This is a genomic window from Telluria aromaticivorans (assembly GCF_013003915.1).
GTDB classification, from domain to species: domain Bacteria; phylum Pseudomonadota; class Gammaproteobacteria; order Burkholderiales; family Burkholderiaceae_D; genus Telluria; species Telluria aromaticivorans.
In genome coordinates, this window is sequence record NZ_JABAIV010000006.1 from 214,707 (window position 1) to 272,377 (window position 57,671).

The following is a 57,671-nucleotide window of genomic DNA, read 5'->3' on the forward strand; positions in this document are numbered from 1 at the left end:
TGCATCCTCCAGCATGGGAATAGACGTTCATCGCCTGAACTGATCGATGGTCATCGGTGCGTGGTTCATGGCGAAAAGTGACTCCGAATATTTTTCAACTGTCTGGAAGGAACCGCCATGTTTGACGACGTCATCACTACCCTGGAGCAGAGATTTGGACTGGGAACGCATGCCCGGTCGTTCGTACAAATGCTGCTTGCAAAAATAAGCGATCCCAAGCACGGCGGGTTGGCGGGTTTCATCCAGCGCCTGCGCGATGGCGGCCTGGGGTCAACGGTGGACGCATGGAGCACTTCGCCGGACGCCGTCGCGCCAGTCTCCGCTCCCGAACTCGAACGCGCAGTGGGCGACACCAACCTGGTGTCGGACATGGCAACGCGATTCGGCATCGACCGGACCAAGGTGAGTGCGGCGCTCGGCTACGCGGTCCCGGCCATCGTGTCGCGTGTGGACAGGGGCGGCGTGATGCCGGCCACCCTGCCGGCCGAGGCCGAGTCCTTCATCGGCAACCGTGGCGCATGGGCGGCAGCCGCTCCAGCCGCTCCGATGGCGGCTTCCCAGGCAGGGGCCGTGCAAGCGCCCGCAAAGAACTGGCTGCCCTGGGCTGCGGTGGCGCTGATTGCACTGCTCACGCTCGGCTACTGCAGCACGCAAAAACGCAGCGAACCGGTTGACACCACGGCGGCGCCGGCTGTCGTCGCACCTCCCGCGGCCACACCAGAAGCGCCGGCGCTGGTCCCGGATGTCGTGGTGGCCGAGCCGGAAGGCGCTGCCGTCATCGCCGCTGCGGCCGACGGCATGCCGGTACTTAAGGTGTATTTCGATACGGCCAAAGCGGAGGTGTCGAATGAGTTCCAGGACAAGTCTGCGGCGATTATCGAGTACATGAACGCCAACCCCGACAAGAAGGCAGTGATTTCGGGTTTCAACGATCCGACCGGCGACGTGGCAGCGAACGCCAAGCTCGCAAAATCCCGCGCCGAAGCCGTGCAGCAGAAACTGGTCGCCGCCGGCATCGCGAAGGAACGTACCCTGCTCGAAAAACCGGCTGAAACGACCGGCACCGCGCCGACCAATGCGGCATCGCGCCGGGTCGATGTCATGATGCGCTAGGGTTCATCCGGCCAAGTCAGGCCGCACTGCTGCATCAGGTAACACATGTAGGGTGGTCGGCTCCGCCGACCGCGCGTTCAAGCAGCTCGTGCGTCGCCACGATGCACGCCAGGCTTGAACGGCGGTCGGCGATCCCTGCCACCCTACGAACATTCACCCCGCCATACCCGGCATCAGTCAGTTAGACCTTCATCCACTAGCGCCATTCCCACATCGCGCGGCCACAGGCCCAGTAAATCGCATACGATTTAATCGAAAGCGCTTGACAGCGCGTTTTGCGTGGCTATACTACGTCCATCGATTGCGATTCAGTCGCATGCGATCAATCTCACCACACCAAGGAGCACTCCATGAGCAACATCCAGAAAGTCCTGTTGACCGGCAAATCCCGCACCACTTCCGCCGATGGCGGCGTCCTCGCCGGCAAGCACGATGGCAACCTGAACATCGACCTGTCCGCACCCCGTATTCCCGCTGCGCCCGCGTATGCATTCGAAGCCATCCAGCCGCACCCGACCGCCGAGCAGCTGTTTGCCGGCGCCTGGTCGGCCTGCTACATCGCCGCCCTGGGCGTCGTCGCCAAGGAAAAGAAGGTGACGCTGCCAGCAGATACTGCTGTGGACATCGAAGTGGACCTGGGCCTGGGCGGCAGCGCCTACTTCATCCAAGCCCGGCTCAGCCTGGTCGTGCCCGGCCTCGACCACGCACTGGCCACCGAGATCGCCCACGCGGCCGACGCCATCTGCCCGTACTCGAAAGCCACACGCGGCAACATCGATGTGGTGCTGACCGTCGTCACCGCATGATCAGGCATCGGCCCATATATATCGCATACGATCATATCGCTTACAATTCAATTTAATTCAAGGAATCCATCATGAACAAAATCCAAAAAGTCCTGCTGACCGGCAAAACCCACACCACGTCCCCTGATGCCCGCGTACTCGGCGGCAAACATGATGGCAATGTGACGATCCAGCTCAGCGCACCCGGCAACCCTGCCGCACGCACGCATGCGTTCGACGCTGTTGCGCCGCACCCGACCGCGGAACAACTGTTTGCGGGCGCCTGGTCGGCCTGCTACATCGCCGCCGTCGGCATCGTCGCCAAGGAAAAACAGGTCACCCTGCCTGCCGATACGGCAGTGGAAGTCGAGGTGGACCTGGGCCTGGGTGGAGCCGACTACTTCATCCAGGGCCGCATCAACCTGGTGGTGCCCGGCCTCGACCACGCCACGGCCACGGAAATCGCCCATGCGGCCGACGCCATCTGCCCGTACTCGAAAGCCACGCGCGGCAATATCGACGTGGTCGTGGGCGTCACGACCGCCTGATACCCGCGTCAGGGTGCGCGTTCGCGCGCACCTTCGCCGTCAGGCAGGCGCGCAATCCCACTGATCCGATTCAATCGGGTCCGCGTGGTAAAGTGGGCATCATTCTGAACCGGGCGAACCACCATGAGCAAAGCAAAGAAAAACTCCAAGGCCGACGACCTGAAGCTGATGGATTTCCTGTGCTTCGCCATCTATTCAGCCAACCTCAGCTTTGGCAAGGCCTATAAACCCATCCTCGATGTGCTGGGATTGACCTACACCCAGTACATCACCGTGATCGCACTCTATGAAGAAGGCAACCAGACGGTGGGCGGGCTGGGCGAGAAGCTGTTCCTGGAATCGAACACGCTCACGCCCATCCTGAAAAAACTGGAAGCCATGGGATATGTCACCCGCCAGCGTGACAGCGCCGACGAGCGCCAGGTGCTGGTCGGCCTGACCGCCGAGGGCCGGGCCCTGCGCGAAAAAGCCAATAGCGCCGCCTTGTCCGAGGCCTGCGGACTGAGCTCGGATGAGTTCGGGGGAACGCGCGATGCCGTGCTCAAGTTGCGCGACAACCTGGCCAGGTCACTCAAGAAATAGATCCCGGTCGGCGCCACGCCTGCCCCCAGGCATCGGCGCCCCTTGCGAACGACGACGCCCGCAAAAGCATGCCAAGCTAGCGCGGTATGCCCATCCACGCCTTCATCATCCACGCATAAGGAGCGCAACATGAATATCCTGATGGTCCTGACCTCGCACGGGCAGCTCGGCGACACCGGCAAGAAAACCGGCTTCTGGCTGGAAGAATTCGCTGCCCCCTACTACGCGCTGCAGGAAGCCGGCGCCACCCTCACGGTCGTGTCGCCATTGGGCGGCCAACCGCCCCTCGATCCGAAAAGCGACGAACCGGATGCGCAGACCGAGGCGACCAAACGCTTCAAGGCGGATAAGCAAGCCCAGGCCGTGCTGGCCAATACCGGCAAGCTGGCCGAGGTCTCGGCCAGCGATTTCGATGCCGTATTCTATCCAGGAGGCCATGGCCCGCTGTGGGACCTGGCGGAAGACCGTTCGTCGATTACGCTGATCGAACAGATGATCGCCGCGGGAAAACCGGTGGCGGCCGTATGCCACGCGCCAGGCGTGCTGCGTCACGCCAAGGGCCCCGATGCCAAGCCGCTGGTGGAGGGCAAGAAGGTCACCGGTTTCACCAATACCGAAGAAGAAGCGGTCGGCCTGACCCGCATCGTCCCCTTCCTGGTGGAAGACATGCTCAGGCAAAATGGCGGCATCTACAGCAAGCTGGGAGACTGGCAGGAGTATGCCGTTACCGACGGCTTGCTGGTGACCGGGCAGAACCCGGCCTCGTCGGAAGCCGCCGCCAAGGCACTGCTCAAGCTGCTGGGCTGAAGGAAGCCGCGCGGAATTTGTGCTGGCGCCCTGTTCAATTGTAGGGAGGGTTGGTAGTTCGCGCAGGAAAGACGCATCGTATCGGCGCTACTGCTGGCTGAACGCATGGGCGCAAGACAGTCCACTGGACTGTCTTGCCCTGCCCACGCTACGAGTAAGCGGCCGCACTAAGTGATCGGCATTAACCTGGGGATGGCGATGGCGTTTCACCCGCGCAGGCGCACTTCGATGCGCTCGATGACCTGCGGCACGTCGCCGGGTGGTACCGGCGGGCTGAAGAAATATCCCTGACCAATGTGGCAGCCGTGGGCGAGCAGCCAGTTCATCTGCTCCCGGGTTTCCACCCCTTCGGCCACGACGGTCATCTTCAGCGCAATGCCCATGGCAACGATGGCCAGGGTCAGCTTTTCCGCGTTCGGGTCCTGCAACATGGTTCGGGTAAACGACTGGTCGATCTTCAGGCACTGCAGCGGCAACTGGCGAAGGTAGCTCAAGGAGGAAAAGCCAGTTCCGAAGTCATCCAGTGCGGTGATCATGCCGTTCTCGTTCAGCGACCGCAAGACGTCCTGGGTCTCGCTGAGCTGGCGCATGAAGCATGACTCGGTCACCTCGATTTCCAGGGCCGAAGGCGGTACGTGGTATTCCTCGAGCAAGCCGGTCAAGTACCCTACCAGGTTCGGCGAGAGGATATCCGCGATCGACAGGTTGATCGAAATCGGCAACTTCATCAGGCCCTCGGTACGCCAGCGGGCCTGTTCCGCGATCGCGCTGCGCATGACCCAGCGATCGATCCGGATGATCTGGTCGCTGTTTTCGGCGATCGGGATGAATGCGGCAGGGCTGTTTTGCCCCCGGGTCGGGTGGTTCCACCGCACCAGCGCTTCGAGGCCGATTACCTTGCGGCTGATGAGTTCCACCTTGGGCTGGAACACCAGGGACAGCTGGTTGCGCTCCACCGCCTCGTCGAGGTCGCGTTCGAGCAGGTAGTGCTCGAGCTGGTCCGCCGCCATCGCCAGCTCGAACACCACGCTGCGGCTGCGGCCCTCGGATTTGGCCTGGTACAGCGCCAGGTCGGCGTGCCGCAGCAGTTCGCTGACGGTGCGGCCATGCGCGGGCGGGATCGCAATCCCGACTGAAATCCCCAGCCGGAATTGTTGTCCTTTGATGTCGAAGGGCGAGGCGATCGCCTGGTGCAGGCGCTCGGCAAAGGTCAGTGCAGTGGCGGCATTCGGGTGCGGGATCTGCAACAACAGCATGAATTCATCCCCGCCCAGGCGTGCCAGCAGGTCGAATTCGCGCATCACCGCCTTCAGCCTCAGGCTCAACTGCTGCAGCACCTGGTCCCCCGTTTCATGGCCGTAGGTGTCGTTGATCTTCTTGAAGTGGTCGAGGTCGAGCAGCATCAGGGCCGTGTTGTACTGGCCGTCCTCGAGTCGCCGCGATACCTCGTCTTCCATGGCCCGGCGGTTGTACAGGCCCGTGAGATGGTCGTGGTGGGCGCGCCAGTGCAGGGTTTCCTGCATTTTTCGGTTGATTTGCAGCTTGTTGACCTCGCTCAGGATGCGCAGCAGGTTCTGCAACGCATCCGCATCGACCTGCTGCCAGGGATCCGCATGGCCCCGTACGGATTGCTGCCACTCAGCAAAAGAGCGCCGCGGCTCCAGGCGAACCCGGCCATTGGGAAGCACCAGTACGTCCTTGACGGGCTCGCCGCCCCAGCGCACATCCCGCACGACTTCCCGGCGTGTCATGAAGCAGAAGATGGTGTCCTCGTCGTGCCGTTGCGCCAGCAACAGGCCAGCTGCTTCCGGCAGGAACATCAGGGCGTGGCGGCTGGACGTCAGCAGGTTGTCCCACATGCGGACCTCCGGGCTGCTGGTCCGGGCATCGAGCCGCGCCCCGACCTCGTCGAGAATCTGGTGTGTCGAACCCTGCCGCTTCCCTATTCCGCCGACGCAGGCGAGCGTCCCGATCTGCACACCGAAATTGCTCGCTTTAAATGCCGGCAGCAGCTTGGGCAGCCAGCGTTCCAGCACATTGGGAATGTCGCCTTCCTGGATCAGGGCCTGGTGAAACTGGTTCAGCAAACGGTCCAGCGTCAGGCGGTGGCGTACCGCTTCGAGGTGGGACAAGGCCTCGATCCGCATGTTGGCGATTTCCGCCAGCAGTTCGGCGATCTGGCGCATGCCTTCCCTGATCTGGTGCGGAGGCGTCCGCGGACTGTGGTGATGGCAGGCGATCAGTCCCCACAGCTTGCCGTCGCAGACGATGGACAAGGTCATGGTGGCACGCACGCCCATATTGCGAAGATAGGACAGGTGCACCGGGGACAGCCCGCGCAACATGCAGTGGCTTTGATCGAGCGATGCGCCATTGGGAAGCAGCGGGGGAACCAGCGCATCCATCGGCGCTTCGACATCCGCCAGCACGCGCAATTTGTTGCTCAGGTAGAGCGTGCGCGCCTGGCTGGGAATGTCCGAAGCGGGAAAGCGCAATCCCAGGTATTTTTGCTCGTAATCGCCGGACGTGTGCTCGGCCACGACTTCGCCGCAGCCATCGGCCATGAAACGGTAGATCATCACACGGTCGAAAGCGCTGACTTCCTGGATGACCTTCACGCACACCCGAAAAAATGCATCGAGCCCCTCCGCGCGGCGCAAACGGGCAATGATGTCCGCGAAATCGGCGAATATATGGTGTTGCCGCCGCAACTCATCCGGACAGGCGTGCACGGGCAGCCATTCGATCACCGCCACCGCTCCACACCGGTGGGCCAGGCATTCCCATTCCAGGCCGGCAGGCTGCGCCGGCGCCTGCGCCTGGGCCTGCGCCTGCGCCTGCGCCTGCAGGGCGGAAGTCTGCCCGAAGCGGGGACGCCAGGGCAAGGCCACCGGATGCGCTGTGGGGAGCGTGTCGATATCGAGCGGATCACTCCCGTCCACGGCAGCGACGACATCGGCAAGCGGCCTGGAGACCAGCGCGGCGGCATCCTGCAAGCCCGGCCAGTGATGAACGACCCCTGCGGATACCTGGACAATGCAGCGGCTGGAGATGTCCACGACCATGAGGAAACCGTAGGACTGGACGGTGCCCAGGAGGTGAATGGGCTCCTGGGCACAGGACTTCTCCAGTTCTACTGGAATGGTGTCGTCATGCACACCCGGGCTCATGCTCTCCAACCTCTTTCATGCACGCATTGGCCTGCCTGCAAGCCAGGTGTCGAAAATGAAGGTGTTCAGAATGCGAACAACGAAGAGTGAGACATGGCACAGGGCCGTTGGTTCCGGCCCTGTGCAAACGGCTGGCTACGCGAGATGCTGGAGCTTACTTGCGCTCGGCGGCCGACTTGTCGCGCGCTGCGCGGAACTCCGAGTCGCGCGACCAGTTCGGCCAGGTCGTCGCATTGGCCAGGTCATTGCCGACCGCATACAGCAGGCCGAGGTCGCGCGCCATGCCGGTGAAGGTCCAGGCCGGATCGAATTCATCGGCAGGCTGGTGGTAGGCCTTTTCGGTGTACGCTTCTTCCGACGCTTTGCCGGCCTTCACGCCGCCCTCGATCCAGTCATTGCCTGAGCCGAAGGAAATCGCCGGCACACCGCGTTTCGCGAATGGGAAGTGGTCGGAACGGAAGAAGTAACCGGCTTCGGGCTTCGGATCCGCCGAGTACACGATATTCGCCGCCTTGGCCTTGGCGACCAGCTGGTCGAGCAAGTCCAGCCTGGCGCTGCCCGAGATGGTGAAGTCGCGCGCCGGGCCGCGCGGGCTCAGGGCGTCCATGTTGATCAGGCCAACGGTCGACGCCAGCGGATAGAGCGGGTTCGAGGCATAGTATTCGGAACCGAGCAGGCCCTTTTCTTCGGCCGTCACGGCAAGGAACACGACACTGCGCTGCGGCGCCGGCTGCCTGGCGTAGACGCGCGCCATTTCCAGCAAGGCGGCGATGCCGGTCGCGTTGTCGACCGCGCCGTTATAGATCGTGTCGCCCTTCGCATCGGGCTGGCCGACGCCGAGGTGGTCCCAATGGCCGCTGTACATCACGACCTGCTTCGGATGCTTGCTGCCTTCGCGGATCGCCACCACGTTCTTCGACTTGATCACCTGCACGTCGACTGCGTAATTGGCCGACAGGGTGACGCCCTTGAGCAGCACCGGCTGGAAGCTGCGTGCCTGCGCCCCCTTCTTGGCGGCCTCGAAATCGAGGCCACCCGCCTTGAACATGCTGGCGGCCAGGTCGCGCTGGATCCAGGCTTCCATCGGGGCATGCGCCTTGCGCGGCTCCTTGCGCACGATGTCGTACATCACGTTGGTGTTCGAATTCTTCACCGTCGGCCAGCCATACGAGGCCGGCGCGGTTTCGTGCACGATGATCGTGCCCAGCGCGCCGCGGCGCGCCATTTCCTCGAACTTGTAGGTCCAGCGGCCGTAATAGGTCATGGCCTTGCCGCCGAACACGCCCTGGCCGGTCTCGAAGTCCGGGTCATTGATCAGGACGACGGCGAGCTTGCCCTTCAGGTCCATGTCCTTGAAGTCGTTCCATTTGCGCTCGGGCGCGGTGACGCCGTAGCCCACGAACACCAGGGGCGCATTCTTGAAGTCGACCTGCTTCGCGCCGCTCATCGATGCGCGCACCGCCATGTCCTCGCCCTGGACCAGCTGCCGGCTGCCCTTGGCGTCGGCGAGGGTCAGCTGGACCGGGCCCTTGATCTCGAAACGGCCGAGCGGCACATCCTGGGTCCAGCTGCGCTTGCCGCCGGAGAGGTCGCCGCCGGGTTTCAGGCCGGCCGCCTTGAATTGTTCGACCAGGTAATCGACGGTCTTGGTCTCGCCGGCGGTGTTCGGGCCGCGGCCTTCGAACTCATCCGAGGACAAGACCTTGACGTCCCGCGCCAGGCGTTGCGGGTCGAATACCGGGGTTTCAGCGGCCTGGGCGCAAGCGCCCGCCAGGCCCAACAGCACAAGCGTAAGGTTTTTCAATCCGGATCTCCATTGTGTGAACTTGGCAGGAATCCACATTAGCATAGGTCGCGATGCCCGGGCCACAGCTGGTGTGCCCTTCGGGCAGCCAGCTTGCGTGGGCGGCGCAGTTGCCGTCTTCGCAGCACCGTGCCGGCCATGCCGAAACCCGCCCTGTGGTCCTTGTTGTCGTCCAATCGAACGCGCCACGGTTCTGCTTGAAGATCCGGCATCCGGCGCATACTGAAAGGCCAACAGCGACGGAGGTCATCATGAACGAACAGCAGAATATCGAGCTGGTCCGGCAAGCCTATGCGGCCTACGGGCGTGGTGATGTCGAGTATGTGCTCGCATGCATGGCGCCCCAGGTCGACTGGGAAATACCGGCCGTGCCGGGCCTTGCCTTTACCGGCAAGCGGCAGGGGTGCGAGCAGGTCGCGGAGTATTTCAAGCTGGCGAACGAGAAGCAGGCGATGCGCGAATTCACGCCGAAGGAATTCATTGCCGAGGGCGACAAGGTGGTCGTGCTGGGCTATGGCGCCTGGACGGCGAAGGACACCGGCCTGGATTTCGAGAGCGACTGGGTGCATGTGTTCACGGTCAAGGATGGCCGGATCGCGGCCTTCCGTGAATTCATGGATGCCCATGTCGCCGTGGAGGCCTTCCAGTGTTATCCGCTCAAGGCCGGGACAGGGGCGGAAGCAGGAACGGCGCCGCACTGAGGCCGCAGGAGGGCATTGGCGCTGCGACAGGAAGGCCCGCGGCGCAGGAAGCACCGCCTTCTGGCGGCGTGCCCCAGCGCTGGCCCGTCTTCAGCCTTGCGCCTTCTTGAGCGCGTCCGGCTTGTGCGCCGCTTCGGCGCCGGTCTTGTCGCTGACGACCAGGTATTCCGGATTGTCCGGCGACGCCGCGACATGGTGGCCCTTGATGTCGGTGGGCGCGGTGAGCTTTTTCTTGATGGTGCCGTGCACGGTGCCTTGGGATGAATGCCACTGCACCTTGTCGCCGGCCTTGAATGCGTCGGTCATGATGGGGTCTCCGATGTCAGCAGCGCGCGCGAAGCATGCAGGCTACGGGCGCGCCGCCAGGGATGGGGCGTATCGGGGCCCTTCGCAGCAAGAGCCCGCAACGCCATGATTTGACCACACATCCCCATCGCGTCCGGCACGATACGAGACGCCTCCTCCGGCCATGGCAACGCCCCGGGCCGGCCCCTAGTCGAGGACGACGCTGCCAGTGCTCAGCCGGCTACCCCTTGCCGCGGCCGGCGCGCGGCCGTTATCGTAATCGACCACCTCCGCTTTGCTTGCCGGATCGGTATGCCAGATCTTGAGCCCGAACCGCCCCGCCCCACCCGCGGCGCCCGCGTCCGTTGCCAGCCTGAACCGGTAGCCGCCCCTGCCCTGGATCGTGCCGCTGCCTTCGAACACGTGCTGTGCCCCCTGCCGGCCCAGCAGCCGGATGCTGTCGCTGCGGAAGTTCCATCCCGGCAGGTCGAACTGCAGCCTGGCCGGCATGCCGGCCGCGCGCGCGCCCGCGGTGGATGGCGCGATCAGGATGAAACTCACTGGGCCCGCATGGGAGGGCGAGCGCTTGAGTGCGCCAGGCGGCGACATGATGGCGCCGGTGCCCGCCACCGTGCCGCTGGATGGCGCCGCCACCACCACGGTGCGGCTGACGCTCGTGCCGCGTCCGCTGCCATCCGTCACCGTGGCGGCCACCCGGTAGATGCCGGGCGCGGCGAAACTGTGGCTGGAGCTGGCGCTGCCGCCGCCATTGGCCCCGGCCACCCGGCCCGCCTGCGCGCCACTGCCATCGCCCCAGGACCAGCTGACGCTGCGCGTGCCGGCCCGGTCTTCGTCCACGAAAGCCACCGTGGCCTGCAGCGGCACACCGGCCCTGGCGACGCCAGGGACCACCAGGGGGCCGACCGCGGGACCGCCTGCAAGCTCGCTCTTGTTGCTGGTGCGCGGCTTGAGCAGCACCAGCCCGGCGTTGGAGGTCGCGACGATCGCGCCGTTGTCATTGATGGCAATGGCGTTGTCCAGCACCAGGCCGGGTGGCGCATTGCGCAGCAGCGTGTTCAGGTCGACCATGCCCCCCTGCGCGGTCCAGGCAAAGGCGCGCGCCTCGCCCGTCCGGTTCTCGGCCAGGCCGACGATCTGCCCCCTGCCGTTGATACCGAGTGCGAACGAGGTCGCCCCGCCCAGCGTGCCGAGGCTGCGCATCCCTTCGCTGCGGATCCAGGACATGGCGCGCTGGGTGCCATCGGCCAGGTTGATGATGCCGGCAATCTGCAGGCCCGGGCTCATCGCCGTGACGAAGGACTCGGTGCCCCCGGAAGTGCCCAGGTCTTTCATCCCGCCTCCCGGCGTCCACAGGAAGGCGTGATACAGGAAGCTGTCGTCGCGGATCACGTTGCCGGCAACATGCCCGCCAGCGCCGACGGCGACGCCGATGGAATCCAGGCCTGCCAGGGTATCGATATCGAGCAGCCCACCCGCACGCGTCCAGGCGAATGCATGCCCGTTCAGGTCCGCGGTGGTGGAGCTTCCGGTGATGAGGCCGGCATCATTGAGTGCTGTGCCGGAGGAAAAGCTCCCGGAACCGGGCGCGAGGGCCCCAAGGTTTTCCATGCCGCCGGCCGCGCTCCAGCGGAAGGCGCGCGGCGGGAAGTCCGGCACCGCCTCGGAGGTACCGGTCACCACGCCATGCCGGTTGATCGCCGCAGCCCGCGCATTGCTCGATTCCGGCAGCACGCCGATGTCGCGCATGCCGCCGCCCGCAGTCCAGACGAACGCGTGCTCGCTGCCGCGCGCCAGGATGGAACCGCCGGTGACCTGTCCCGCCTCGTTGAGGTCGACCGCCAGGGTTTCCGCGCCGCCCAGCGTGCCGATATCCTGCACCGCCTTGCCGTTATAGAAGAAGCCGCGCGATCCCGCGCCCGGGTTCAGCGAGAACGACACCTGCCCCCTGGCATTGATCTTTGGAAGTGCGCTGAGCGGATCGGCGCCCAGGTTGACGACACGGTAAGTCGTGGCCGCGGCGGTGATGTTGCCGGCTGCCGGCGCCCGTTGGGCCCTTGCCGCATCGGCTGTGGCGAGCATGAGCGCCAGGATCAGGCCCAGGATCGGCAGCCGCCACGCTGCACTGTTACACGATAGAGGAATTCGATGAACGCGTCGCATGATGTCTCTACAGGTAATTGAGGAAGCGGCCTCGGCAAGTCGCACGTGGGGGCAATGAGGGGCCGGTCAACGATCATGCGCCGCATTGGCGCCGCACGCGTGCACAAATGCGTGCTATCGCGTGCTGCCATGTCCTAGATCAATTGTGTTCTTGCGTCAGGACCAGGGAACTCCCCGGCATCCCATGTAACGCTTTGGTGGCGGAATTCTTGTTGCGATGAGTCCATTGCATACGCCCAAAGAAAAAGGCCTGGCATCAGCCAGGCCCTTCACCCCGGGTCTACCCTGCAGGCGTGCTTATGCAGCCTTGCCGGGCAGCGGCAGGCCTTCGGCCAATACCAGCCGTTCCATCGCTGCCTCCAGCACCATGCGCGCACGGCCGGCGGCCAGGCCCAGCTCGTGGTGCAGGCGTGCGTCTTCCTGGTTGCGCGATGCGCATTGCGCGCTGTAGCGCTCGAAGCTGCCGACCATCATTAGGATATCCGACAGGTGGCGCGGGCATTCGCAGGACAGGCGGTTGCCGGCGGCGGTAATGGTCGCCAGCATCTCGTCGTCGAAGCGGCGCGGCAAGATCTGGTCGCCGGCCTGTTCGGGTGCCGGCAAGCCCTGCCCCGCGAGCGCCGAGCGGCACAGCAGGACCAGCTCGCCGATTTCGGCCGGCACGCGCGCCACCAGGCAACCCAGTTCGCGCAGCGCGCGGATCGTGGCACTGCCGCAAAAGCGGTATAGCACCACCACTGCAGTGGCACGCGTGAGGTCGCGCGCCGCCGCGATCTGCGGCACCGAATCGTCATTCAGCTCGGAGGCTTCGATCAGCAGCATGTCGAGCGCCTGCCCGTCCGCGACCGCCGCCACCCCGTCGAGCCGGGCGCAATGGCGCTGCACCTGGACTGCCCGCCCGTCGCGCCCGCTTGCCGCGATGCGGCGCACCAGGCTGTCGCCGACCACCAGGGTCCGCATCGGCCCGCTGACGTCGGCCGCGCGCGAGGCGTCCGGCGCGATCATTTCCTCGAGCCGTTCCACCGGCAGGTCGGTCAGGACACCAATCGGATGGCCCAGGTCGACCAGCTGCTTCAGCAGGCTCAATCGGCGCACCTGCTCGGCCGTGTAGAGCCGTTGCCCATGTGGAGAACGCTGGGTATCCGACAGCGCGTAGCGTCGCTCCCAGACCCGCAGCGTTTCCACCGGCAGCCCGGCAAGCCTTGCCGCCACTCCGCTGCGGTAAGTCACTTGTCGCTGTCCCTCTTGCTTCCCATCCATTTTATCGATCATATGACCCGCCGTTGAACCTTTATTTTAGATATATGTCCCGCGACAAACCCGAGACAGTACGCAGTGTAGCGCAAAAATATGCCGAATATGAGTTCAATGACGCTTCGTGCGCCTGCGATTGAAACGACAACGCCACCCGAAGGTGGCGCGGTGGAAACGGCAAGTCGAGGCTGCTTACCAGGTGAAGTCGTCCGGGATCTGGTAATCGGCATACGGATCGTCCGCATCGACCTGGTTGGCGGCCTGTTTCACCTGGATCACGATGGCCGGGTCGCGCTCGGCGATCTTGGCAGCGATGACCTTCGGCACCAGTTCATAGTTTCCGTTCAGGAACACGATCGCCAGGCGGCCGGCGACCAGGTGTTTCTGCACGGTGGCCGAGACGTGGATGCGCTCGACCCTGGTGCCATGGGTGAAGTTGTAGGCGATGTCGCCGGCGCCGCGCGGCTGGCGGTTGGCCTGCACCAGCTGGGCGATCTGCGCCGCCACGGCCTTTTGCTGGGCAGCAGCATCGCGCTGCGCATTCAGTTCGCGCGCCCGCTCGGCATTCTTGCGCTGCAGCTCGAGCGCAGCCTCGCGCGACTCGTTCACCGATTCAGTGCCGGTACGGCGCTCGATCTTTTTCTGCTTGGTCTTGTCCTGAGTGACCTTCTGGACCTTCTTCTTGTCTACCAGACCTGCTTTCAGCAACTGCTCCGCCAGCGACACCATGGTTCTTGCTCCTTCGAATGCCGGCCCGCACCCTGCCGGCCGCCGTAAAGCCGCTAGCATAGCAAACCGCGGCGCACCCGCACCGGCAAAGGCACACGGCGAGCTGTTGCGCGTATCAACAGCCTTGCCGCAAAAGCAACGGGATTGCGCTAATTTACCGATTTCGATTGCACCTCGGCAGAGCCTGGCTCATGCTACTGAGACCTTGTGCAGGAGACAACGATGCTCGCGCTGCGGATACCGGTGGTCATGTGGCGGTGGCTGATCCTGCTGCTGGTGTGCGGGGTGGGTGGCCTGGTCGCCGCCGAGCTGCGGGTCGGCCTGGGTGAACGCTTTGCTGGCCAGGAGGGTACGCTGGGGGTAGAGCTGAACGACTGGATGGGTGTGAGCAAGGAAGGCCTCGGCACGCACTGGCTTGCCATCCAGGCGCTGGCACCGGATTCGCCGCTGGCCGCCGCCGGGGCCCGCACTGGCGACCGCGTGCGCTTCGACCGGCCACTCGACCGCTGGCGCCGTTTCGCCCCCGGGGAAAGCGCCGGCCTTACCCTCGGAGACGGGCGTGCAATGCGCGTCACCGCGCAGGCAGCGCCGGTCGGGACGGCCCAGCGCGTCGACTATATTGGCCGTGCCGTCATCGCCTTCCCGGCCCTGCTGTTCGCACTCGCCATCGGCTGGCACCAGCCGGCGCAACGGGCCTACCGCAGCCTGGCCATGATGTTCCTGGCGATGGGCTCGGCCTTCTTCTACAGTTTCATGTATGCGGCGCCCGATTCTCCGGCGGCGCTGGGCAAGCTGCTGCAACTGCCGCTGAATTACCTGGCCTGGTATTTCGCTGCCGATTTCGCCCTCCATTACGCGCCGCGCCATGCCGGCAACCTGCGCTACCGGCTGGTGCGCGCCATGCGCATCTACCGGCCGTTCGCATTCGCCACCGCCGCCTATACCGCCTGGTTCGCCCTCGGCCACGAAGCGCCCTGGTTGTGGCTACCCGGGCTGGCGACGATCGCCGCCGGCGCGGTCCTGCTGGCCCTCGGCCTGTTCGACGGCTGGCGCGCGGGCCAGGGCGACATGCGCCAGCGCTACCGCTGGCTGGTACTGGGTCTCCTGTGCGCAGGCCTGCCGCCGCTGCTGACGATGCTGCCATGGCTGGACTGGGATACCGGCGCCGGCCGCCTCACCGTCCTCGCATATTTCCTCGGCCAGCTGTTGACCTATTGCCTGCTCGCGTATGCGGTGCTGCGCTACCGCGTCTTCGATTTCTACCTGGCGGTCAGCCGCGTGGTGGTGTTCGGTATCATCAGCACCCTGCTGCTATGCCTGTTCGGCACCTTGCAGCACTGGGTGGCCCACCACCTCAGCGATGGCCACACCGGATTCGGCTGGCAGGTGCTGGCCGATGCCGCGCCCGCCGTGCTGGTCTTCCTGGTATTTAACCGGCTGCATGCCCGGGTCGAGCATGCCGTGCGCGCGCTGTTCTTCCGCCACTGGGCGGCCAAGGAACGAGGGCTGCGCGACTGGATGGCCGGCACGGTCCACCTGTGCTCGTCGACGGCCATGGTCACGGGCCTGGCCGCTGCGCTCGACCGCTACGGCGACGGCGCCGGCGCCGCCGTCTACACAGGATCTGTCCAGGACGGCTTCATGCTTGCCGCCGCATCGCAGGCGGGCTTCCCGGCGCTGCTCACTCCCAACGATCCGCTTGCCGTGGTGCTGTGCGCCGACCTGTCGCCGGCGCGCCATCGCATGTCCGACGCGTCCGGCGTGCTGGCGCTCCCGATGTGCCACCGCGGCCAGCTGCACGGGATCGTGCTGCTCGGCGAGAAGCGCAACGGCGAATCATGGCGCCCCGATGAGATGACGCTGGCCGGGCAGCTCACGGTGCAGGCGGGGCTGGCGCTGCGGGCTCTGCGCGTGGACGAGCTGCAGCAGGAAGTCGATGCACTGGGCAAGCGTGTCGCACATACCGCCGCGCGCTTGCGCGAGATGGCAGGACGGCGCAGCCTCGGCCCGGCCGGCGCGCCATGAAGCGCCTATCCATGCTTCGCGCCTGGCAGGCGGCAGTGAGCCTGGCCTGCCTGGTGGTGCTGTTCCTGTGGCAGGCCGAATTCCGGCACCGGATGGCTGCCACCGAGCGTGGCACCCAGGGCAGCCTGGGCCTGGCATTCGAACACAGTGCCGAGACCGCCGTCGGACGGGCCAGCCACCAGCTGCGGGTGCAGGCGGTCGATACCGGCTCGACCGCGGCCGGGGCGGTCGCCTCCGGGGCACTGCTGCGTTTCGACCGTCCCTTCGATCCGTGGCGCCGCTACGCTCCCGGGGAAGCAGTCGACGTCGCGCTCATGCGCGCGGGTGCCGCACCGGTGCCGCTCACGCTGCGGGCGGCCGCCGTTCCGGTGCCGCGCGCCGATGCGGCCGACAGCCTGGCGCGGCTGCTGCTGGCCCTGCCTGCGGTGGTATTCTGCCTCGTCCTTGCGTTCAAAGGCGGGCGGCAGGATGCGCACCGGTCGCTGTCGCTCTGCTTCCTGGCGATGAGCCTGAACGTGTTTGTCTCGTTTAACTACCTGCCTGCCGGCCTGCTGCTGAGCTTCGGCAAGCTGGCCAACCTGGCCACCTATCCCTTGACCTGGTATTTGTGCGTGCGCTTCACCCTGCGCTACCAGTGCTATCTCGCGACGCCCTCGCGCCTGTGGATAACGGGCGCATTTCCGGCCTACCGGGTACTCGCCTTCGCCTGCAGCGCCTATGCGCTGTGGTTCGGCTGCGGTTTCGAAGCGCCCGGACTCGGCCTGCTGACCCTCGCCGTGGCCGGCGGCGGCCTTGTGCTGTCCGCAGCCAGCCTGGCCGAAGGCGGCAGGCAGTCCAGCGGACAGCTGCGCCAGCGCCATCGCTGGCTGCTGCTGTCGATCATGGCGGGCGCCGTCCCCGGCATGGCAGCCACCCTCCCCGGGCTCGACGCAGCAGGTCCTTTCGGCCTGCGGCTGGCGGTCTTTTCCTGCTATGCGGGCCTGCTGCTGATGTATGCCGGACTTGCCTACGGCGTGCTGCGCCACCGCGTGTTCAACTTCCAGTTCGCGTTCGGCCGCGCGGTGGTCTATAGCATCGTCAGCACCCTGCTGGTGTGCTGCATCGGGCTGGCCGAATGGCTGGCGGCTCCCCTGCTCAACGATCCCCAAAGCATGGTGCGGCGCCTCGGCATCGCGAGCGCGGCCGTCGCGCTGCTGACTTACCTGGCCTTCCACCTGCTGCACCACAAGCTCGAACACGCCATCGAGAAGCTGCTGTTCCGCCAGTGGCACGAGAAGGAACAGGCGCTGCGCGAGTTCATCCGGCGCGCGGCCCACATCACTACCCCCGACAGGCTGCTGGCGGCCTTCGCCGCCGCCCTGGACGACTTCACGTCCTGCGCGGGCGCGGCGATCTACCTGCCGGCGCCGGATGGCAGTTTGCGGCAAAGCGCCTGCACCTTGCCGGGCGCCCCCGCCGGTTTCACTGCCGAACAAAGCCGGCACGGCGCCAACCGCGGCCAGGGCCTGCCCGGCATCCTGCCCGGGCAGCTGGTGATGCCGATGAGTCACCGGGGGCGCCTGGACGGCCTGGTGATCGTCGGCGCCCGCATCGACGCCGAATCGTACCGGCCGGACGAATGCGAGGCGATCGCCTTCGCCGCGCAGCAGGTCGGACTGGATCTGGACGCCCTGCGCCTCGACCAGCTCGAACGCGACCTGGCCGTGCTCGAACGCGAGGCCGCGCAGCACGAGGTGGCATGGCGCCTGCTGGCCGGACGCCGCGCCGGCGTGCGCAGCGTCGTCACGACCGCCGGGCACGGCTGACACAGGCCCTCCCGGCCGAGTGCACCTGTTGTTCAATCGCCTCAACTATTTCGCCGCGACATCGCATTTGCCGCATAATCGCTGTATTAACAGCAACCTCGTCACGCGATGCCCTGCCGTCCATTCGTGTTCCTGTCGACCGCCAGCCTGGCCCTGGCCTCATGACCGCCAAGCTGCCGTCGCAAGTGTCACGCACTTCGCGTCTGTACGAAGTGATGGACCTGATGCTCGACTCGGTTGGCGATCCGCTGGGGCTTAGCGGCCTGGCCGCATCGGCCAGTTATTCGAGCTTCCACTTCGACCGCATCTTCCGCGAGCTGACCGGCTTTTCCGCCGTCGAATACCAGCGCAAGCGGCGCCTGCGCCGCGCCGCGCACCAGCTGCGCCACGAACCGGACGTGCCGATCGTGCGCATCGCGCAGGATTGCGGCTTTCCCTCGAACGCGGCCTTCGCCAAGGCCTTCAAGCAGCAGTTCGCGATGTCCGCCAAGGCCTGGCGCGAAGGCGGCTGGCGCGCCTACATGGACCAGCAGGTCGGGCGCGAGAGCGACGTCAGTTTCTTCGTGGCGGAGCCGGGTAACCTGGACGTGATCCTGGCGCCCTATTGCGCACCCGAACCCGGCACGGTCGCCGCGCGCATCGAGGTGCGCATGCTGCCGGCGGTGGCGCTGCGCTACCAGCGTTTCTTCGGCCAGTCGGGGGCGGCGCTGTCGATTGCCTGCCACACGGTCATCTGCGAGGGCGAACGCCTGCATGGCATCGCGCCCGGCGCGCCCTGGTATGGCGTGTTCGACGAAGACCCGGGTTTTACCGGCGAAGACGAATACTGCTACGACTTCGGCCATGCCGGCGGCGCCGCCGATGCGAGCCTGGGCATGCGGGTGCTGCCGGCCGGCGCCTACGCCTGCCTCGACTTCCGCCACGAGTGGCCGCGCTTTCGCTCGATGTACGAGGACTGGCTCGACCGCCAGGCCACCTGGCGCCTGGACAGCACGCGCCCGCACATCCAGCAGGTGGAGCGCGACTGCGCGGGCCAATGGCGCGGCTGGCTGGCGCTGCCGGTCAAGAAGCGCTGACGCCTTCCTTCCCATTTGCTTCGAGCCGCATGAAGCGGCTCAGCACCAGCACCGGCAGCGCGCACACCAGCACCCACAGGAAGAAATCGCGGTAACCCAGCAGGCGCTGGATGTCGCCGCTGACCATCTTCGACAGCACGAAGCCGAGCTGCATGAAGCCGGTGCCGAGCGCATAGTGCGCGGTCTGGTAAGGGCCGCTGGCTACCACCTGCATGATGAACAGGATCACGCCGACGAAACCGAAGCCGTAGCCGAACATCTCCAGGCCAAGTGCGGCCGCGATGATACCGAGCGATTCGGGTTGCGCCGTGCCCAGGTACCAGAACACGGCATTCGGCAAATTCATTGCCACGATCAGGAAGGGCATCGCGCGCCGCAGTCCCAGCAGCGCCGTGAAATAGCCGCCCGCGATGCTGCCGGCCAGGAAAGCCACCGTGCCTGCGGTGCCATACACGGCGCCCACTTGCGCCGTGCTCAGGCCGAGGCCACCGAGTTCACGCGCATCGCGCAGGAACAGCGGGCCGATGGTCTGGATCTGCCCTTCCCCGGCGCGGAATAAAATGATGAACAGGATCGCCATCCAGATGCCGGGCTTGGCGAAGAAGGCGCGGATCACGTCGAGCAGCGTACCGGCCGCGCCGCGCGCCCCGCCTTGCGGCCGCACCGCCGGCGCAGCGGCCGGCAGCGCCCACAGGTGGTACAGGCCTAGCCCCGCCATCAACATGCCGAGCAGCGCGAACACCAAGGCCCACGCCGGGCCGGGGCCCATGCGCTGTTCCAGGTGCCCGGCCAGCATCACCAGCCCGCCCAGCGACAGGAATTTGGCGGCATTGAAGAAGGCGCCCTGCCAGCCTGCATACGCGGCCTGCTGGCGCTCCGACAGGCTGGCGATATAGATGCCGTCGGCGGCGATGTCGTGCGTGGCCGAGGCCACCGCCACCACCGCGAACAAGGCGATCGACACCCCGAACCAGCCCGGCAGCTGGAGCGCCAGCGCCACCGCGCCCAGGGCCAGGCCGCCGGCCAGCTGGAAAGTCACCACCACGCCGCGCTTGCTGCGCGCCAGCTCCAGGAAGGGGCTCCACAAGGCCTTGAAAACCCAGGCCAGCCCGAGCACGCCGGTCCAGCGCGCGATCTGGTCGTTGGGCACGCCCATCGACTTGAACATCAGGCCCGCCACCAGCGCGACCGCATAGAAAGGCAGGCCCTGGGCCAGGTACAGGGTCGGCACCCAGGCCAGGGGATGGCGCTTTCGCGCTGGCGAAAGCGAGGCAGCGAGGAGCTCGTTCATGGCGGTCATGGCGTATCCACGCTCGGGGTCAGGTTGAGGGTGACTGTCCTGCTGCCGCGGCCGCGGGTGTCGAAGCTGGCCAGCTTCACCTGCTCCGCGCCGTAGACCGGCGCCGGCGCGTCGTAGCGCGTACTAGCTACGCAAGGTTCGCTGCCGTCGACAGTGTAATGCAACGCAAGTCCCGGCAAGGCGACGTTCGCATGCAGCACGCCGCCGCGCACGACCGCGCCGGGCGGCGGCAGCCGGTACTCCCAGGGCTGGCGCGCGCGGTCCAGGCGCGGCAACTCGCGCTGGCCGAGGCGGTTGGCAAATTCGTTCCAGTGGCGCAGCGCCCATGCCGCACGCTGGTCCGGTTCAGGCATATCCTGCCAGCCCGGATCCCGGGCCCAGGCCCGCTCGGCGAGGCCGATCAGCCTTGGCAGCGCCATGTAGTCGAGGCGTGCGCGGGTGCGCGCATTCTCGCCCCAGAGCTGGCCCTGCAAGCCTTTGATGCGGCGCCGGCCTTCGGCGTCGAGCGGCTGCAACGTGGCCAGCACCTGCGGATCGAGCGCCCTGCCCATCGCATCCGGGCCCGCCATCGCGCCGGCATCCAGCGGGCAGAAGCCGAAGGCATTGCGGCTGTCGACGAAGCCGGCCCAGTAGTAGCCCGGCTCCTGCGGATGCTTGGCGTGGGCCAGGTCGAAATAGAGGTTGGCGGCATTGGCCAGCACTACCTCGTAGCCGGCATTGGCAAGCAGGTAGGCGCAGTCTTCCTGTCCCCTACCCCAGGCATTGTTCCAGACATAGACCTGCAGGCCGGCGCCGGCAAAGCGCAGGTTGGGCTGCATGCGGCCATCCTGGTGCACCAGCGCAGTCTCGTCCCAGCCTGCGAAGGCCACGCCGTGGCGCGCCAGGATCGTGCGGCAGCGTTCGGTGAAATCGTCGTGCAGCTGCTGCACATCGGTCCAGCCCCGTTCCTGCATCAGCGCGCGGCAGCGCGGGGAGCCGAGCCAGGCGCCGCCTGGTACTTCGTCGCCGCCGGTGTGGATGGTCCGCAGCGGCACGCCGGCCTCGCGGAACAGCATGCAGACCTCGCCCACCACCGTCTCGATGAAGCGGTCCACCGAAGGCAGCGCGATGCAGATCACGTTGTCGTGCCACAGCTGCACCGATTCGTAGATCGAGGCGTCATCCGGATCGCTCAGCAGGAAGCGTGCGGCGCCCTCGGGATCGCCGGTAGCCAGTAGCCGCTGGTAGCGTTCGCGCATCGCCACCACGGCAGCGCGCGCATGGCCCGGCATGTTGAATTCGGGGATGACCTCGATGTGGCGCGCATGCGCATGGCGCAGGATGGTGACGAAGTCGGATGCGGTGTAGAAGCCGCTGCCTCCCTGTGCGTCGATGTCGGCGCCGGATCCGAAGGACGGCGGCAGGCAGGGGTGGCCATCCCGCGTTACGCCGCGCAACGCGCCGATGGCGGTCAGTTCCGGCAGCGCACCGATCGCCAGCCGCCAGCCTTCGTCGTCGGTGAGGTGGAAGTGGAAGCGGTTCAGTTTATAGCTGGCCATGCAGTCGAGCAGGCGCAGCACCGTGGTCAGGTCGGCGAAATGGCGCGCGACGTCGAGCATGATGCCGCGGTAGCCGAACCGCGGGGCATCGCGCACGCGTCCGATCGGCAGTTCGCCGTTCGGGCCAAGCAACTGGGCCAGGCTCTGGATGGCATTGAACACGCCGTGCGGGCTGGCGCCGCGGATGCGCACCCGGCCCGGCTCGATGTCGAGCAGGTAGGCTTCGAGCGGCGCGCCACCCTCCACATTCTCGACGGCGCCGACTTCCAGGACGAGGTCGGCCGAGCCACCGGGCACCAGTCCGGACAGGCTGCCCAGCATCGATGCCAGCAGCGAGGCTTCGTTCCACAGCGCGCCGTCGTAGCTGAGCGGCGCGTGGCGCGACAGCAGGCAGCGGCGGCCGTCGAACTGCGCCGACTGCGGACGCGGCGTGATGCGGCCGACCAGTGTCTCGGGCAGCCGGTAGAGCGCAGCATCCTGCTCGAAACGCCAGGCCGCATCGGCCGTCGGCAGCAGGTCGCCGCGCATGCGATGCCGCTGTTCCGGCCGCACGAATGGTGAGATCTCCGGGTCGCCGAGGTCGACCGGCGCGCCGCCGTCACCCGGCAGCAGGTAGAAGCCCAGTGGCGCATCGGTGATGCTGATCGCCCAATGCAGCGCTTCGTACTCCACCGTGTGGGATGCACCCGGCAGCCAAGCGCCGCCACCTGGCATGCTCAATGCGAACAAGTCGCCGTTGACGTGGGCGACCGCGTAGCCGGCACTGACGCTGTCGGCCAGCACCTTGCGGCAGGTGTTGAAACAGATTGTCCAGCCGTGCGCGATCGCATCGTTTGAATCGTTGCGCAGCCGCAGGCGCGCCGTAAACGCGTCGTCGTGCGTGAAATTGCTCAGGCATTCCCAGGCGATAGCGATCGCCGGGCGGCCCGTTGGCAGGTCGGTAGTCGGGGTCATGAATGTCTTCCGCAGCCGGCGGGCAGCCTGATATCCGGGCCACCCGCCGTGGTGGGGCTTGCTTACAGCTTGCCGCGGATGCCGACGTAGAAGGTGCGGCCGTTCGAATAGAACGCGCGCGGGCGGTCTTCGTTCTCGGCATACATCTTGATCGTCTCGTTGGTGAGGTTCAACGCATCGAAGGTGAGGGTCAGGCGCTCGGTCAGCTTGACGTTGAGCGAGGCTGCCAGCGAAGGCATGCTGTCCACGTGCTGGCTGGCGCCGCGGTCCACGCCGGCCTTGTACTTCGAGCGGTAGTTGTAGGCCAGGCGCGCCGAGAAGCGCTCGTTCTCGAAATAGCCGGTGACGTTCCAGGTGTTCTTCGAGGAGTTCAGCAGCTCGCCGCCGTCATCGAGTTCGCCGTCGGCGTGGGTGTAGTTCACCAGCGTGCCGAAGTTGCCCCACAAGGGCTGCTGCCAGCTCAGTTCCACCCCTTTGTTGGTGCCGGTCGTATTGAAGGGCGAGGTGATCTGGTAGACCGCCTGCGCACTGCGCTTGTTGTTGTAATAGGTACCCAGCGAGGTGCCCTGGGCCACGATCGAACGCAGGTCCATGTAGAAGAAGCCGGCCGACAGCAATGCCTTCGGCGCGTAATACCACTCCATCCCGAGGTCGAAATTGGTCGAGCGCACCGGCTCCAGGTTGACGTTGCCGCCGCTGCCGCTCAGGGCGTCGTCGTTGAGCGAGACCGAGCCGCCCAGCGCGCTGTAGTCCGGACGCGCAATGGTCTTGGCCAGCGCGCTGCGCAGCACCAGTTGCGGCGACACCTCGTATTTGATGTTCACGCTCGGCAGATAGTCGCGGTAGCTGCGTTTGAAGGTGGTCGGGGTGTAGGGGCCGAAGGCCGAACCCGTGACTGGATTCGGGCCGCCGGGCAGGTTGACCACCGTGGTCTGGCGCGTCTCGACCGCGCGCAGGCCGACGTTGCCGCTCCATTTGTCGCCGCCGATATCCGCCATCGCATACAGGGCCGCTGTCTTCTCGCCGACCTGGAATTCGTCCATCCAGTTATGCCGCAGCACGTAGTCGAGCAGGCGGTTGCCTGGCGCCGCGCCCCAGGCGCCAAGGGCCGCGCCGTCGTACTTGAAATAGTTCGACGACAGGTTGCCGCCAAGGTCGTTGGCGAAGTCCGACGGGTACATCTGGCCGTTCCAGGCCGGGCCGGGGGCGCTGAAACCGTTCGGGCCCGGACGGGTCTCGAGCGGGTGTTCGGCGGTGCGGTGGTGGTCGGTCCAGCGCGCGCCGAAGCGGATCGCCTGCAGGCTGGAATCGCGCACCCGCCATTCGCCGTCAAACTGGGCGTATTTTTCCTGGTCGACCGATTGCGCTTCGCCGCCGCCGGCCCAGGCGGTAGAGCCCGGCGAGGTCGTATTCCCGCCCGGGTAGCTGACCGAGGCCGGGGACAGGCCGTTCAGCGCATACACCATGCCGCCATCGACGTTGTTCTGGTAGAAGACGTCATCGCGGTCCCAGCCCACGCCATGGGTTTTACCGAGCTTGCCGGAAAGGGTGAGCTGGTCGCTGACGCGCATCTTGCCGTTGAAGTCGAGGTACCAGGACTCGCCGCCCGCATCCGGACGGTAGATGTTGTCGACCTCGCCCGCATTGCGGGTAAAGCCCGCCGCCACCAGCGTGTTGTTGCGCACCACCGGATTCGCCGGGATCAGGTTCAGGCTGTTGATCGAATTGGCCGGCGCCGCCAGCCAATTGGTGTTCAGGTGCGGCGCTTCCAGTTTCGAATAGAAGCCGTTCAGGTCGAGCGAGAGGCCGCGCACCGGGCGCACCTCGATGTCGAAGGCGCCGCCCGTGCGCTTCTTGGTCTGCTCGAACAGGCTGGCGCCAATAAAAGTAGGGATGGCGACGCCGGCCAGCGCAGGATTGGCAATCGCCGCTGCGCTGGTCGCGCTGATCGGCGTGTAGCCGAGGATCTCCTGGCCGTCGCGGCGAACCGTGGCTTTTTCCGAGAAAGCCTGCACCAGCACGCCCGCGGTGCTGGCCTCATTCTTCCAGCTCACCAGGCCGGACAGGTGTGGCTGCGCTTTATCCGACAGGTCGTTGTAGTTGGCCTGGACCGAGCCTTCCACCGTCAGCTGCTGGCGAAAGTCGAGCGGGCGGCGGGTGATGACGTTGATGGCCCCGGAGACGCCGCCTTCGACCAGGTCGGCGGTCGGGCTTTTCTGCACAACGATCGAGCCCACCAGCTCGGAGGGCAGCAGCGAGAAGCTGCTGGAGCGGCCGACGTTGCCGCCGATCTGGTTCAGCAAAAACCAGTCGCCGGTGCTGATCGCATGGCCATTGAACAGGGTCTGCTGCAGGCTCGGGCTGGTGCCGCGCAGGCTGACCCGGTCGTTCTCGCCGAAGCCGCCTTCGCCGCCGGCCGACGACTGGGTATTCACGCCCGGCAGGCGCTGGATCGCGTCGGCCACGTTCTTGTCCGGCATCTTGCCGATGTCTTCGGCCGTCACCACTTCGACGAAGGCATCGGCATTGCGCTTCTGGCGCAGCGACTGTTCGAGCGCGGCACGCACGCCGGTCACCACCACGGTCTGGGGTTCCACCGGCTCCTGGGCCGACTGGGCAGATGCCTGCGCGGCCATCCCCATGATGAATACCGCTACCCCTGCCGCAATCGCGGTGCGCTTGTACTGCCGTGCCGTCATCTCATTCATCTTGTCTCCCAAAACAGGTTGGTGATTCCGCGACCGGCGGAACGCTTAGTTCACTTCAGCCTTCGGCCGCGAATGCGGTGGACGTTCGGGCGTCTCTGGTGTGAAGGCATTGTGTCGTGATGTTTCGGGCCATGTTTGTCAAATCTTGCTATGCGGGCAGGAATTCGTGCAGCAGGCAGGCATGCCCGCGGCATATCCCACAATGCGCGCGCATGTCGAGAAATTTTACATAATTACAAGTCTTTCTTATAGGCACATGGTTATTTATTAGCAAAATCAATGGTTTATGGGAGTGGCACGTTACGTGCTTCTCTATGTTCATTCCAGCGTGTAGGCACTGCCTGCCGGCCGACTTTTCGGGTGCAACTGCCCCTTAGCAACTAACAACATGGAGGCGCTACATGATCAAGAAATTGCTCGTTGCCCTGACATTGGTATCGACGATGGGCCTCGCACAGGCGGCCGTCCTGCTGCAAGAAGATTTCAACGACGTCAGTGCGCTGCCGGGCCAGGGATGGGTGCTGGACAACCAGAGCATGCCGCCAGGACTTGCACCTGGCTGGGTGCAGGGCAATCCGCAAGTGTTCACCGCGCAGTCGGGTCCGGACGATTCGTATATCACGTCGGACTTCAACGTGGCAGCCGAGGGTGGCCTGGTCGACAACCGCCTGTTTACGCCGGTGTTCTCGCTGGTCAACGGCGCCACCGCCACCTTCTACCTGCGCAGCGCGAACTCGGGAGCGACCTTCGCCGACATCGTCATCTATGGCTATACCGAGGGCAGCACCGATCCGCTCGAATTCATCGCCGAGATGGTCGCGACCCCGCCAAACGAATGGACCATGTACACCATCACGATCGGTGCGCAGGCCGGCAATGGCCGTCTTGGATTCGTCCACAGGCAGCCGCAGCTGACCGCGGACTACGTCGGCCTGGACACGCTGCTGATCGAATCGAACCCACCGTCGCAGGTGCCGGAGCCCGCCAGCCTGATGATCTTCGGGCTCGGCCTGGCCGGCCTGTCGCTGGCGCGCCGCCGCCGCTAACCCGGGCGATCCAGCCGGATCGCCCTTACGCTGCGGCCTGCAGGGGCACGCGCGCCACCGCCGTCTTCAGCGCCTCGAAGCAGTCCTTGTCGAGCGCGCTGCCGACGGTTTTTTCCATCATGGCCAGGGCCTGCGGCACGGGAATCGCGCCGCGGTAGGGGCGCTCGGCCGTGATGGCGTCGAAGATGTCGGCGGTGGTGATGATGCGGGTCTCGATGCCGATCTCGTCGCCGCTCAGGCCGTGCGGGTAGCCGGTGCCGTCGAGGCGCTCATGATGCGCGCCCGCGATCTTCGCCAGTCCCGCAAACGCCTGGATCCTGCCGAGGATCGTCTCGGTATAGGCGGCGTGCTGCCTGACCGCATCCCATTCGTCGCGGTCGAGCGAGCCCGCCTTGTCCAGCACACTGTTGCTGACACCGAGCTTGCCGACGTCGTGCAGCAGCGCGCCGCGCTTGAGCCAGCGGCGCTGCTGCGCACCGAGTCCCAGTTGTTCCGCAATCAGGTCGGTGTACAGCGCCACCCGCGCGCTATGGCCGCTGGTGTAGGGGCTCTTGGCGTCGACCACCTGGCCGAAGGCGGTGGCGATGTCGTCGAGGTAGTCGTCGTCGAGCTGCACTTCGCGGCCCGCCGGTTCCAGCGCGAACACCGCCTGGTCGATACCTGGTGAGGCCAGCATGTCCCAGAAGGCCGGTGCGGCCGCCACCTGCTCGAAGGCCGCCACCAGGCGTGGGTCGAACCAGCTGCCGGCGCGGCTGCGCACTTCCTTCATCGCGCTGTCGCGTCCCGAGGAGATATTAAACACGTCGATCACCTGGGCCAGCAGCGCGATGCGCGCGTACACCGGGATGGCTTCGCCGGCCAGTCCGGCCGGCTTGCCCTTGCCATTGAAATGCTCGTCGAGCGAATAGATGCCGGCGGCGACGCCTTCGGAAAAGCGCAGCAGGCGCGCGATCTCCGCGCCGCGCTGGCAGCGGGTGGCGATCAGATCCTGTGCAATCGCCGGACCGTCGCGCAGGATCGTCATCACGCTGCGGAAGCGCTCCGCCAGGCCGGCCTTCAGCCCGGTATGGGTGAGGACAAAAGAGAGCACCTGCGGCAGGCTGTCGCCCACAAGCTTGAAGTCGCGCTTGAAGCCCAGGTCGTCGGTCAGGTACAGCTCGCAGATGCGGGCCGCGTTGCTGCTGCAGCCGAGGTCCTTGAGCAGCAGCGTGTAATACAGTTCCCACAGTTCTTCATCCGGCAGGCCGATGGCCTGGCCGACGTGCATGCCGATCCAGCAGCAGCGCACGCAATGGCCGTCGGGCTGGCCTTCGGTGATGTCGAGGGCGTAGCTCAGCGCACCGATGAGTTCAGATAGCTTCATGGCGCTGGGCGGGAAGGCCTGTACCGGGCCGGTAGCGTTATCCATCGCGGTAGTTCCTGTGAGTAATATCAGTTAATTCTACGCCACAACTTCCTCGCTAAACCATCCCGTCATCAATTTCAACAATACTGGTGCAAGCCTGCCACAAACCGCCGGCCAGGCACGCGCTGCTGGCCCGCGCATCGTGCCACGCAGCCTGCCGGGATCGTGCTACGGGCTTTCTGGGCGCCCGGTAGACTGTGCCCAGGACTCATCGGCCGCCAGCGCGGCCTGTTATGCCTTCCCGCGCGCCGGCGCCCGGCGCCTGCACAGAAAGGATGACGATATGCCTGCTTCGACCAATGGCGCTTCGATCTCGGTATGGCTGGACACCGCCGACCTGCCCTCCTACCCTCCCTTGCCGGGTGAATTCGATACCGAGGTCTGCATCATCGGCGCCGGCATCGCCGGCTTGACCACCGCCTACCTGTTGGCGAGGGAAGGACGCAGCGTGGCAGTCATCGACGCGCTCGGCATCGGCGCCGGCGAGACCGGCCGCACCACGGCCCACCTGTTCCCGCCCGACGAGTGGTACGCCACCATCGAGGACAAGTTCGGCGCCGGCAATGCACGGCTGGTGGCCGACGGCCATGCCCGCGCGATCACCCTGGTGGAGTCCATTGCGGCCGAAGAAAACATCGACTGCGCATTCGAACGCGTCGATGGCTACCTGTACACCCTGCCAGGCGACGGCCTGCGCGACCTCGAGAAGGAATACAACTCCGCCAAGCGCGCCGGCGTGGCGGTCGAGCTGCTACCGGACGTGCCCGGCCTGCCCTTCGATTCCGGGCCCGCCGTGCGCTACATGCGCCAGGCCCAGTTCCATCCGCTGAAATACCTGGCCGGCCTGGCGCGCGCCATCGAGCGCCTTGGCGGCAGCATCTTCGGCGCCACCCACGCGCACCGGGTGCGCGGCGACCAGCAGCAGCAAACCGTGACCACCGACCGTGGCGACATCCGCGCCCGCGCCGTGGTGCTGGCCACGCACACGCCCTTCAACGACCGCGTGGTGATGCATACCAAGCAGGCCGGCTACCGCACCTATGTGGTGGGCCTGCAGGTGCCGCGCGGCGCGCTGCCGCGCATCCTGCTGTGGGACACGGGCGACCCTTACTATTACGTGCGCCTCGAATCGCCCGAGGGGGCGGACCACGACATCCTGGTGGTCGGGGGCGCCGACCACAAGACCGGGCAGGACGACCATCCCGAACACCGCTACGACGAGATCGAGCGCTGGGCACGTGCGCATTTTCCCCAGGCGCAGGCGGTGGCCTACCGCTGGTCGGGCGAGGTGATGGAACCGTCCGACGGCCTGCCCTACCTCGGCCGCAACCCGATGGACGACGACAACGTGTACCTGATTACCGGCGATTCGGGCAATGGCATGACCCATTGCACCATTGGCGCCATGCTCATTACCGACCTGATTGGCGGCCGCGAGAATCCATGGCAGGCGCTGTACGACCCGTCGCGCAAGCCGGTGCACGGGCTGGCCGATTTCGCTTCCGAGCAGGCCAATACCCTGGCGCGCTATGGCGAATGGCTGACCGGGGGCGATGTCGATTCGGTACAGGAGATCGCCGCCGGCGAAGGCGCGGTGGTGCGCGACGGCCTGCGCAAGATCGCGGTCTACCGCGACGCCCAGGGCGGCCTGCACGCGGTATCGGCCAAATGCAGCCATCTCGGCTGCGCCGTGCACTGGAATTCGGCCGAGCGCTCATGGGATTGCCCCTGCCACGCCTCGCGCTTCGACATCGAGGGCAAGGTGCTGCACGGGCCGGCGCCTGAACCGCTGGAAAAAATCGAACTGCAGGATGGCGACCCGCCCCCGCGCTCGCCGCGTGCAGGCATGCGCGGACGCAACGCGCGCTGACGACCCATCGCGACAGGTGTATACGACAACACCAGCCCGCAGGCTGGTGTTGAACGCGGCCACAGGCCGCGCTGGGGGAGACCAGGAAGGAACCCGGATCAGTAGCCGCGGCCGGTGCCGCCGGTGGTTGGTGGGGGCGTGCCGGTTGTGCCGGTTGTGCCGGTCGTGCCGGTCGTGCCGGTGGTGCCGCTGGTACCAGTTGTTCCAGTCGTACCAGTGGCGCCCGAGGTCCCGGTGGTGCCGGTCGTACCCGAGGTGCCGCTGGCGCCGGTGCCCGTGCCAGTCGTGCCCGTGGTACCACTACGTCCGGTGGCATCCATCGTGCCGGTGGCGCCGGTGGCGCCAGTGGTCCCGGTGGTGCCCATGGAGCCGCTGGTGCCAGTCGTACCACTCGCGCCGCTGGTACCCATCGAGCCCGACGAGCCACTGGTGCCCGACGAACCGCTGGTGCCTGAACGGCTTGGCGGCTCGCTCGATGCGCCGGTGCTGGTGCGGCCGGCCTCGCCACCCGAGCTGCCCGAGTCAAGCTGGCCGCTGGAACCGGTGGCGCCCATGGCGCCGGTGCTGCCGCTCGAAGTGGCCGAACCGCCGGTATCACCGGTTGCGGTGGCGCCGGTCATGCTCTCCGTACTGGTGGAACCGCTGGTACCGCTGGTGCCGCTCGCCGTGCTGTGATGCTTGCCCTTCTTGCTGTGTTTCTTGTCCTGTTTCTGCGAGCTGCCCGTGGCGCTGGCCGAGGAGCTGCCACTGCTTTGATCGTTCATGCTGCCGCTGTGGCTGGTACCTGTGGTAGCAGCGCTGCCGGACTGCCCGGCAGTACTGCCCGATTGCGCATGGACGGTCGTGGCGCCAAACATGGCAGCGGCAACGGACGCACCCAGCAGGCCTTTCAGTAGCTTGTTCATCTTCATGTCGATCTCCTAGAATTTGTCTTCGGGGCGAAATACTCAACAATATCAATGAGATATTGCATAGGGGTCGAAGTGTAGGGATGCCAGGCAGAGGCAGGCGCACGGTAGCCTGCTGGAAAAATAAGCAGGGCGGTCAATCCCGCGTTGCCGCTATGGCAGGGACTGCCACATGCGCGGCCTGCGCCGACAACGTGCCGAGCTGGGTGTACAGCGCCAGCACATTGCTTTTATCGTCCGGATAGACGCGATTCGACAGGAAGACATAGAAGCTGCGCGACTGCGGATCGACCCACAGGATGCAACCGGTGAAACCGGTATGCCCGTAGGAGCCGACCGGGAACAGCGCGCCGCGCGGGCGTTGTGCGTAGGGCGAATCGATGTCCATGCCCATCCCGCGCAAGACCAGGCCCGGCGGCGACTGCACGGTGGTCAGCAGGCGCACGCTCTCCTTGCCGAGCACGCGCACGCCGTCGAGTTTTCCCTCGCCGAGCAGCATGCGGGCAAAGCGCGCCACGTCGTGCGCAGTGGAGAACACGCCGGCGGAACCGGCTACGCCACCCATGCGCCGCACGGTCGGGTCGTGCACGGCGCCCTGCAGCAACTGGCCCGGCGCCAGGTCGCCATGCAGCGCCGCGTCACCGTCGAGGCGCGCGCGCTGGGTCGGCGCAATCCGCTGCACGGGCATGCGCGCCAGCGGCAGATAGCCGGTGTCAAGCATGCCCAGCGGCGTAAAGATGCGCTGCCGGGCAAACTGGTCCAGCGGCATGCCGGCGACGCGTCCCACCAGCTGGCCCAGCAGGATGTAATTGATGTCCGAATAGCGGAAGAAGCTGCCCGGCGCATGCGTGACGGCCTGCGCGCAAGCCAGCGCCTGCGCCGCCGCGCTTCCCTGCCAGGCCGGCCGGGCCGGCAAGCCCGCCGGCAGCCCGGAAGAATGCGTCAGCAGGTGGCGCACGGTGATGGCGTCCTTGCCGCCGTTGGCGCACTCGGGAAAATAGCGCACCAGCGGCGCGTCGAGATCGAGCTTGCCGTCTTCGGCCAGGATCAGCACCGAGGGCGCGGTCGACAACACCTTGCTCAGGGACGCCGCATCGAACACCGTCTCCGGGGTCACCGGCGCCGCATCGGGCTCGTAGGTATGGCGGCCGAAACCCTTCTCGTACACCGCGTGCCCGCGTTCGAGATGGAAGACAGCGCCCGGCAACTTGCGTGCGCCGATGTGGTCGAGGATGGCGCGGTCGAGCTCCGCCAGCCGCGCCGCGTCGAACTGGCGATCAACGCGCATCGCGGCCCTCTCCGTACCCGGCATCTGCGCGCAGCCAGTCGCGAACAGGGCTGCGCAGAAGGTGGCAAGGATGGTCGTGCGGCGGCATGGCGTACGCGGAAATCGGGACATGGGCAGGCAGGGAGTGGACGGGTTTCGCGACCGATCATAAGGACGCGCCCGCCGCAGGTCAATCTTTACAGAACACCAAGTAAGCACAAGCGTCCTGGGCCATCGCGCACGCGAAAAACCGCATCGGCGTATCATCAACGGATGATTCCATTCTCGATACTCGACCTCTCCCCCATCGCAGAAGGCAGCGATGCGGCAACATCTTTCCACCGTTCACTAGACCTCGCCCAACACGGCGAGCGCTTGGGCTATCACCGTTTCTGGCTGGCCGAACACCACGGCATGCCGGGCATCGCCAGTGCCGCCACCGCCGTGCTGATCGGGCATGTCGCGGCCGGCACCTCGACCATCCGGGTCGGCGCCGGCGGCATCATGCTGCCCAACCATTCGCCGCTCGTGATCGCCGAACAATTCGGCACCCTCGAGTCGCTGTTCCCGGGACGTATCGACCTGGGCCTGGGCCGCGCGCCGGGTTCCGACCACGTCACCGCGCGCGCCCTGCGCCGCAACCTGGAATCAAGCGCCGACGAATTCCCGCAGGACGTCGTTGAGCTGATGGATTATTTCGCCGGCTCGCCGCGCCGGCCGGTAGCCGCAGTACCGGGTGCAGGGCTGGACGTGCCGGTCTGGATCCTCGGGTCCAGCCTGTTCGGCGCCCAACTGGCGGCTGCACTCGGCCTGCCGTATGCGTTTGCCTCGCATTTCGCACCGCAGATGATGATGCAGGCGATCGAGATCTACCGCTCGACCTTCCGCCCGTCGGCCCAGCTCGAGAAGCCGTACGTGATGCTCGGCTTCAACGTGTTCGCCGCCGATACCGATGCCGAAGCCCACGTACTGGCGACCTCGATGCAGCAGGCCTTCGTAAACCTGCGCAGCGGCCGCCCGAGCAAGCTGCAGCCGCCGGTGCCGGGCTATCTGGAGAGCCTCGGCACGGCCGAGCGCATGATGCTGGACAGCGTGCTCTCCTGCACCGCGATCGGGGCGCCGGAAGCCGTGGAAGCCCAGCTGCGCGCCTTTATCGAGCGCACCAAGCCCGACGAGCTGATGATCACCTCGCAGGTGTTCGACCATGCGGCACGCCTGCGCGCCTACGAGATCACCGCCGACATCCAGCGCAAGGGCTGAAGCCGCACCTGCGCCACACCTGCAGGGGCGGCGCGCCGTCCCGTCCCTGCTCGCTCCCTCAGTCCTCCCGCGCACGCCTGCCGCACCGTCCGCCATGTCCGGAAACCGGCGGCTACAATGCCCTGATGTACTTACCTGGAGCACCCATGCATATCCGCTTTTCCCTGTTCGCGCCTGCCGCGTTCGCCGTCGCCCTCTCCACCCTGTCAGGCTGCGCCCTGGTTGCCAAAGTCACCACCGAACCCCTGGTCGAACGCCACTTGCCGAAGGATTACAGCGGCGTGGCCGCGGTGCGCAAGGACGCCCGCTCGACGCTGGTGATGCGCGCCAGCGGCCTGGCCCTGCGCGAGGAAGCGCAGGCCAATACCAAGGACACTCGCTTCATGATCGGCTCGATGACCAAGTGGATCAGCGCCGTCACCGTGCTGCGCCTGGCCGACATGGGCAAGCTCGACCTCGATGCACCAATCGCGCGCCACATGCCGGAACTGCCGGCCGCGAATGGCGCGGTGACGCTGCGCCAGCTGATGTCGAACCGCAGCGGCATCCCGAACGGCCTGTCGGAAGCGCTGAAAAAGGACAAGTCGATCGAGAACCTCGAGATCGGCCCGGTGGAAGCCGCCCTGCGTTTCGGCGCCGGCACGGCAGTCGCTCCGGGCGACGGCTACGATTATTCGGTGACGAACTGGATACTGGTCGCAGCCGTGGTCGAGCGCGCGACCAGGGAGCCGTTCACGGAAACGGTGGAGGAACTGGTGCTGGCCCCGGCCGGCGTGCGCGACACCAGCTTCGGCGCCACCGGCTACGAGGATGCCGTCGGCATGGCCGTGGCCTACACCGCCGCCGGCGGACGTAAGGTCCCGACCGCGCCGCCGATGGTGGCCGCCAGCGGCACCCTGTACAGCACCGCGCGCGACCTGGTGGCGATTGCCGACACGGTGTATTTCACCAAGCTGCTGTCCGATAAATCACGGCGCGAGCTGTCCACCGTGCAGGCAGCGTCCGAAGACTATGCGCTGGGCGGCCGCGTGAAAACCGTCACCACGAAAAAAGGCGCCCGTTCCCTGGCGTGGGAAACGGGCGCCTTTGGCGGCTACAAAACCTTGCTGGCCTATGATCCAGCCGATGGGCGGGCGGTGGTGCTGCTCAATAACACCGACATGCCGCAGCCGGAGCAGGCGAAGATTGCGACGGCGCTGTTTCAAGCGCTCGATTAAGCGTAGGGTGGCCGGCTTTGCCGGCCGCGCGTTCAAATCCATGTAGAGCAGACGAGACGACTGATCATAGGCTGGTTGAACGCGCGGGCGTAAAACAGTCCACTGGACTGTTTTACCCTGCCCACCCTACGAGATCCGGATTACGCCAGTCTTACTTCACCGGATTCCCATCTACATCGATCTTGCGCACTTCCCCGATGTTCAGCGCACGGATGCCCGATTCGATCTTGCTCAGGTCACCCACCACGACCCACACCAGGCGGTCCGGCGTGAAGCTGCGGGCGGCCAGTGCATTGGCCTGCTGCGGCGTGAGCGACAGCGCCTTCTCGGTGAAGGTGTTGTAGTAGTCGTCACCCAGGCCGTACTGGACGATGTTGGTGTAGGCGTTGGTCAGCTGGCCGGCGGTCTCGAAGCTGCCCGGCAGTCCCAGCGTGTTGTTGTCCAGCGCGCCCTTCAGCTCCTCGGCCGTGATCGGCTTGCCGCCGGCGATGTTGCGGTACTCGCTCACGAGTTCCTGCATCGCTTCGCGGGTCTTGTCGGTCTGCACCGGCGAGACGCTCATGAACGGACGCTGGCCGATGGCCGGCGACAGCTGGCTCGACACGCCATATGACCAGTGCTTGTCTTCACGCAGGTTCATGTTGATACGCGAGCTGAAGGTGCCGCCGAAGACGTCGTTGACGATTTCCAGTGGCAGCGCTTCCGGGCTGTTGCGCGGCGGGGCCAGCTGGGCGCCGACGATCACGCTTTGCAGCGCGCCCGGACGGTCCACCAGGTAGACCACGCTCTTTTCCTTCGGCGCCACGTTGGCCAGCACCTTCTTCGGCACCTCGCCGGCTTTCCAACCGGCGAACGACTTCTCGAGCAGCGGCTTGATCTCGGCCAGCGTGGTGTCGCCCACTACCAGCAGGGTCGCGTTGTTCGGTTTGAACCAGGTGGCGTGGTAATTCGCCAGGTCGTCGCGGGTCATGCGCTTGACCGCTTCCTCCGTGCCGGTGCCGGTGAACGGACGCGCATACACGTGGTCCTTGCCGTACAACAGGTTCGGCAGCACGCGTAGCGCCATCAGCTGCGGCACGGTCTTCTCGCGCTGGATCGCGGCCAGGCGGTCTTTCTGCAGACGGGTGAATTCGTTCTGCGGGAAGGCCGGGTTCAACACCAGGTCCGAGTACACGGCGAGCGACTGCGGCAGCGTGGCCTTGAGCGTGTTCATGGTCACGAAGGCGCTGTCGAGGTTGGTGCCGGCGCCGAACTGCGCGCCCAGGCCCGCGAACTCTTCGCCGATTTCCAGCGACTTGCGGGTCTTGGTGCCTTCTTCGAGCATGCGCAGCGCCAGGCTGGCGACGCCCGGCTTATCAAACGCGTCGGATGCGTAGCCGCTGTCCACCAGCAGCTGGAAGTTCACCACCGGTGCATCGTGGCGCTCCGCCAGCACGACCTTCAGGCCGTTCGACAGGGTCATCTTCTGCATGTCCGGCAGCTTGAGCGACATCGGCTTGCCGAGTGCCGGTTCCTTGCTGCGGTCCGCTGCGGCACCGGCCACCAGGGTGGTCGGGTAAGGGTCGACCTGCAGCACGAAATCGCCGTCGCTGAGCCAGTCGTTCATGGCCTTTTTCACGCTGGCCGGGGTCGCCGCCTTGATGCGCTCCAGGTAGACCTTGTAGCAGTCCGGATTGCCCGTGTAGGTCGTGCACGAGGCCAGCAAATCGCTCTTGCCGCCGAAGCCGCCGACGCGCTCGATCATGCGGGTGTACTGGGCCAGGATGGTGGTCTTGGCCAGGCGCAGTTCGGCATCCGTCGGGCCGTTCTTCATCAGCGCGCGCAGTTCTTCGTCCGCCACGCGCTCCATCTTGGCCACGTCGGCGCCCGGACGCGCGGTCAAGGTCAGGTCGAACTGGCCGCCGATTTCCGCGGCGTCGTCGCTCGCGGTCGCGCTGGTGGCCAGCTGGTCCTTGTACACCAGGCGCTTGTACAGGCGCGAGGTCTTGCCGCCGCCCAGCACCAGGGCTGCCAGGTCGAGCTGTGCTTCTTCCGGCGTGTGTGCGCCCGGGACGTTCCACGTGCGGTAGATGCGCGATTGCGGCACGCGGTCCTGTACCGTGGTGCGGTGGCTGCCGGTGCGCTTGGCGATCCAGGCTTCATGCTTGGCCAGTGGCGGGCCCGGAGGAATGTGGCCGTAATACTGCTCGACCTTCTGGCGCGCCACTTCCGGCGTGATGTCGCCGGACAGCACCAGCACCGTGTTGTTCGGGCCGTAGTTGGTCTTGAACCAGTCCTGCACGTCCGTCATCGAGGCGGCGTCCAGGTCTTCCATCTTGCCGATCACGGTCCAGGAATACGGGTGGCCGACCGGGTAGGTATTGTTCACCAGCAGCTCGTAGGCCACGCCATATGGCTGGTTCTCGCGCTGGCGCTTTTCGTTCTGCACGACGCCGCGCTGCAGGTCGAGCTTTTTCTTGTCCACGGTGCCGAGCAGGTGGCCCATGCGGTCGCTCTCGGCGAACAGCGCATAGTCCAGCATCGAGGTCGGCACGTTCTGGAAATAATTGGTGCGGTCCTGGTTGGTGGTGCCGTTCAGGTCCGTCGCGCCGATGCCTTCCATCGCGTTCAGGTAGGTCTTCTTGAAGTTGTCGCTGCCGCTGAACATCAGGTGTTCGAACAGGTGGGCGAAACCGGTCTTGCCGACCTTCTCGTTCTTCGAGCCGACGTGGTACCAGGTGTTGACCGCGACCACCGGGGTCTTGTGGTCTTCGTGAACCAGCACCGTGAGGCCGTTCTTGAGGACGAACTTGGTGTAGGGGACGTTGGGGATCGGGATATCAGGCATGGTGGCCTGTTTGGCCGGCGCCGCGTGCGCCGCGGAGATGCTGGTAGCCAGCGCCAGCGCTGCGGCCAGCTTGAGATTGCGAACGGATACTGCCATGCTGCTCCTCCTGTGGATCATCCGGGCCGGATGGAAAGAGCATTCTAGGCAGCTTTTCTCATTGCAACAATGTCAGGTGCATGGATCGGTCGAAATCCATTTACATCGTATCGGTTTGGCGGTTCTCGTAGGGTGGACGGCTATGCCGCCCGCGCGTTCAACCACCGCATGAAATCACGGCGCGTCTTGATTGACGTGATTTGAACGCGCGGGCGGGAGGACCCGCCCACCCTACCGCGGAACGATCCTCAACAGGCTGCCCTTGGTCTCATCCGTCAGCGCATACAAATGCCCGTCCGGCCCCTGGCGCACGTCGCGCACACGCTTGCCGATGGCGAGCTTTTCCTGGCGGACCACCTTGCCCTGGGCATCCAGCGCCACGCGGCGGATGTCCTCGCCGGCCAGGCTGCCGCTGAACAGGCTGCCGCGCCAGGCCGGGAAGGCCTTGCCGGTGTAGAAGGCCAGGCCGGATGGCGCCGGCGACGGCGACCACACGACGATCGGCTGCACCATGCCCGGCACGGCCTTGGTGCCGACCGGCTCGCGGCTGCTGTAGTCGAGGCCATAGCTCTGCAGCGGCCAGCCGTAGTTCTTGCCGCCTTCGACCAGGTTGATCTCGTCGCCGCCGCGCGGGCCATGTTCGCTGGCCCAGACGCGGCCGCTCTGCGGGTCGACCGCCATGCCCTGGATGTTGCGGTGCCCGATGCTCCACAGTTCCGGCAGCGCGCCCTGCTGGCCGGCCAGCGGATTGCCCGAGGCCGGTTTGCCGTCGGCTGTCAGGTGCAGCACCGCACCGTTGTGGCTGCCAAGGTTCTGGGCCTGGTCGCGCGCCAGCATGTTGCCCACACGCTGGGGAGGATTGCCGCCGTCGCCAATGCTCATCAACAGCGTCCCATCCTTCATGAACAGGATGCGCGAACCGAAGTGCTGGCCGCCGCTCTTCGAGGGCGAGGCAGTGAAAATCGTCTTCACGCCATGCACGCGCTTGCCATCGAAGATGCCCTGCACCAGCACCGTACGGTTCTCGTCCTGGGTGCCACTGGCCATCGTCATGTAGACGCGAGGATTGGGGCCTTTGTCGCCCGGGTGCACGGCGATGTCGAGCAGGCCGCCCTGGCCGCCGGTGAACAGCGCCGGTAAGCCTTCGATGGCGACCTCGTCGAAGCGCTTGCCGTTCAGCAGGTGCAGCGTGCCCTTCTTGCCGGTGACCAGCATGCGGCCGTCCGCCAGCCAGGCCATGCCCCAGGGTTGCGGCAGGTCGCCGGCAACGGTCTCGGCACGCCAGCCCTTGGCTGCGGGCGGCTCGTCCACGGGCGTGATTGCCTGCGCCGAGGCATGTCCGGCTAGCGCAGTGAGCAAGGTGGCAACGGAAATTAGAACCTTTGTCGGCATTCGTTGATAACTCGTCATCAAAAATCTCCCAAAATTGGTGAAAACACCATAATCGTAGCTTAAATGCCGCATTTCCCTAGCTTTTATCGGCGCATTTAACAAAATTGACGTAGAATTGACCTTTGAGCGCAATCACCATAAGGATTCAATCCGATGATGCCACGCCGAGCTTTCCTGAAGTCCTCCCTCATCCTGGCAGCACCAGCCCTTAGCATCCCAGCATTTGCCAAGACAGCACAAGCCGCCCCAGGCGAGCGGACCCTGCGCCTGTACAACACGCACACCGGCGAAAAGTTGAGCACCGTGTTCTGGGCTGAAGGCGAGTTCATTCCGGATGCGATGAAGGACATCAACAAGGTGCTGCGCGACCATCGCAGCAACAAGGTCGCCGAGATGGACCCGGAACTGATGCTGCTCCTGACTGCCGTGAATGCGAAGATGGGCAACAACAAGGAACTGCACATCATTTCGGGCTACCGTTCGCCGGAGTCGAACGCCAAGCTGCATTCCGCCAGCGGTGGCGTGGCCAAGCGCAGCCTGCACATGGAAGCCAAGGCGATCGATATCCGTATCCCGGGCAAGGACCTGAAGATGCTGCAGCGTGCGGCACTGTCGATCGGGGGCGGCGGCGTCGGCTACTACCCCGACTCGCAGTTCGTCCACATGGACACCGGCCGCGTTCGTTCCTGGTAGGGTCATGGCGCGGCGATTTTCCCGCGTCTTCCATGGGCTGGCCTTCTTGGCCGGCCTCGCTGATTTTCCTGCGCAGGCCGCCGGGCAAGCCGCCACCGTCACGGTGCAATCCACCCGTGATCCGGTCGATAAATCCTACAGAAAAATGATCAAGGGCATGGAGCGCTTCGAGCGCGAGCATGCCCTGGCTCCCAGCGCGCCGCTGCGTTTCCAGCTGCTGCCGCGCCTGCCGACCGTGAACATGAGCGGCATCACCCTGCGCGTGGCCGGCGACAGCACCAGCATTCCGGTGGCGGTCGCTGCCGACAACAGCTTCGTCCTGCCGCGCAATGAGGCGGCGCTGCGCGAAGACGCCGCCGTGCTCGCCAACCGCAAGACCACCAGCATGACCTGGCGCGCCCAGATCATTACGCCCGGCCTGCCCGCCGGCACCCGGCGCCTGGGCGACATGCGCCTGGAATGCCGGGTCGGCGTCGAGGCCGGCCTGGTGTCCAACAGTTCTCCCCTGTTCGCCTGGGTCACCAACGCGCTGAGCTCGCCTGACCAGGTTTGCGGCAGCCCCGATGGCAATTACCTGTTCTTCGCCGACCGCCCGGTCTTTGCGGTCACCCTGCGCGCGGGCGAGCGCGTCGAGACCCTGCCTTTCAAGATGATGTATGCGGGCGGCGAGCAGACCAGGGCCGACCTGCAATACTGCGACTGCCAGGTCATGCTCGACCGCACTTTCTATGCGCCGATCTGGGATGCGTCCTGGCCGAACGATACGCTGGTCGAGTTCACCTACATGGAGGATGCGCCATGAAGTTGCCAACCTCCGTCCTGGGCGCCATCCTGCTCGCCGCTTGCGCCAGTTCGCCCGTGCCGCCCGGCACGCAAGCCTCGAGCGAACGGTTGCAGCAAACTATCGTTCCCGGCACGACGACCAAGGCGCAGTTGCTTGCGGCCCTGGGGCCGACGAAAAGCGTGGTCTTCGATAGCGGCTATGAGACCTGGGTGTACCAGGCGCCCGCGGGCGGCGGACGCTTCGCCGAATATGTCGTGCTCATCAATCCTTCTGGGGTGGTCACCAAGACCCGCACACGGGCGCCCGCCCTGCCCTGACCGATCTCTTCCGTAGTAGAGTTGGGCATTCTCCATTGCACAGGACGCCGACATGCCACGCCAGCTCGCCCTTTCGCTCCTCCTGACAAGCCTGCTCTGCGCAACCGCCCAGGCCCAGGGCCTGGCTCCGGCCGAGCAGCGCATCGCCGACGAGGTCAAGGCATGGCAGCCCCAGGCAATCGACCTGCTCGAGCGCAGCGCGCGCATCAACAGCGGCACCATGAATTTGCAGGGCGTGCGCGCAGTGGGCGAGGTCTTCCGTCAAGAACTGGACGCGCTCGGCTTCAAGACCGCCTGGATCGACATGCCGCGCGACATGGGCCGCGCCGGGCATCTGGTCGCCAACCGGAGCGGAACGACGGTGCAAGGCAAGCGCCTGCTGCTGCTCGGCCACCTCGACACCGTGTTCGAAACGGACGCGCCCGGTCCGCTGTGGCAGCGCGAGGGCGATAGCGCGCGCGGCCAGGGCGTCGGCGACATGAAAGGCGGGAACGTGATCGTGATCGCAGCGTTGCGCGCCTTGCAGCGTGCAGGCGCGCTGGACAACACGAGCATCAGCGTGGTGTTCACCGGCGACGAGGAAGAAGCCGGCCATCCGCGCGAAGTATCGCGCCGCGACCTGGTCGAGCTGGCCAGGCGCAGCGATGTCGCACTCAGCTTCGAAGGCGCGATCACCGACGCGTCCGGCCAGGCACTGGCCACGGTGGGGCGCCGCGCCACGGCCTCGTTCGACCTCGACGTCAAGGGCCGCCAGGGCCATTCCCAAGGCGTATTCGGCAACGGCGGCTACGGCGCCGTGTATGAAGCCGCGCGCATCCTCGACGGCTTCCGCCAGGCGGTGGCCGAGCCGGGCCTGACCTTCAACCCGGGCGTGATCCTGGGCGGCACCGACGTCGCCCTCGACGAAGCCAACTCGAAGGGCACAGCGGCCGGCAAGACCAATGTCATCGCCAACACCGTGACCATCCGCGGCGACCTGCGCTACCTCGACTACCCCCAGCGCGACCGCGCCCATGCACGCATGCGCGAGATCGTGGCGCAAAGTTTGCCGGGCGCCAGCGCCGCCATTAGTTTCCGCGATTCCTATCCGCCGATGGCGGTCACGCCCGGCAACCTGAAACTCCTGGAACAGTATTCGCAGGCAAGCAACGACGCCGGGCTGGGCACGGTGGGCGCGGTGCCGCCGTCGGCGCGCGGCGCCGGCGACATCCAGTTCGTCGCGCCGCTCATCGACAGCCTCGACGGCCTTGGCGCCAGCGGGGGCGGCGCGCATTCGCCGGGCGAGCGGGTCGACCTGACATCCCTGGAACGTTCCGCGATTCGTGCGGCAATACTGATCTATCGTCTGACGCGCTAAGCCGTTCCGGCCACAGCGTCGCGCATCAGCCACGCTGATCTGCGGTGTGCACGTGCGCCTGCCTTCGCTGGCAGAATGGGGGTCGACGATGTGCTGCTCCTCATGGAGGCAAACATGCTGACCGAACATGTTCGGATAGTCCTGCGGACGCTCTTGCTGTTACTCGCGCTGGCAACGATCGCCTCGCTTTCCGCCTGCGGCGGCGGTGGCGGCAGTCCCGGCACTCCCGGCCCCACCCCGCCGCCCGCGGCCACCACCGGCACCCTGGTCGTCACCACCACCGGCCTGCCGGCCGGCGTCAACGCCTCGGTGCGCGTCACTGGCCCCAACAACTTCCAGCAAGACCTGACCGCGTCGCAAACCCTGGCCAGCCTCGCAGCCGGCAGCTATAGCGTGGCCGCCGCACCGGTCAACGCGAGCGGTGTCAGCTATACGCCCACTCCTGCCACGCAGAGCGCGGTAGTCACCGCCGGCGGCACCGTCACCGCCACCGTTAGCTATGGCGGCACCGCCGTCAGCATCGCGCTCAGCGAAGTGGCCGCCAACCTGGAAAACCCCACCTGGCTGTCCGCGCCGACGGGCGACACGCGCCTGTTCGTGCTGGAGCGGCCGGGGCGCATCCGCATCGTCCAGAACGGCAATGTGCTGACCCTGCCCTTCCTCGACATCAGCGGCCGCGTCTTCACGGGCGGCGAAGGCGGCCTGCTGTCGCTGGCCTTCGACCCGGCCTTCGCCCGCAACGGCTATTTCTACATCTATTACACCGACCCGCAGCAGAACATCGTCATCGAGCGCTTCACGGCCAGCAGCAATCCCAGCCTGGCCGACCCGACCTCGAACCTGGTCATCCTGCGCATTCCGCACGCGAATTTCACCAACCACTTCGGCGGCCAGGTGGCCTTCGGGCCCGACGGCTTCCTTTACCTGGGCACCGGCGATGGCGGCGGCGCCGGCGACCCGCTGCGCAACGGGCAGAACCTGAATTCGCTGCTGGGCAAGCTGCTGCGGATCGACGTGGCGACCGCAGTCGCCGGCCAGCCCTTCACCATCCCGCCCAGCAATCCTTACATCAACCAGGCCGGGCGGCGTGGCGAGATCTGGGCCGCAGGCCTGCGCAACCCGTGGCGTTTCAGCTGGGACAGCGGCCAGCTCTACCTGAGTGACGTCGGCCAGGACCGCCGCGAAGAAATCAACATCAGCGTCGCGGGCACCGCGGGCCTGAATTACGGCTGGAACACGATGGAAGGCACGCTGTGCTTCAACGCCACCACCTGCGACCGCACCGGCCTGACCTTGCCAGTCTTCGAGTACGACCACGGCGCCAACGACGCCAACGGCTGCTCGATCACCGGCGGCTTCGTCTACCGCGGCAGCGCCATGCCCGAACTGGCCGGACGCTACTTCTACTCGGACTATTGCCGCGGCTTCCTGAAGAGTTTCCTGGCCACGGGTGGCAACGTGACCGAGCAGCGCGACTGGAACATCAGCGGCATCGGCAACGTCATCTCATTCGGGCAGGACGGCGTCGGCGAGCTCTACCTCACGACCTCGCGCGGCAGCGTCTATAAAATCGGGCGCTCCCCCGCTCCATGAACTTCCGCCTGAGGTTAAAATTGAAATATGGCACGCTTACAACTTAACTTCCCAGAAGACCAGTTCTACTACTCCACCCCGATGTCGGTGCGGGTCACCGACATCAATGCCGCCAACCACCTCGGCAACGATTCGATGATCTCGATGATCTCCGAGGCGCGGGCACGCTTCCTGTTCGAGTTCGGCGTCGGCGAGACCGAGCGCGACGGCACCGGCATCATCGTCACCGACCTGGCCACCACCTACCGCGCCGAAGCCCACGCACGCGACCAGCTGCTGTTCGAAGTCGGCGTCATGGACTTCAACAAATACGGCGGCGACATCACCTTCCGCGTCACCCGCCCGCGCGACCGCACCCTGATTGCGATGGCGAAGTCGGGGTTCGTGTTTTTCAACTACAAGAGCAGCCAGGTGGTGATGATGCCGGATGAGTTCCGCGGTAAATTCGACCGGGTGAACTGGGTCGACTAAGAGCGCCTAACACAACCCCGAGGGCAAGGGATGCGGCCACCCGGCGCGTCGCCGCAGTGGCGGACCACGAAGACAGTACGCAAGTACGGCGAGACGATGCAACGCGGCCATCGGGGGAATTGTCAGGCGCTCCAAGACTACCCACTGTGGATAGACAGCATTGCAAGCCTGTGTTGCAATGCTTGATTGTGATCATTTCGCCATCAACGAGTCACTCCATGAACGTGTTCGCCAAGCTCTGCATCACCGGCCTCGCCTGCCTGCTTCCCCTTGCGGCGCAGGCGTCTGTCCTTACCTTCCGCTATACCGCCACACTTGATTACATGGTTGCGCTGAACCCTGCAACAGGTAATTACGAGGGTGTGTACGATGAAACCGAGTTCGCAGGCATCTCGTTCAAAGCCGGCGACCTGATCAGCGGCACCTTCCGTTACGACACGGCAGTGACACCCGACCAGGAAGAAGCAGACCCTGAATACCGGACTGCCTACTACGTCCGGTCGCCGGCGGACTTCATGAATTACCGCTTCGAGCGGACCGGCTATAGCTTTGCAGCCGGCGCCGGGCTCGATCCATCCGGTACGGCCCATGTGCGCGACGTCGCCCCCGGCACGCAAGGGAGATCAGATGAGCTTCATCTTGCCATGTTCAATTCGGACGATCAGTTTGAGCGAAGCATGTTTCTTGAGTTCGGGGACCATAGCGGGAGCATGTTCAACGATACGTCGATGCCTGCCGCTCTCGACCTGGGACAGTTGGACCGTTTATCGATGAGCGGCGCTTTCCGGGGGCTGAACGACGACCGCTGGATGGGGTTCGGGGCCCAGATCACCTTGTTGGAACAAGTAAGCAGTGACGTGCCGGAGCCCGGCTCCCTGCTGCTTCTGGCCGCCGGCGCAACCGGCCTGCTCGCCTCGCGCCGCCGCAAGCGCACCGCCCTCATCCGCTGACATCCCCTGCCGGCCGCATTCGCGGCCGGCATCCCCGGGGCTCCGCGCCAACGCATTTTTATCCGTTCCGAAAATAATTGGAACTTTTCCGCCTCCCCGGCGGAATACGGTTAAAGATGACGACCATGACCACGCCCCTCGACACCGCCGCCGCCGACTTTGACCTGCTGCGCCAGACGCATGCCGGCCGCGCCGATGCCTTCACGGCCCTGTACCGGCGCCACCAGGGCCCCTTGTACCGCTACGCGCTGATGCGCTGCGGCTCTGGCGACACGGCGGCCGACGTGGTGCAGGAAGCCTTCATGGGCCTGCTCACCAAGCGCTTCGGTTTCGATCCGCTGCGCGGGCAACTCCAGCACTTCCTGTTCGGGGTAGCGCGCAACCTGATCCTGAAGCTGGAAGAACCGCGCCAGCGCCAGGTCGCACTGCCCGAGCCCGACGCGGATGGCGACAACGAACTCGACCTCGCCTGCGAAGGCGCCGAGCCGCTGGCCCGCCTGCTGGGCAACGAGGCGGCCGAACAAGTGCGGCGCGCACTGGCGCTGCTGCCGGCGCACTACCGCGACGTGGTCATCCTGTACGAACTGCACGACCTGTCCTACCTGGAGATCGCCACGGTCTGCCAGGTCGACATCGGCACCGTCCGCTCACGCCTGTCGCGTGGCCGGGCGGCCCTGGCCAAGCGCCTCCAGGCGCATGCGGCTGGCGCGCCCCGGTCGGCGTGTGCAAACTAATGGAGTAAATGATGGATACCAAGGACAACCCGGACGCCACCCTCGCCCCCTGCTTCGCAGTATTGCGCGGCGAACTGGCCGGCATCGATGCGCCGCGCTGCGTCGAAAAGGAATTGATGCAGGCCTTCACCCGCCAGTTCGCGCCGCGCAAGCGCTGGTACCACGCCTTGAGCCTGCCGCAATGGGGCACGGCCGGGGCACTGTGCTCGCTGACGGTGGTCGCCGTGCTGCTGGCGCTGTCGCCGCACCGTGCCGTGAGCGTGAGCGGGCAGCCGCTGGTCAGCTTTGACAACGGCGCTGCCTTCGTTGCCCTCGATACGCTTGAACGGATCGAAAGCGAACCCGATGCCCAGCTGGTCGAAGCCGACCTGCCGCGCACCGCCCTGGCCTCGATCGGCGTACCGGTCAACCCTGACAACGCAAACGACACCGTGCGCGCCGAAATGCTTGTCGCCGCTGACGGCCACCCGCTGGCCGTGCGGCTAAGTTCCACCAACTAAGCACACCCATTCACCACAAGAGGAAGCCATGACACCTACGAAGATCCTGATTGCCGCGCTGCTAGCCTGCGCATTCGCCCCGGCCCTGGCCAATGAAGCTGGCCTGGAAGCCGGCGAGCAGGCAGCGCGTACCGAACGCACCGAGCGCCGCATCGTCACCCGCACCGGCGACGGGGTCCACGTCGAACTGGGCAACCTGGCCGAACTGCGCGCCCTCGATGGCCTGGGCAGCCTGGGCGGCGCGACGGTCGTGCATATGCACGGCGCCAAGTTGGTGAAAAATGCGCCCTACAGCGCCGAAATGGTGTCCGAGCGCATCCAGACGCTGGGCGACGGCAACCAGATCGTCAACAAGTCCAGCACGATGAGCTACCGCGACAGCGCCGGCCGCACCCGCAGCGAAGTGCGCAATGCCGAAGGCGAAGTACGCAGCGTGACGATCGTCGATCCGGTCGAAGGCGCGCGCTACTTCTTGCGCCCGCGTGACAAGACCGCGATCAAGATTTCGGCGCCGAATGCCACCGTGATCGCTGCCCGCGAACACGCCCGCGTCGCGGCCCGCGAAGCGCGTGTCGCGGCCGCCGAAGCGCGGGTCGCCGGCTCGGAAGCACGCCTTGCCGCGCGCGCCGCCGCCGCCCAGGCCCATGCCCGCATCGACGAACTGCACAAGGAAGGCAAGCTGGCCGAAGGCGCGCACGAGCGCGTGATCATCAAGCAGGTCGAACGCAGCGGAGAACACCGTGATGTCCAGATCCGCATCGCCCAGTCCGCGTCGCCCGCGATTGCGGCGCGGGTCGCACCGATGATCGCCGGCGCCATGGATGAACACAAATGGGCCGCGAAAGCCACCTTCAAAGACCTCGGCACCCGCGAATTCAACGGCTTGAAGGCCCAGGGCAGCAGCCGCAGCTACGAGATCCCGGCCGGCGAGATCGGCAACCGCAACGCGATCGTGGTCAGCACCGAGACCTGGGTGTCGCCGGAGCTGCAGGCGGTGGTGTACCAGAAGCGCAGCGACCCGCGCGCCGGCGACGCGGTGCTGCGCCTGGAAAGCCTCAGGCGCGAGGAACCGGCGGCGGCGCTGTTCGCGGTGCCTTCGGATTACACGGTGAAGGATCCGGTGGCCATGGCAAAAAGCCGCATCGAGAAGAAGTCACAGTAAGCCTCGCAAGAAAAACGGCGCTTCACAGCTAATGGCGTTCAGTTAAACGTAGAGCTTGTGAAAAATTCCTCCGTTGCTGCGTTGCATTCGTCTCGCCGTACTAGCGTACTGTCTTCGACGATGCGCCTTGCCCTGGAGTTTTTTTCACAAGCTCGTAGGGTGGCTGGCTTCGCCAGCCACCCTAGATTTTCATGCTAACTGAACGGCATTAGCGCTTCACAGCGCCGTTTTCACATGCATTGCCGCCAAAGCGTTCAGCCCGGCTTTTTTTGCAGGATGGTTTTGTTGAACCAGTCGTCGATCATGCGCTTCTCGTAGCGCAGGCTGTCGCTGTCCGAGAATCGGCTGATGCGGTTCAGGTAAGACATGTCGCTGAGGCGCTCACTGCCGCTGCCCACGACCTGGCCATTGCTGGTGAGCGTGTAGCGCAGCTCGATCATCGGCCAGTCCGCCATCCCGTTCAGCACGCGCAGCTCGCGGCCGGAACGCGCATTCGGGTATTCGCGGCCCGCCAGGTCGATCTCGGTGATGTCCACCTTCAGGTCGACTCCCGGCGGCAGGGCTTTACCGAGCTTGGCGAAATGGTCTGCCAGGTCGCGCAGAACCTCCTCGCGCTCCCACGGCGCAAACGGCAGGTCCGCGAATTTGTCGGACTCCACATAATTGACGGTCACGCCCGCCGAGGCGGCGCCGGCGCCAAGCGCAAGCAGCCCTGCAAGGGCCAGTTTGCCAATCGAGGATTTCATCGCATTCCCTTTCGTTGTTCCGGACTACTTTTTTACAGTGAATCACAATCCAATATACGCCCATTGCCCGGCTTTTCGAGGGGGTCGATTGTCGAAGTTTTGTATCCAAATGTTAGGCCCCGTACATGGCATTTTGCGCACTCAGCCGACAATGGCGCAAAGGAGGCCGCTACCGTGCCCGAAGGACCATCGCTATACATCCTCAAAGAGCTGGCCAAGGATTTCAGCGGCCAGGCGATCGTGCGCGCCGACGGCAACGTCCGCGCCTTCGACCCGGCGCGCCTCGTCGGCCAGTGCATCACCGCGATCCATACCTGGGGCAAGCACTTCCTGATCGAGACGCCGGAGATGGTCCTGCGCGTGCACTTCCTGTTGTTCGGCACCTACCGCATCAACGAGACGCGCGAAGGCAAGGTGCCGCGCCTGTCGATCGAAACCGCCACGGGCGACGAGCTCAATCTCTACGCCTGCGCCATCCGCGAAATCGATCGCGACGCCTACGCAGCCTACGACTTCAGCGCCGACGTGATGTCCGAGACCTGGGACCCGAAGAAGGCGCGCAAGAAGCTGCGCGCAAACCGGGACATGCTGGCCTGCGACGCCCTGCTCGACCAGGACATTTTTTCCGGGGTCGGCAACATCATCAAGAACGAAGTGCTGTTCCGCATCCGGGTGCACCCGCTGTCCACCATGGGCGCCCTGCCCGCCCCGAAGCTGCGCGCCCTGGTCGACGAAGCCCGGCAGTACAGTTTCGATTTCCTGGAATGGAAGCGCCAGTACGTGCTCAAGCAGCACTGGCTGGCGCATGCCAAGAAGATTTGCCCGCGCTGCGATATCCCCTACCTCAAGGCCAAGCTCGGCCGCTCCAACCGGCGCAGCTTCTACTGCGAACGTTGCCAGAAACGCTACGATTGACGGTGTTTTCACCATCTTGTATTGACCCTTTATTCATGACGGGTCGTCTGTGACATCGTTAACCAACACTTTTAATGTTGCCTGTTGTTAAGCCTCAAGGGGCGTACTACAATCATCTTGACTTGCGGCATTATTTTTGTGACTTTCCTGCCGCGGATTGTGTCGTCGATCAACCCAAGGTAACGGAAACCTATGTCATTCTTGTCCTCTGCCGCGCCAAAGCTGGCTCCGTGGAAAGTCCTGCTCGTCGACGACGAACCGGATATCCATGACATCACCAAGCTGACCCTGTCGCGCTTCCGCCTCGACGGCCGTGCATTGTCGTTCGTGCATGCCTACAGCGGCGCCGAGGCCAAGGAAGTGCTGGCGCGCGAGAAGGACATCGCCCTGGTCTTCCTCGACGTCGTGATGGAGCGCGAGGACAGCGGCTTGGAAGTGGCGCGCTGGATGCGCAAGGAACTGGACAACCAGTTCACCCGCATCGTGCTGCGCACCGGCCAGCCTGGCCAGGCGCCGGAAGAACGCGTGATCGTCGACTACGACATCAACGATTACAAGGAAAAGACCGAACTCGATCGCACCAAGCTGTTCACGACCACCTTCGCCGCCCTGCGCGCCTACCGCGACATCATGAAGGTCGAGGAAGCGCGCCGCGCGCAGCAGAACTACCGCGAAGGCCTGGAACGCGTGATCGAAGCCTCGGCCCATATTTTCCAGCAGCGTAACCTGAAGGATTTCGCCAACGGCCTGCTGCAGCAGGTAGTGGCACTGCTGCGCCTGGAGCAGAGCATGCTGCTGCGCCTGACGGGCGCCAGCGTGATCGCCGGCGAAAGCCAGTACGAAGTGCTGGCCCGGATCGGCGAGATGGAAGGCGAGGAAATCGGCCCGGAACTGGTGGCCCAGTTAGATGACGCGCGCCACAACCGCATCTCGCGCCTGCACGGCAACACCTATGTCGGCTACTTCCCGAACGCCAGCGGCAAGGCTTCGCTGCTGGTGCTCAAGGGCGTGGAAGAGATCGCGGAGATCGACGCCAAGCTGCTGGAAGTGTTCTGCTCGGGCGTGGCGATCGCTTTTGATAACATCCTGCTGAACCAGGAGATCACCGATACCCAGGCAGAGCTGATCCTGCGCCTGGGCGACGTGGTCGAATCGCGCTCGCATGAGGCGGGCAACCACGTGCGCCGCATGTCGCAGGTCTGCTACCTGCTGGCGCAGGCTGCCGGCATGCCGGAAGACCAGACTGCGACCCTGATGCATGCGGCGCCGATGCACGATATCGGCAAGATCGCCACGCCGGACGCGGTGCTGCTCAAGCCGGGCAAGCTCAATGACGAAGAGTGGGAAATCATGCGCCAGCACCCCACCGTCGGCCTGCAGATCCTGGACGGCTCGCAGCGCCCGATCCTGAAGGCCGCCGCCGTGATCGCCCACCAGCACCACGAGAAATTCGACGGCAGCGGCTATCCGCAAGGCCTGCGCGGCGAAGCCATCCACCCGTATGCCCGCATCGTGGCGGTGGCCGACGTGTTCGACGCCCTCAGCCACAAGCGCTGCTACAAGGACGCCTGGCCGGCCGCCAAGGTCACCGAGCACCTGCGCGAAGTGGCGGGGCATCACCTGGATCCGTTTTACGTGGATTTGCTGATCAAGAATATGGACAAGGCGCTGGAGATCAATGCGCAGTGGCCGGATTGACGGGACGTCAAGACACCACCAACCCGTAGGGTGGGCGGGGTAATTCCGGGCAATGCCCGGGATTACTAACGCCCACGCGGTGATAGTTATCGGTAGCGCAGCCGCTGGGGCAGATCTGGTGTTAGTTGACCGCGTGGGCGGCATAGCCGCCCACGCTACGAACCCCTACTTCCTCTGCGAGCGCGGAAACCGCAGGTAATACTTCAGCCCCTGCCCCGGTGCGCTCTCTACCCGCACCGTCCCGCCCAGCGGCCCCGTCACCAGGTTGTACAGGATATGCGCGCCCAGCCCGCTGCCCCCAGTCCCGCGCTTGGTGGTGAAGAACGGGTCGAACAGCTTGTCCAGCGTCTCCTTGTCCATCCCCGCGCCGTCGTCGGCGTACTCGAACACCACCTGCTCGTCCTCGAGCGCCGCGCGGATCGTGATTCTCCCGTGCTGTTCGTGCTCGAAGCCGTGCACCAGCGAATTCATGACCATGTTGGTGACGATCTGCGAGACCGCGCCCGGGAAGCTGTCGAGCACCAGGTCCTTGGCGCACTCGACTTCCACCTTCACCTTGCGGCCCTTGAACTTGGGCTGCAGCGACAGCAGTACCTCGTTCAGGTAGGCGCACAGGTTGAAGTTGCGGATGTCGTCGGATGACTGGTCCACCGCCACCTGCTTGAAGCTGCGCACCAGCGCCGCGGCCCGTTGCGTGTTGGTGGTCATGATGCGCAGCGACTGGTCGATGATGTCGAGGAAGGAGTTCAGGCTGTCTTCGGTCATCTCGCCCGCCGCCAGCTCTTCGCGCGTGAGCTTGAGTTCCTGCACCAGGTGACTGGTGGCCGTCACGCAGATGCCCAGCGGGGTGTTGATCTCGTGCGCCACGCCCGCTACCAGCCGTCCCAGCGAGGCCAGCTTCTCCTGGCGCACCAGTTCCGACTGCGCTTCCTGCAGGCGGTGCAAGGCTTCGTTCAGGGCCGCATTCTGCGCTTCCAGCGCTTCCTTGGTCTTGCGCATCCGGCGGTCGGCCTGCATGCGCGCCAGCGCCACCGCGACGTGGCTGGCCATGAAGGCCAGCAGGTCGAGGTCGGCCTTGGTATAGATGATCGAGGCATCGTAGCTCTGCACGATCAGCACGCCGTAGGGCTGCTCGTGCACCAGCATCGGCGCGCCCATCCAGCTGGCAATGTCGGTGTTCCCGAGCGGTTCGTGCACCAGGCCGTTGGCCACGAGGTGGCGGAAGCTGGTGGCGTCGTGAAGCTGGGGCTGCTTGCTCGACAACACGTAGGAACACATCGCCTTCCCGAACGGGAAGCGCTTGACCGGCGCCTCGCGGTCTTTCTGGTCGACGAAATACGGGATGCTGATTTCCTGGGTATCCGGGTGGTACAGGCCGATCAGGAAGTTCTCCGCCACCATCAGCTCGCCGATGATGCGGTGCAGGCTGGCCGACAGCGCGGCGGTGTCGAGCGCCTGGGCCGACAGGCTGGCGATCTGGAACAGCGCATGCTGCACCTGCTCGGCGCGGCTGCGCTCGGCCACCTCGATCGCCAGCGCGGCGGTGCGTTCCTGTACCGCGCGCTCGAGCCGGTCCATGCTCTGCAGGCCCTGCAGCGCGTTGGAGACGTGGTTCGCGATCTGCGTGAACAGCGCCTGGTCTTCCTCGCTGTAGGTGACGTTCTTGGTATAGCTCTGGATGACCATCGCGCCCAGCGCCTGCTGGTGCTGGTCGAGCAGCGGCACGCCCATCCAGTGCTCGGCCGCGCTCCCGTGGCCCCACTGCATGCCCTCGCGGTCGCGCGCCTCGAAGTCGTCGGCCGTGATCATCAGGCGCTGGCGGTTGACCACCACCCAGGAAGTCGGCGACTGTTCCGGCGCTGCCAGCGCGATGCGCTGTCCCGGCGCCGGCACTTCGTCGTCGGCTTCGTCGACGAAATACGGGAAGCGGATGGTTCCGTCCTCGCGGTCGCACAGCGCCACATAGAAATTGGCCGCATACATGATGCGGCCGAGGGCGCGGTGGACCGCGCAGATGAAGTCGGTGATGTCGCTGCAGGTGGTCGACAGCTGCCCGATTTCAAGCAGCATCGACTGGACGGCTTCCAGTCGGTCGAGACGTTCCATGGTAATCCTTGAAAATTAATTCCCAACGGAAATATTAGCAGCAGATCGGGTTGGCAGACAGTGCTTTGGTGGCGCAGGGGCTGTGACGACACGGAAAACAACGGCGAGGCTCAGGCAGTCGCCGGGAGAGCCCACGGGATTGGCCTGATCTCATCCAGCGTAAATCCCGGGCCACCTATCAAACTATACAATAGTCGTTTTCACAACATGAGGTCTTGAATGCGACAGCCAGTCTGGATCCTGATCGCCGGCATGCTGGCAAGCGCCGCCATCCATGCGGCCGAGCCGGAATTCACGGTCGACCAGCTACGGCAGGACGTGCAGTTCATCCGCCAGTCGATCGGCGAGATCCATCCGGAGCCAGGTTCGTCGATCTCCCGCAGCGACCTCGACAATGCACTGGACATGGCGCACCGGCAGCTGTCGGTACCGATGAGCCGGGATGCAGCATGGCGTGTTCTCGCCAGGCTCAATGCGCAGTTTGCCGATGCACATTTCGCAGTGCTGCAGCCGCAGTGGCGCGCCCAGGCCCAGGCGCACCGGGATGCCGGTGGCCTCCTCTTCCCCTACGAGGTGCAGGCAAGCGCCGATGGCAAACTGTTCATCCGTTCCGGCCTGGGCGGAAGCGCGACTGCGCTCGCCGGGACGCCGGTTGACACCATCAACGGCATTCCAGCAGCCCGGCTCGTGCAGGAGCTCTTGCAGCAGGCACATGGTGATACGCCGCGGTTCCGGGCCGAGGTGCTGTCGCGCCGCTGGTGGTTCCATTACTGGAAAACGTATGGTGCACCTGCCCGCTATACCTTCTCGCATGGGGGCAGGCTGATGGAGGTAGCCGGAAGCGCGGCACGCCCCGAGGCGCTCGTCGGTACCAGCGAATCCGACTTCGACCGCGTCTACCAGTTCGAATTGCTGGGCAAGAACACCGCCCTGATGACGGTCAACCAGTTCATCTGGCCGGACAAGCAGAAATTCTATGCATTCACGGCAGCGGCATTCGCGCGCATGCGTGAATCCGGCACCACCACCTTGCTGATCGACGTGCGCGAAAACGCCGGCGGCGATGATGACATGTGGAAACAGGGGCTGCTGCCCTACATCGCCACCCGGCCCTATCGCCATGCCTCGGCGTATGTGAAGAAGGTCATCCCCGGCCGTGCCAGCGGCAGCGAACGCGTCGGCGACATCGTCCAGGCCGAGCTCGATAAGTGGGAGCAGCCGGCGCCGGCCAATCCACTGCGCTTCACGGGGCGTGTATATGTGCTGGTGGGAGGAATGACTTATTCATCCGCGGTGCTGTTCACTAACGTGATGCAGGATTTCGGATTCGGCCGGCTGGCAGGCTCGGGCGGCTATGCCCGCACGCGGCAAAGCGGGGGCAACCAGATCCGGATCCTGCCGAACACCGGCCTGGAACTGGTCTTGCCGCGTATCGTGTTTGACCGGCCGGCGGGTAGCAGCGCGCCGCTGCTTGTACAGCCGGACATTGCGTTTCCCGATGATCCGTTCAACCGGCGCGCCCTGATCGACGCGCTATTGCAGCGCGAAAGCAAGGACAGCGCCTTGATGGGAAGGTGATCGACGAGGGCTGGCCAGGACAATCGCTGCCTGGCCGCCGCTCGCTTCAGGCGCGCGGCGCCTTGAAATCGGCCTCGATCCAGGCAATCGCCGACGATTGCGTCAGCTTGAAGCTGGCCGGCACCCGCACCTTCGCCACCTGCTCGCTCATCTCGTCGGTGGCCGCCAGCATCCCGTACGGATCGTCGTCGTCCGGCACGATATCCAGGGTCACCTTCAGGTTGCCGCTCTTCTCGGTCCACACGTGCAGGTTCTTGTGCAGGATTGCGTGCAGGTGCTGTTCGTGGCGGCGGATGACCTCCGACGCGGTCTTGACCAGCGTATTGAAGGCATTGGTGTCGAGCGGCTTCGGGTTCTTCTTGTCGCGGCCCATGGTCCAGGGCCCGACCAGGGCCGGTTCCGGCTCGCCGTCCTTGATCATTGCCACTGCCCAACCCTCGTCGTCTTCGTTCTTGATGACGCGGGCGGTCCAGCCGTTGCCCTGCCACAGGCGCGGTTCCTGCACCAGTTCGGGTTCGCCCTCGTGGTCTTCGTGATCGTGCTCGATATTCTCGTTCATGTCGTGTTTCCTCGTGCTTCCTGTAACGTCAAGCCGAGATCATAGAGGAAACGGGGCGCAGGACGAAGCCCGTTTGGCAGGCCCGCCTTATATATCGATGCTGCGGCTTCAGGCAATGCGCGGAAAGCGCCAGTCGGGGCGCCGTGGCGGCCGCACCGGCGGGCGATCCGGGGTTGGCTTCGGGTCGACGGCGGGCGACGGCGCCTCGCGTTTGAACGGATTGATGATGATCGGCGGTATGGCGGGTGGCGCCGATGGCGGGCCTTTGGGACCGCCGTTGGCCAGTGTGCAGTGCAGGACGGCCACGTGGTCCCCGATCTTCCGGATGACAGCTTGCATAGGATCCCCCTGTTACGGAGCAGGCTGTCAGTATAGGTAACGGACCCATGAATGCAATGCCAAACCGGCCACGTTGTTTGACGCCCGGAACGCAGCTTTATCGCCCATGCGCGCCTTCCGGTGCGTCAAAATAACAGCCTGTCGCAATCCGGTGGCCCGTGCGCTTGCGTGTGCTTACAGTACACACATTGCTTGAAGAATCCCAACACACCACCGACGAGGACCGCCATGAAAAAATATGTTCCCTACCTGCTTCTTTTCCTGTTTGCCCTGCTGCTGTGGGACATGGCGACCGCTGACTTCATGTCGGTCAACTTCGACGGCGACGAAATCGACGGGCCGCTGGGCGCCTTCCTCGGGCTGGTGTTCGCCGGCGGCGGCGCCATCATCGGTGGCCTGGTGATGCTGGTCGTCGGCGCGGTGCTGGCCGTGGTGTTTGCCGGCCTCGGCGTGATCCTGCTGGGCGCACTGTGCGTGGCCGCCGTGGCCGTGGCGCTGGCGATCTCGCCGCTGCTGCTGCCCTTGCTGGTTCCGATTGCCATCATCTGGTTCCTGGCCAGCCGCCAGCGCAAGTCGAGGGTCAAGGACGGCGCCGCGCCGGTAACTGCCTGAGCCTGCTGCACTTCCCCGAAACGGCCGGCCCAGCCCGGCCGTTTTGCATGGTGCGGCATTTGCGCTACGTTCCCCGGTGTCGCATGTAGAATCGACCCCGTAGTCATTTTGAAAACGACACGGCGCATGCCCCTGACCAAGCCCGAACCTGCTCATCCGATCCGTCCCTACCCGCTTGCCCGACTCGTGGTCGTCACGGCCGGGCTGATTGCTGCGCTCGGCTTGGTGACCGCCTCGATGCTGTATGCGAGTTACGAAGACACTTTGCGCAACCAGAAGGTGACGCTGCGCAACATGGCGATCGCTTTCGCCGCCCAGACCGCGGGCGTGGCCCAGGCCATCGACAGCACGGCGCGGCGCACGGCCACCCTCTACCGCGCGCGCGGCGCAGGGGTGCTGGTGCCGGGCTTCGTGGAAGAGCATGCCGGATTGGCCCATCCCTACCTGCTGCGCCTGGTCGTCTTCGATGCCACCGGCCGCGTGGCGGCCAGCGTCGCGCCCGCCGAAGGCGGCGCCGACCTGCCCCCGCCCACGCTGCCGCCCGCGCGCGCCGAAGGGCCGCAAATCAGCATCAGCAACGTCGACCGTGCCACCGGACACGGCATCCTCAATTTCAGCCGCAGCGTGCGCGATGCCGCCGGCCAGTATGCGGGTACGGTGGCAGCCCAGGTCGACTCGGCCCGCTTTGAGAGCCTGTACCGCTTGATCGAGCTCGGCGAGGGTGGCTCGGTCACCCTGCTGCACCGCGACGGCACCATGCTGATCCGTGGGCCGGGCTACCCCGCCGGAATCGGCCGTTCGTTCAACGATACGCCGCTATTCAGCGAGCAGCTGCCGCGGACCAGCCGCGGCGCCTTCGAGTCCACCAGCCCGATCAACGGCAACGTCGGCCTGTATGGCTACGACAGCGTCGAAGGCTTTCCCCTGGTGATCATTACCGGCATGAAGCGCAACGTGGCCCTGGAAGCCTGGTACGGGCGGCTGTGGACGGCGCTGGCCTTCTACCTGTCCCTGTCGGGCGTGCTGGTGTTGCTGGCGTGGCGGGTCGCGCGCGATGCACGGCGCCAGTTCCGCCTGATCGAGCTGGTCTCGGCCAGCGAGGCGCGCCTGGTCAAGCGCTTCGATTACCTCGACTCGATCGTAAATGCGGTCGGTGCGCCGATCTGGGTACTCGACAGCGAGCGCCGCATCGTCCTTGCCAACGAAGCCTTTGCGCGCCTGGTCGGCCGGCCGCGCGACGTCCTGCCCGGACAGGACGAGCACGCGGTCTTCGATGGCAGCGACGAGGACCGCGAGCGGCGCTACCAGGCGGTGCTCGACCAGGGCGCCAGCCTGGACGCCGCCGGCACCATGCGCGACGGCAGCGGCGAAACCCGCACCGTGATCCAGCTGACCACCCGCCTGACCGCAGAAGACGGCAGGGCCCACCTGGTCAACGTGCTCAGCGACATCACCGAGCGCGAACGCGCCGAAGCGCGCCTGGCCTGGCTGGCCGAGTTCGACCCCGTCACCGGGCTGCCGAACCAGGCCCAGTTCGGGCGCCAGCTGGCGGCCCGTATTGCGCAAGCGGGCGAAGGCGCCGAAGGTGGCACCCTGGCAGTGGTGGCCCTGGTGCTGGAACGCCTGCGCGAGATCGTCGACCTGCTCGGCCACGACGCCGGCGACCGCGCGTTGCAGCGCATCGGCGAATTGCTGCGCACCGCGTTTGGCGAGCGGGCCCTGGTGGCGCGCATCCGCGGCGCAGAATTCGCCTTCCTGCTCGATGCGGCCGGCGGCCGGCAGGCGGTCGAGCAGTTCGCCACCGACGTGCATGCCCTGCTGTCGCGCCCGATCTCGGTCGACGGGCGCGATTTCTTCCTCAATCCGGTGCTGGGCGTGGCCCTGTCTCCCCAGGACGGGCGCCA

At 65.5% G+C, this 57,671-nt stretch carries 46 protein-coding genes (1 of these 46 only partly in view); 28 read left to right on the plus strand and 18 right to left on the minus strand.

The window, feature by feature from the left end; all coding sequences use genetic code 11:
• Positions 1-117 precede the first annotated feature (117 nt).
• From HGB41_RS17325 to HGB41_RS17345, 5 genes are all read left to right on the plus strand, one after another.
• Positions 118-1,113: an OmpA family protein gene (locus HGB41_RS17325; RefSeq protein WP_171086697.1), complete on the plus strand. Its 996-nt coding sequence runs from the start codon at positions 118-120 to the stop codon at positions 1,111-1,113.
• Between the two features lie 350 nt (positions 1,114-1,463).
• On the plus strand, positions 1,464-1,919 hold the full coding sequence (locus HGB41_RS17330; RefSeq protein ID WP_171086699.1) for an Ohr family peroxiredoxin: 456 nt from the start codon (positions 1,464-1,466) through the stop codon (positions 1,917-1,919).
• A 71-nt stretch (positions 1,920-1,990) separates the two neighbouring features.
• On the plus strand, positions 1,991-2,446 hold the full coding sequence (locus HGB41_RS17335) for an Ohr family peroxiredoxin (RefSeq protein ID WP_171086702.1): 456 nt from the start codon (positions 1,991-1,993) through the stop codon (positions 2,444-2,446).
• A gap of 123 nt (positions 2,447-2,569) precedes the next feature.
• Entirely contained in the window at positions 2,570-3,028 is a 459-nt protein-coding gene (locus HGB41_RS17340; protein ID WP_171086704.1) for a MarR family winged helix-turn-helix transcriptional regulator, read from the plus strand.
• 129 nt (positions 3,029-3,157) lie between these two features.
• Positions 3,158-3,835 carry a type 1 glutamine amidotransferase domain-containing protein gene (locus HGB41_RS17345; RefSeq protein ID WP_171086706.1) on the plus strand — a complete coding sequence of 226 codons (678 nt, stop codon included), beginning with the start codon at positions 3,158-3,160 and terminating at the stop codon, positions 3,833-3,835.
• A 206-nt stretch (positions 3,836-4,041) separates the two neighbouring features.
• Here HGB41_RS17345 and HGB41_RS17350 read toward each other — a convergent pair whose 3' ends face one another.
• Together HGB41_RS17350 and HGB41_RS17355 are read right to left on the minus strand one after the other, a co-directional pair.
• The gene (locus HGB41_RS17350; protein WP_171086708.1) at positions 4,042-6,993 is read right to left on the minus strand and encodes a bifunctional diguanylate cyclase/phosphodiesterase; all 2,952 of its coding nucleotides are present in this window, start codon (positions 6,991-6,993) and stop codon (positions 4,042-4,044) included.
• A gap of 166 nt (positions 6,994-7,159) precedes the next feature.
• Positions 7,160-8,809, minus strand: a complete 1,650-nt coding sequence (locus HGB41_RS17355) for a M28 family metallopeptidase (protein WP_171086709.1) — start codon at positions 8,807-8,809, stop codon at positions 7,160-7,162.
• Positions 8,810-9,060: 251 nt separating this feature from the next.
• On the opposite strand from HGB41_RS17355, the gene HGB41_RS17360 reads away from it, so the two are divergent.
• Entirely contained in the window at positions 9,061-9,510 is a 450-nt protein-coding gene (locus HGB41_RS17360) for a nuclear transport factor 2 family protein (protein ID WP_171086711.1), read from the plus strand.
• A 90-nt stretch (positions 9,511-9,600) separates the two neighbouring features.
• Here HGB41_RS17360 and HGB41_RS17365 read toward each other — a convergent pair whose 3' ends face one another.
• The 4 genes from HGB41_RS17365 to HGB41_RS17380 form a co-directional block, all read right to left on the minus strand.
• A complete protein-coding gene (locus HGB41_RS17365) occupies positions 9,601-9,816 on the minus strand; it encodes a hypervirulence associated TUDOR domain-containing protein (protein WP_171086713.1) in 216 nt (71 codons plus the stop codon).
• 186 nt (positions 9,817-10,002) lie between these two features.
• On the minus strand, positions 10,003-11,976 hold the full coding sequence (locus HGB41_RS17370; RefSeq protein ID WP_212760999.1) for a PKD domain-containing protein: 1,974 nt from the start codon (positions 11,974-11,976) through the stop codon (positions 10,003-10,005).
• 297 nt (positions 11,977-12,273) lie between these two features.
• Entirely contained in the window at positions 12,274-13,248 is a 975-nt protein-coding gene (locus HGB41_RS17375; RefSeq protein ID WP_229423090.1) for a MerR family transcriptional regulator, read from the minus strand.
• A 174-nt stretch (positions 13,249-13,422) separates the two neighbouring features.
• The gene (locus tag HGB41_RS17380) at positions 13,423-13,959 is read right to left on the minus strand and encodes a DUF2058 domain-containing protein (RefSeq protein WP_171086717.1); all 537 of its coding nucleotides are present in this window, start codon (positions 13,957-13,959) and stop codon (positions 13,423-13,425) included.
• Between the two features lie 222 nt (positions 13,960-14,181).
• On the opposite strand from HGB41_RS17380, the gene HGB41_RS17385 reads away from it, so the two are divergent.
• The 3 genes from HGB41_RS17385 (at position 14,182) to HGB41_RS17395 (ending at position 18,865) form a co-directional block, all read left to right on the plus strand.
• Complete coding sequence (locus tag HGB41_RS17385; protein ID WP_171086719.1) at positions 14,182-15,984, plus strand: hypothetical protein; 1,803 nt, start codon at positions 14,182-14,184, stop codon at positions 15,982-15,984.
• Positions 15,981-17,789, plus strand: a complete 1,809-nt coding sequence (locus HGB41_RS17390) for a hypothetical protein (protein ID WP_171086720.1) — start codon at positions 15,981-15,983, stop codon at positions 17,787-17,789. Before HGB41_RS17385 ends, HGB41_RS17390 begins: the two co-directional genes overlap by 4 nt.
• 161 nt (positions 17,790-17,950) lie before the next feature.
• Positions 17,951-18,865 (plus strand): helix-turn-helix domain-containing protein, encoded by a 915-nt coding sequence (locus HGB41_RS17395; RefSeq protein WP_171086722.1) that lies wholly within the window; start codon positions 17,951-17,953, stop codon positions 18,863-18,865.
• Here the strand turns inward: HGB41_RS17395 and HGB41_RS17400 are convergent.
• From HGB41_RS17400 to HGB41_RS17410, 3 genes are all read right to left on the minus strand, one after another.
• Positions 18,852-20,165, minus strand: coding sequence for an MFS transporter (locus HGB41_RS17400; protein WP_171086724.1), 1,314 nt, complete (start codon positions 20,163-20,165; stop codon positions 18,852-18,854). The two genes, HGB41_RS17395 and HGB41_RS17400, sit on opposite strands and share 14 nt — an antisense overlap.
• Positions 20,162-22,657 carry a family 20 glycosylhydrolase gene (locus tag HGB41_RS17405; RefSeq protein ID WP_171086726.1) on the minus strand — a complete coding sequence of 832 codons (2,496 nt, stop codon included), beginning with the start codon at positions 22,655-22,657 and terminating at the stop codon, positions 20,162-20,164. Before HGB41_RS17405 ends, HGB41_RS17400 begins: the two co-directional genes overlap by 4 nt.
• Positions 22,658-22,719: 62 nt before the next feature.
• Positions 22,720-25,365 (minus strand): TonB-dependent receptor, encoded by a 2,646-nt coding sequence (locus tag HGB41_RS17410; protein ID WP_171086728.1) that lies wholly within the window; start codon positions 25,363-25,365, stop codon positions 22,720-22,722.
• Positions 25,366-25,766: 401 nt separating this feature from the next.
• On the opposite strand from HGB41_RS17410, the gene HGB41_RS23595 reads away from it, so the two are divergent.
• The gene (locus HGB41_RS23595; protein ID WP_229423091.1) at positions 25,767-26,411 is read left to right on the plus strand and encodes a choice-of-anchor J family PEP-CTERM protein; all 645 of its coding nucleotides are present in this window, start codon (positions 25,767-25,769) and stop codon (positions 26,409-26,411) included.
• Between the two features lie 25 nt (positions 26,412-26,436).
• Here HGB41_RS23595 and HGB41_RS17420 read toward each other — a convergent pair whose 3' ends face one another.
• Positions 26,437-27,819 (minus strand): HD-GYP domain-containing protein, encoded by a 1,383-nt coding sequence (locus HGB41_RS17420; protein ID WP_229423092.1) that lies wholly within the window; start codon positions 27,817-27,819, stop codon positions 26,437-26,439.
• A gap of 280 nt (positions 27,820-28,099) precedes the next feature.
• On the opposite strand from HGB41_RS17420, the gene HGB41_RS17425 reads away from it, so the two are divergent.
• Positions 28,100-29,686 (plus strand): FAD-dependent oxidoreductase, encoded by a 1,587-nt coding sequence (locus HGB41_RS17425; RefSeq protein ID WP_171086730.1) that lies wholly within the window; start codon positions 28,100-28,102, stop codon positions 29,684-29,686.
• 98 nt (positions 29,687-29,784) lie between these two features.
• Here HGB41_RS17425 and HGB41_RS17430 read toward each other — a convergent pair whose 3' ends face one another.
• Together HGB41_RS17430 and HGB41_RS17435 are read right to left on the minus strand one after the other, a co-directional pair.
• Positions 29,785-30,597: a hypothetical protein gene (locus HGB41_RS17430; RefSeq protein ID WP_171086733.1), complete on the minus strand. Its 813-nt coding sequence runs from the start codon at positions 30,595-30,597 to the stop codon at positions 29,785-29,787.
• A gap of 133 nt (positions 30,598-30,730) precedes the next feature.
• Positions 30,731-31,882 carry a serine hydrolase domain-containing protein gene (locus tag HGB41_RS17435; protein ID WP_171086735.1) on the minus strand — a complete coding sequence of 384 codons (1,152 nt, stop codon included), beginning with the start codon at positions 31,880-31,882 and terminating at the stop codon, positions 30,731-30,733.
• 252 nt (positions 31,883-32,134) lie between these two features.
• Between HGB41_RS17435 and HGB41_RS17440 the strand changes: the two genes are divergently transcribed.
• Both HGB41_RS17440 and HGB41_RS17445 read left to right on the plus strand, forming a co-directional pair.
• A complete protein-coding gene (locus tag HGB41_RS17440; protein ID WP_171086737.1) occupies positions 32,135-33,121 on the plus strand; it encodes an LLM class flavin-dependent oxidoreductase in 987 nt (328 codons plus the stop codon).
• 146 nt (positions 33,122-33,267) lie between these two features.
• On the plus strand, positions 33,268-34,338 hold the full coding sequence (locus HGB41_RS17445) for a serine hydrolase domain-containing protein (RefSeq protein ID WP_171086738.1): 1,071 nt from the start codon (positions 33,268-33,270) through the stop codon (positions 34,336-34,338).
• Between the two features lie 151 nt (positions 34,339-34,489).
• Here HGB41_RS17445 and HGB41_RS17450 read toward each other — a convergent pair whose 3' ends face one another.
• Positions 34,490-37,261 carry a M16 family metallopeptidase gene (locus HGB41_RS17450; RefSeq protein WP_171086739.1) on the minus strand — a complete coding sequence of 924 codons (2,772 nt, stop codon included), beginning with the start codon at positions 37,259-37,261 and terminating at the stop codon, positions 34,490-34,492.
• A gap of 231 nt (positions 37,262-37,492) precedes the next feature.
• On the minus strand, positions 37,493-38,572 hold the full coding sequence (locus HGB41_RS17455; protein WP_371868541.1) for a PQQ-dependent sugar dehydrogenase: 1,080 nt from the start codon (positions 38,570-38,572) through the stop codon (positions 37,493-37,495).
• 234 nt (positions 38,573-38,806) lie between these two features.
• Here HGB41_RS17455 and mepK point away from each other — a divergent pair, with 234 nt between their 5' ends.
• From mepK to HGB41_RS17505, 10 genes are all read left to right on the plus strand, one after another.
• Entirely contained in the window at positions 38,807-39,346 is a 540-nt protein-coding gene (gene mepK / locus HGB41_RS17460) for a peptidoglycan L,D-endopeptidase MepK (protein WP_171086743.1), read from the plus strand.
• Positions 39,347-39,350: 4 nt separating this feature from the next.
• The gene (locus tag HGB41_RS17465; RefSeq protein WP_171086744.1) at positions 39,351-40,148 is read left to right on the plus strand and encodes a hypothetical protein; all 798 of its coding nucleotides are present in this window, start codon (positions 39,351-39,353) and stop codon (positions 40,146-40,148) included.
• Positions 40,145-40,447 carry a hypothetical protein gene (locus tag HGB41_RS17470; protein WP_171086745.1) on the plus strand — a complete coding sequence of 101 codons (303 nt, stop codon included), beginning with the start codon at positions 40,145-40,147 and terminating at the stop codon, positions 40,445-40,447. The genes HGB41_RS17465 and HGB41_RS17470 overlap by 4 nt, the downstream gene beginning before the upstream one ends.
• 52 nt (positions 40,448-40,499) lie before the next feature.
• The gene (locus tag HGB41_RS17475) at positions 40,500-41,804 is read left to right on the plus strand and encodes a M20/M25/M40 family metallo-hydrolase (RefSeq protein ID WP_171086746.1); all 1,305 of its coding nucleotides are present in this window, start codon (positions 40,500-40,502) and stop codon (positions 41,802-41,804) included.
• Between the two features lie 114 nt (positions 41,805-41,918).
• Positions 41,919-43,397: a PQQ-dependent sugar dehydrogenase gene (locus tag HGB41_RS17480; protein ID WP_171086747.1), complete on the plus strand. Its 1,479-nt coding sequence runs from the start codon at positions 41,919-41,921 to the stop codon at positions 43,395-43,397.
• 27 nt (positions 43,398-43,424) lie between these two features.
• Complete coding sequence (locus HGB41_RS17485; protein ID WP_171086749.1) at positions 43,425-43,868, plus strand: thioesterase family protein; 444 nt, start codon at positions 43,425-43,427, stop codon at positions 43,866-43,868.
• A gap of 218 nt (positions 43,869-44,086) precedes the next feature.
• The gene (locus tag HGB41_RS17490) at positions 44,087-44,818 is read left to right on the plus strand and encodes a PEP-CTERM sorting domain-containing protein (RefSeq protein ID WP_212761000.1); all 732 of its coding nucleotides are present in this window, start codon (positions 44,087-44,089) and stop codon (positions 44,816-44,818) included.
• Between the two features lie 116 nt (positions 44,819-44,934).
• Positions 44,935-45,552, plus strand: a complete 618-nt coding sequence (locus HGB41_RS17495; RefSeq protein WP_171086751.1) for an RNA polymerase sigma factor — start codon at positions 44,935-44,937, stop codon at positions 45,550-45,552.
• 8 nt (positions 45,553-45,560) lie between these two features.
• Positions 45,561-46,052, plus strand: coding sequence for a hypothetical protein (locus HGB41_RS17500; RefSeq protein WP_171086753.1), 492 nt, complete (start codon positions 45,561-45,563; stop codon positions 46,050-46,052).
• Positions 46,053-46,080: 28 nt separating this feature from the next.
• Complete coding sequence (locus HGB41_RS17505; RefSeq protein ID WP_171086755.1) at positions 46,081-47,214, plus strand: hypothetical protein; 1,134 nt, start codon at positions 46,081-46,083, stop codon at positions 47,212-47,214.
• Between the two features lie 254 nt (positions 47,215-47,468).
• Here the strand turns inward: HGB41_RS17505 and HGB41_RS17510 are convergent, their stop codons facing one another.
• On the minus strand, positions 47,469-47,960 hold the full coding sequence (locus tag HGB41_RS17510; protein WP_171086756.1) for a DUF3016 domain-containing protein: 492 nt from the start codon (positions 47,958-47,960) through the stop codon (positions 47,469-47,471).
• A 174-nt stretch (positions 47,961-48,134) separates the two neighbouring features.
• Here HGB41_RS17510 and HGB41_RS17515 point away from each other — a divergent pair, with 174 nt between their 5' ends.
• The gene (locus HGB41_RS17515; RefSeq protein ID WP_171086759.1) at positions 48,135-48,875 is read left to right on the plus strand and encodes a DNA-formamidopyrimidine glycosylase family protein; all 741 of its coding nucleotides are present in this window, start codon (positions 48,135-48,137) and stop codon (positions 48,873-48,875) included.
• A 192-nt stretch (positions 48,876-49,067) separates the two neighbouring features.
• Entirely contained in the window at positions 49,068-50,573 is a 1,506-nt protein-coding gene (locus tag HGB41_RS17520; protein ID WP_171086761.1) for a DUF3369 domain-containing protein, read from the plus strand.
• Positions 50,574-50,738: 165 nt separating this feature from the next.
• Here HGB41_RS17520 and HGB41_RS17525 read toward each other — a convergent pair whose 3' ends face one another.
• On the minus strand, positions 50,739-52,679 hold the full coding sequence (locus tag HGB41_RS17525; RefSeq protein WP_171086763.1) for a GAF domain-containing sensor histidine kinase: 1,941 nt from the start codon (positions 52,677-52,679) through the stop codon (positions 50,739-50,741).
• Between the two features lie 219 nt (positions 52,680-52,898).
• Here HGB41_RS17525 and HGB41_RS17530 point away from each other — a divergent pair, with 219 nt between their 5' ends.
• Complete coding sequence (locus HGB41_RS17530; RefSeq protein ID WP_171086765.1) at positions 52,899-54,257, plus strand: S41 family peptidase; 1,359 nt, start codon at positions 52,899-52,901, stop codon at positions 54,255-54,257.
• 46 nt (positions 54,258-54,303) lie between these two features.
• Here HGB41_RS17530 and HGB41_RS17535 read toward each other — a convergent pair whose 3' ends face one another.
• Both HGB41_RS17535 and HGB41_RS17540 read right to left on the minus strand, forming a co-directional pair.
• Positions 54,304-54,816, minus strand: coding sequence for a hypothetical protein (locus tag HGB41_RS17535; RefSeq protein WP_171086767.1), 513 nt, complete (start codon positions 54,814-54,816; stop codon positions 54,304-54,306).
• A 108-nt stretch (positions 54,817-54,924) separates the two neighbouring features.
• Positions 54,925-55,155, minus strand: coding sequence for a hypothetical protein (locus HGB41_RS17540; protein ID WP_171086769.1), 231 nt, complete (start codon positions 55,153-55,155; stop codon positions 54,925-54,927).
• A 228-nt stretch (positions 55,156-55,383) separates the two neighbouring features.
• Between HGB41_RS17540 and HGB41_RS17545 the strand changes: the two genes are divergently transcribed.
• Positions 55,384-55,767, plus strand: a complete 384-nt coding sequence (locus HGB41_RS17545; protein ID WP_171086771.1) for a hypothetical protein — start codon at positions 55,384-55,386, stop codon at positions 55,765-55,767.
• A gap of 126 nt (positions 55,768-55,893) precedes the next feature.
• Positions 55,894-57,671 carry the 5' portion of a bifunctional diguanylate cyclase/phosphodiesterase gene (locus tag HGB41_RS17550; RefSeq protein WP_171086773.1) on the plus strand. Its footprint extends 883 nt past the window's final position, so the window shows 1,778 of its 2,661 coding nt (coding positions 1-1,778); the start codon lies at positions 55,894-55,896; its stop codon lies beyond the right edge, outside the window.

Coding starts and splice junctions, on each gene's coding strand:
- HGB41_RS17385 (WP_171086719.1), top strand. CDS start 14,182: ATGCTCGCGCTGCGGATACCGGTGGTCATGTGGCGGTGGCTGATCCTG.
- mepK (WP_171086743.1), top strand. CDS start 38,807: ATGATGCCACGCCGAGCTTTCCTGAAGTCCTCCCTCATCCTGGCAGCA.
- HGB41_RS17420 (WP_229423092.1), bottom strand. CDS start 27,819: ATGGATAACGCTACCGGCCCGGTACAGGCCTTCCCGCCCAGCGCCATG.
- HGB41_RS17530 (WP_171086765.1), top strand. CDS start 52,899: ATGCGACAGCCAGTCTGGATCCTGATCGCCGGCATGCTGGCAAGCGCC.
- HGB41_RS17325 (WP_171086697.1), top strand. CDS start 118: ATGTTTGACGACGTCATCACTACCCTGGAGCAGAGATTTGGACTGGGA.
- HGB41_RS17450 (WP_171086739.1), bottom strand. CDS start 37,261: ATGGCAGTATCCGTTCGCAATCTCAAGCTGGCCGCAGCGCTGGCGCTG.
- HGB41_RS17365 (WP_171086713.1), bottom strand. CDS start 9,816: ATGACCGACGCATTCAAGGCCGGCGACAAGGTGCAGTGGCATTCATCC.
- HGB41_RS17480 (WP_171086747.1), top strand. CDS start 41,919: ATGCTGACCGAACATGTTCGGATAGTCCTGCGGACGCTCTTGCTGTTA.
- HGB41_RS17495 (WP_171086751.1), top strand. CDS start 44,935: ATGACGACCATGACCACGCCCCTCGACACCGCCGCCGCCGACTTTGAC.
- HGB41_RS17360 (WP_171086711.1), top strand. CDS start 9,061: ATGAACGAACAGCAGAATATCGAGCTGGTCCGGCAAGCCTATGCGGCC.
- HGB41_RS17430 (WP_171086733.1), bottom strand. CDS start 30,597: ATGAAGATGAACAAGCTACTGAAAGGCCTGCTGGGTGCGTCCGTTGCC.
- HGB41_RS23595 (WP_229423091.1), top strand. CDS start 25,767: ATGATCAAGAAATTGCTCGTTGCCCTGACATTGGTATCGACGATGGGC.
- HGB41_RS17345 (WP_171086706.1), top strand. CDS start 3,158: ATGAATATCCTGATGGTCCTGACCTCGCACGGGCAGCTCGGCGACACC.
- HGB41_RS17390 (WP_171086720.1), top strand. CDS start 15,981: ATGAAGCGCCTATCCATGCTTCGCGCCTGGCAGGCGGCAGTGAGCCTG.
- HGB41_RS17445 (WP_171086738.1), top strand. CDS start 33,268: ATGCATATCCGCTTTTCCCTGTTCGCGCCTGCCGCGTTCGCCGTCGCC.
- HGB41_RS17370 (WP_212760999.1), bottom strand. CDS start 11,976: ATGCGACGCGTTCATCGAATTCCTCTATCGTGTAACAGTGCAGCGTGG.
- HGB41_RS17340 (WP_171086704.1), top strand. CDS start 2,570: ATGAGCAAAGCAAAGAAAAACTCCAAGGCCGACGACCTGAAGCTGATG.
- HGB41_RS17335 (WP_171086702.1), top strand. CDS start 1,991: ATGAACAAAATCCAAAAAGTCCTGCTGACCGGCAAAACCCACACCACG.
- HGB41_RS17475 (WP_171086746.1), top strand. CDS start 40,500: ATGCCACGCCAGCTCGCCCTTTCGCTCCTCCTGACAAGCCTGCTCTGC.
- HGB41_RS17410 (WP_171086728.1), bottom strand. CDS start 25,365: ATGAATGAGATGACGGCACGGCAGTACAAGCGCACCGCGATTGCGGCA.
- HGB41_RS17470 (WP_171086745.1), top strand. CDS start 40,145: ATGAAGTTGCCAACCTCCGTCCTGGGCGCCATCCTGCTCGCCGCTTGC.
- HGB41_RS17440 (WP_171086737.1), top strand. CDS start 32,135: ATGATTCCATTCTCGATACTCGACCTCTCCCCCATCGCAGAAGGCAGC.
- HGB41_RS17525 (WP_171086763.1), bottom strand. CDS start 52,679: ATGGAACGTCTCGACCGACTGGAAGCCGTCCAGTCGATGCTGCTTGAA.
- HGB41_RS17540 (WP_171086769.1), bottom strand. CDS start 55,155: ATGCAAGCTGTCATCCGGAAGATCGGGGACCACGTGGCCGTCCTGCAC.
- HGB41_RS17425 (WP_171086730.1), top strand. CDS start 28,100: ATGCCTGCTTCGACCAATGGCGCTTCGATCTCGGTATGGCTGGACACC.
- HGB41_RS17485 (WP_171086749.1), top strand. CDS start 43,425: ATGGCACGCTTACAACTTAACTTCCCAGAAGACCAGTTCTACTACTCC.
- HGB41_RS17520 (WP_171086761.1), top strand. CDS start 49,068: ATGTCATTCTTGTCCTCTGCCGCGCCAAAGCTGGCTCCGTGGAAAGTC.
- HGB41_RS17330 (WP_171086699.1), top strand. CDS start 1,464: ATGAGCAACATCCAGAAAGTCCTGTTGACCGGCAAATCCCGCACCACT.
- HGB41_RS17545 (WP_171086771.1), top strand. CDS start 55,384: ATGAAAAAATATGTTCCCTACCTGCTTCTTTTCCTGTTTGCCCTGCTG.
- HGB41_RS17380 (WP_171086717.1), bottom strand. CDS start 13,959: ATGGTGTCGCTGGCGGAGCAGTTGCTGAAAGCAGGTCTGGTAGACAAG.
- HGB41_RS17375 (WP_229423090.1), bottom strand. CDS start 13,248: ATGATCGATAAAATGGATGGGAAGCAAGAGGGACAGCGACAAGTGACT.
- HGB41_RS17435 (WP_171086735.1), bottom strand. CDS start 31,882: ATGCGCGTTGATCGCCAGTTCGACGCGGCGCGGCTGGCGGAGCTCGAC.
- HGB41_RS17505 (WP_171086755.1), top strand. CDS start 46,081: ATGACACCTACGAAGATCCTGATTGCCGCGCTGCTAGCCTGCGCATTC.
- HGB41_RS17395 (WP_171086722.1), top strand. CDS start 17,951: ATGACCGCCAAGCTGCCGTCGCAAGTGTCACGCACTTCGCGTCTGTAC.
- HGB41_RS17490 (WP_212761000.1), top strand. CDS start 44,087: ATGAACGTGTTCGCCAAGCTCTGCATCACCGGCCTCGCCTGCCTGCTT.
- HGB41_RS17400 (WP_171086724.1), bottom strand. CDS start 20,165: ATGACCGCCATGAACGAGCTCCTCGCTGCCTCGCTTTCGCCAGCGCGA.
- HGB41_RS17535 (WP_171086767.1), bottom strand. CDS start 54,816: ATGAACGAGAATATCGAGCACGATCACGAAGACCACGAGGGCGAACCC.
- HGB41_RS17500 (WP_171086753.1), top strand. CDS start 45,561: ATGATGGATACCAAGGACAACCCGGACGCCACCCTCGCCCCCTGCTTC.
- HGB41_RS17465 (WP_171086744.1), top strand. CDS start 39,351: ATGGCGCGGCGATTTTCCCGCGTCTTCCATGGGCTGGCCTTCTTGGCC.
- HGB41_RS17510 (WP_171086756.1), bottom strand. CDS start 47,960: ATGAAATCCTCGATTGGCAAACTGGCCCTTGCAGGGCTGCTTGCGCTT.
- HGB41_RS17405 (WP_171086726.1), bottom strand. CDS start 22,657: ATGACCCCGACTACCGACCTGCCAACGGGCCGCCCGGCGATCGCTATC.